Origin of the sequence: Lapillicoccus sp., assembly GCF_025353065.1 — a bacterium.
Lineage (GTDB): Bacteria > Actinomycetota > Actinomycetes > Actinomycetales > Dermatophilaceae > Lapillicoccus.
Genome location: NZ_JANXRJ010000032.1, coordinates 1 through 57671, shown reverse-complemented (window position 1 = coordinate 57671; position 57671 = coordinate 1). Strand labels below are relative to the sequence as shown.

General features: G+C 71.0%; 48 protein-coding genes and 1 pseudogene (1 of these 49 running past the window's edge). 20 read left to right on the top strand and 29 right to left on the bottom strand.

Translation table 11 applies throughout. The features are described from left to right. The 8 genes from Q0R63_RS02980 to Q0R63_RS02945 form a co-directional block, all read right to left on the bottom strand. Nucleotides 1-1018, bottom strand: partial view of a heavy metal translocating P-type ATPase gene (locus Q0R63_RS02980; RefSeq protein WP_295693756.1) — the 5' end (the start) only. 1340 nt of this gene lie to the left of the window's left edge; the window shows 1018 of its 2358 coding nt (coding positions 1-1018); it begins with the start codon at nt 1016-1018; its stop codon lies beyond the left edge, outside the window. Between the two features lie 119 nt (nt 1019-1137). Next, nucleotides 1138-2145, bottom strand: a complete 1008-nt coding sequence (locus Q0R63_RS02975; RefSeq protein ID WP_295693753.1) for a hypothetical protein — start codon at nt 2143-2145, stop codon at nt 1138-1140. A gap of 305 nt (nt 2146-2450) precedes the next feature. Beyond that, the gene (locus Q0R63_RS02970) at nt 2451-4256 is read right to left on the bottom strand and encodes an alpha/beta hydrolase (RefSeq protein ID WP_295693750.1); all 1806 of its coding nucleotides are present in this window, start codon (nt 4254-4256) and stop codon (nt 2451-2453) included. 20 nt (nt 4257-4276) lie between these two features. Next, entirely contained in the window at nt 4277-4459 is a 183-nt protein-coding gene (locus Q0R63_RS02965) for a hypothetical protein (protein WP_295693747.1), read from the bottom strand. 154 nt (nt 4460-4613) lie between these two features. Further along, entirely contained in the window at nt 4614-6884 is a 2271-nt protein-coding gene (locus tag Q0R63_RS02960) for an alpha-L-rhamnosidase (RefSeq protein WP_295693744.1), read from the bottom strand. 67 nt (nt 6885-6951) lie between these two features. Beyond that, nucleotides 6952-7779: a carbohydrate ABC transporter permease gene (locus Q0R63_RS02955; protein ID WP_295693742.1), complete on the bottom strand. Its 828-nt coding sequence runs from the start codon at nt 7777-7779 to the stop codon at nt 6952-6954. Further along, complete coding sequence (locus tag Q0R63_RS02950; RefSeq protein ID WP_295693772.1) at nt 7776-8600, bottom strand: sugar ABC transporter permease; 825 nt, start codon at nt 8598-8600, stop codon at nt 7776-7778. Before Q0R63_RS02950 ends, Q0R63_RS02955 begins: the two co-directional genes overlap by 4 nt. A 162-nt stretch (nt 8601-8762) precedes the next feature. Beyond that, nucleotides 8763-10091, bottom strand: a complete 1329-nt coding sequence (locus Q0R63_RS02945; RefSeq protein ID WP_295693739.1) for an extracellular solute-binding protein — start codon at nt 10089-10091, stop codon at nt 8763-8765. A gap of 292 nt (nt 10092-10383) precedes the next feature. Here Q0R63_RS02945 and rhaI point away from each other — a divergent pair, with 292 nt between their 5' ends. Genes rhaI through Q0R63_RS02930 form a run of 3 tightly spaced genes read left to right on the top strand, consistent with a single transcriptional unit; the run spans nt 10384 to nt 13924 of the window. Further along, on the top strand, nt 10384-11550 hold the full coding sequence (gene rhaI, locus Q0R63_RS02940) for an L-rhamnose isomerase (RefSeq protein ID WP_295693736.1): 1167 nt from the start codon (nt 10384-10386) through the stop codon (nt 11548-11550). A 43-nt stretch (nt 11551-11593) separates the two neighbouring features. Then, nucleotides 11594-12643, top strand: a complete 1050-nt coding sequence (locus tag Q0R63_RS02935; protein WP_366521072.1) for a LacI family DNA-binding transcriptional regulator — start codon at nt 11594-11596, stop codon at nt 12641-12643. Nucleotides 12644-12655: 12 nt separating this feature from the next. Continuing rightward, nucleotides 12656-13924 (top strand): alpha-hydroxy acid oxidase, encoded by a 1269-nt coding sequence (locus tag Q0R63_RS02930; protein ID WP_295693732.1) that lies wholly within the window; start codon nt 12656-12658, stop codon nt 13922-13924. A gap of 272 nt (nt 13925-14196) precedes the next feature. Here the strand turns inward: Q0R63_RS02930 and Q0R63_RS02925 are convergent, their stop codons facing one another. Genes Q0R63_RS02925 through Q0R63_RS02915 form a run of 3 tightly spaced genes read right to left on the bottom strand, consistent with a single transcriptional unit; the run spans nt 14197 to nt 17649 of the window. Further along, on the bottom strand, nt 14197-15042 hold the full coding sequence (locus Q0R63_RS02925) for an HAD family hydrolase (protein ID WP_295693730.1): 846 nt from the start codon (nt 15040-15042) through the stop codon (nt 14197-14199). Next, nucleotides 15039-16172: a cysteine protease StiP family protein gene (locus tag Q0R63_RS02920; RefSeq protein WP_295693728.1), complete on the bottom strand. Its 1134-nt coding sequence runs from the start codon at nt 16170-16172 to the stop codon at nt 15039-15041. Before Q0R63_RS02920 ends, Q0R63_RS02925 begins: the two co-directional genes overlap by 4 nt. A gap of 13 nt (nt 16173-16185) precedes the next feature. After that, nucleotides 16186-17649, bottom strand: coding sequence for a phosphoribosyltransferase family protein (locus Q0R63_RS02915; RefSeq protein WP_295693767.1), 1464 nt, complete (start codon nt 17647-17649; stop codon nt 16186-16188). Between the two features lie 196 nt (nt 17650-17845). On the opposite strand from Q0R63_RS02915, the gene Q0R63_RS02910 reads away from it, so the two are divergent. From Q0R63_RS02910 to Q0R63_RS02890, 5 genes are all read left to right on the top strand, one after another. Continuing rightward, nucleotides 17846-18889 carry an ATP-grasp domain-containing protein gene (locus Q0R63_RS02910; protein WP_295693725.1) on the top strand — a complete coding sequence of 348 codons (1044 nt, stop codon included), beginning with the start codon at nt 17846-17848 and terminating at the stop codon, nt 18887-18889. Nucleotides 18890-18983: 94 nt separating this feature from the next. Then, nucleotides 18984-20108: a toxic anion resistance protein gene (locus tag Q0R63_RS02905; protein ID WP_295693722.1), complete on the top strand. Its 1125-nt coding sequence runs from the start codon at nt 18984-18986 to the stop codon at nt 20106-20108. Continuing rightward, nucleotides 20108-20605 carry a hypothetical protein gene (locus Q0R63_RS02900; protein WP_295693719.1) on the top strand — a complete coding sequence of 166 codons (498 nt, stop codon included), beginning with the start codon at nt 20108-20110 and terminating at the stop codon, nt 20603-20605. Before Q0R63_RS02905 ends, Q0R63_RS02900 begins: the two co-directional genes overlap by 1 nt. Continuing rightward, nucleotides 20605-21168: a TerD family protein gene (locus tag Q0R63_RS02895; RefSeq protein WP_295693717.1), complete on the top strand. Its 564-nt coding sequence runs from the start codon at nt 20605-20607 to the stop codon at nt 21166-21168. The genes Q0R63_RS02900 and Q0R63_RS02895 overlap by 1 nt, the downstream gene beginning before the upstream one ends. Next, nucleotides 21165-22124 (top strand): hypothetical protein, encoded by a 960-nt coding sequence (locus Q0R63_RS02890; RefSeq protein ID WP_295693715.1) that lies wholly within the window; start codon nt 21165-21167, stop codon nt 22122-22124. Before Q0R63_RS02895 ends, Q0R63_RS02890 begins: the two co-directional genes overlap by 4 nt. Nucleotides 22125-22173: 49 nt before the next feature. On the opposite strand, the gene Q0R63_RS02885 is transcribed toward Q0R63_RS02890, so the two are convergent. The 8 genes from Q0R63_RS02885 to Q0R63_RS02850 all read right to left on the bottom strand — a co-directional run bounded on the left by Q0R63_RS02885 (nt 22174) and on the right by Q0R63_RS02850 (nt 32924). Beyond that, on the bottom strand, nt 22174-22749 hold the full coding sequence (locus Q0R63_RS02885) for a TerD family protein (protein WP_295693713.1): 576 nt from the start codon (nt 22747-22749) through the stop codon (nt 22174-22176). Nucleotides 22750-22844: 95 nt separating this feature from the next. Continuing rightward, nucleotides 22845-23555 carry a hypothetical protein gene (locus Q0R63_RS02880; protein ID WP_295693711.1) on the bottom strand — a complete coding sequence of 237 codons (711 nt, stop codon included), beginning with the start codon at nt 23553-23555 and terminating at the stop codon, nt 22845-22847. A 33-nt stretch (nt 23556-23588) separates the two neighbouring features. Continuing rightward, nucleotides 23589-24707 (bottom strand): DUF475 domain-containing protein, encoded by a 1119-nt coding sequence (locus tag Q0R63_RS02875; RefSeq protein WP_295693709.1) that lies wholly within the window; start codon nt 24705-24707, stop codon nt 23589-23591. Nucleotides 24708-24744: 37 nt separating this feature from the next. Next, nucleotides 24745-25320 (bottom strand): TerD family protein, encoded by a 576-nt coding sequence (locus Q0R63_RS02870; protein ID WP_295693706.1) that lies wholly within the window; start codon nt 25318-25320, stop codon nt 24745-24747. A gap of 244 nt (nt 25321-25564) precedes the next feature. Further along, a complete protein-coding gene (locus Q0R63_RS02865) occupies nt 25565-26818 on the bottom strand; it encodes an MFS transporter (protein WP_295693702.1) in 1254 nt (417 codons plus the stop codon). Nucleotides 26819-26838: 20 nt separating this feature from the next. Continuing rightward, a complete protein-coding gene (locus Q0R63_RS02860; RefSeq protein ID WP_295693698.1) occupies nt 26839-29886 on the bottom strand; it encodes a bifunctional [glutamine synthetase] adenylyltransferase/[glutamine synthetase]-adenylyl-L-tyrosine phosphorylase in 3048 nt (1015 codons plus the stop codon). Between the two features lies 1 nt (nt 29887). Continuing rightward, nucleotides 29888-31228, bottom strand: a complete 1341-nt coding sequence (locus tag Q0R63_RS02855) for a glutamine synthetase family protein (protein WP_295693695.1) — start codon at nt 31226-31228, stop codon at nt 29888-29890. Between the two features lie 145 nt (nt 31229-31373). Next, entirely contained in the window at nt 31374-32924 is a 1551-nt protein-coding gene (locus Q0R63_RS02850; RefSeq protein WP_295693692.1) for an NAD(P)/FAD-dependent oxidoreductase, read from the bottom strand. Between the two features lie 403 nt (nt 32925-33327). On the opposite strand from Q0R63_RS02850, the gene Q0R63_RS02845 reads away from it, so the two are divergent. After that, nucleotides 33328-36234, top strand: a complete 2907-nt coding sequence (locus Q0R63_RS02845; protein ID WP_295693689.1) for a M36 family metallopeptidase — start codon at nt 33328-33330, stop codon at nt 36232-36234. 98 nt (nt 36235-36332) lie between these two features. On the opposite strand, the gene Q0R63_RS02840 is transcribed toward Q0R63_RS02845, so the two are convergent. Beyond that, nucleotides 36333-37286, bottom strand: a complete 954-nt coding sequence (locus Q0R63_RS02840) for a peptidoglycan-binding domain-containing protein (protein ID WP_295693686.1) — start codon at nt 37284-37286, stop codon at nt 36333-36335. A 323-nt stretch (nt 37287-37609) separates the two neighbouring features. Here Q0R63_RS02840 and Q0R63_RS02835 point away from each other — a divergent pair, with 323 nt between their 5' ends. Together Q0R63_RS02835 and panB are read left to right on the top strand one after the other, a co-directional pair. Continuing rightward, on the top strand, nt 37610-39361 hold the full coding sequence (locus tag Q0R63_RS02835; protein ID WP_295693683.1) for an NAD+ synthase: 1752 nt from the start codon (nt 37610-37612) through the stop codon (nt 39359-39361). A 4-nt stretch (nt 39362-39365) separates the two neighbouring features. Continuing rightward, nucleotides 39366-40223, top strand: a complete 858-nt coding sequence (panB, locus tag Q0R63_RS02830) for a 3-methyl-2-oxobutanoate hydroxymethyltransferase (protein ID WP_295693681.1) — start codon at nt 39366-39368, stop codon at nt 40221-40223. 145 nt (nt 40224-40368) lie between these two features. On the opposite strand, the gene Q0R63_RS02825 is transcribed toward panB, so the two are convergent. The 5 genes from Q0R63_RS02825 to Q0R63_RS02805 form a co-directional block, all read right to left on the bottom strand. Further along, nucleotides 40369-41718, bottom strand: coding sequence for a dipeptidase (locus Q0R63_RS02825; RefSeq protein WP_295693679.1), 1350 nt, complete (start codon nt 41716-41718; stop codon nt 40369-40371). After that, nucleotides 41715-42437 (bottom strand): hypothetical protein, encoded by a 723-nt coding sequence (locus tag Q0R63_RS02820; protein WP_295693676.1) that lies wholly within the window; start codon nt 42435-42437, stop codon nt 41715-41717. The genes Q0R63_RS02825 and Q0R63_RS02820 overlap by 4 nt, the downstream gene beginning before the upstream one ends. Before the next feature lie 106 nt (nt 42438-42543). After that, entirely contained in the window at nt 42544-43752 is a 1209-nt protein-coding gene (locus Q0R63_RS02815) for an alpha/beta hydrolase-fold protein (RefSeq protein WP_295693673.1), read from the bottom strand. After that, the gene (locus Q0R63_RS02810) at nt 43749-44693 is read right to left on the bottom strand and encodes a hypothetical protein (protein WP_295693670.1); all 945 of its coding nucleotides are present in this window, start codon (nt 44691-44693) and stop codon (nt 43749-43751) included. The genes Q0R63_RS02815 and Q0R63_RS02810 overlap by 4 nt, the downstream gene beginning before the upstream one ends. Next, nucleotides 44690-45907, bottom strand: a complete 1218-nt coding sequence (locus Q0R63_RS02805; protein ID WP_295693668.1) for an ATP-grasp domain-containing protein — start codon at nt 45905-45907, stop codon at nt 44690-44692. Before Q0R63_RS02805 ends, Q0R63_RS02810 begins: the two co-directional genes overlap by 4 nt. Nucleotides 45908-46015: 108 nt before the next feature. Between Q0R63_RS02805 and Q0R63_RS02800 the strand changes: the two genes are divergently transcribed. Continuing rightward, complete coding sequence (locus Q0R63_RS02800; protein WP_295693665.1) at nt 46016-47527, top strand: hypothetical protein; 1512 nt, start codon at nt 46016-46018, stop codon at nt 47525-47527. A 59-nt stretch (nt 47528-47586) separates the two neighbouring features. On the opposite strand, the gene Q0R63_RS02795 is transcribed toward Q0R63_RS02800, so the two are convergent. Next, on the bottom strand, nt 47587-47805 hold the full coding sequence (locus tag Q0R63_RS02795) for a methionine aminopeptidase (RefSeq protein ID WP_295693661.1): 219 nt from the start codon (nt 47803-47805) through the stop codon (nt 47587-47589). Between the two features lie 83 nt (nt 47806-47888). Here Q0R63_RS02795 and map point away from each other — a divergent pair, with 83 nt between their 5' ends. Beyond that, nucleotides 47889-48752 carry a type I methionyl aminopeptidase gene (gene map, locus Q0R63_RS02790; protein ID WP_295693659.1) on the top strand — a complete coding sequence of 288 codons (864 nt, stop codon included), beginning with the start codon at nt 47889-47891 and terminating at the stop codon, nt 48750-48752. Nucleotides 48753-48833: 81 nt separating this feature from the next. After that, nucleotides 48834-49613, top strand: coding sequence for a polyphosphate--glucose phosphotransferase (gene ppgK / locus Q0R63_RS02785; protein WP_295693656.1), 780 nt, complete (start codon nt 48834-48836; stop codon nt 49611-49613). 38 nt (nt 49614-49651) lie between these two features. Here ppgK and Q0R63_RS02780 read toward each other — a convergent pair whose 3' ends face one another. After that, entirely contained in the window at nt 49652-50305 is a 654-nt protein-coding gene (locus tag Q0R63_RS02780; protein WP_295693653.1) for an MBL fold metallo-hydrolase, read from the bottom strand. 367 nt (nt 50306-50672) lie between these two features. On the opposite strand from Q0R63_RS02780, the gene Q0R63_RS02775 reads away from it, so the two are divergent. The 5 genes from Q0R63_RS02775 to Q0R63_RS02755 all read left to right on the top strand — a co-directional run bounded on the left by Q0R63_RS02775 (nt 50673) and on the right by Q0R63_RS02755 (nt 54458). Further along, nucleotides 50673-51680: a magnesium transporter CorA family protein gene (locus tag Q0R63_RS02775; RefSeq protein WP_295693650.1), complete on the top strand. Its 1008-nt coding sequence runs from the start codon at nt 50673-50675 to the stop codon at nt 51678-51680. Between the two features lie 42 nt (nt 51681-51722). After that, the gene (locus tag Q0R63_RS02770) at nt 51723-51860 is read left to right on the top strand and encodes a hypothetical protein (protein WP_295693648.1); all 138 of its coding nucleotides are present in this window, start codon (nt 51723-51725) and stop codon (nt 51858-51860) included. A 49-nt stretch (nt 51861-51909) separates the two neighbouring features. Further along, a complete protein-coding gene (locus Q0R63_RS02765) occupies nt 51910-53028 on the top strand; it encodes an alcohol dehydrogenase catalytic domain-containing protein (RefSeq protein WP_295693645.1) in 1119 nt (372 codons plus the stop codon). A gap of 186 nt (nt 53029-53214) precedes the next feature. Continuing rightward, nucleotides 53215-54213, top strand: a complete 999-nt coding sequence (locus Q0R63_RS02760) for a molybdopterin-dependent oxidoreductase (protein WP_295693643.1) — start codon at nt 53215-53217, stop codon at nt 54211-54213. Between the two features lie 47 nt (nt 54214-54260). Further along, nucleotides 54261-54458 carry a hypothetical protein gene (locus Q0R63_RS02755; protein WP_295693641.1) on the top strand — a complete coding sequence of 66 codons (198 nt, stop codon included), beginning with the start codon at nt 54261-54263 and terminating at the stop codon, nt 54456-54458. On the opposite strand, the gene Q0R63_RS02750 is transcribed toward Q0R63_RS02755, so the two are convergent. Further along, nucleotides 54439-55320: a TetR/AcrR family transcriptional regulator gene (locus tag Q0R63_RS02750; RefSeq protein ID WP_295693639.1), complete on the bottom strand. Its 882-nt coding sequence runs from the start codon at nt 55318-55320 to the stop codon at nt 54439-54441. The two genes, Q0R63_RS02755 and Q0R63_RS02750, sit on opposite strands and share 20 nt — an antisense overlap. 158 nt (nt 55321-55478) lie before the next feature. Here Q0R63_RS02750 and Q0R63_RS02745 point away from each other — a divergent pair, with 158 nt between their 5' ends. Then, nucleotides 55479-57410 carry an MFS transporter gene (locus Q0R63_RS02745; RefSeq protein ID WP_295693636.1) on the top strand — a complete coding sequence of 644 codons (1932 nt, stop codon included), beginning with the start codon at nt 55479-55481 and terminating at the stop codon, nt 57408-57410. A 63-nt stretch (nt 57411-57473) separates the two neighbouring features. Here the strand turns inward: Q0R63_RS02745 and Q0R63_RS02740 are convergent. Continuing rightward, nucleotides 57474-57671 (bottom strand): annotated as a pseudogene (locus Q0R63_RS02740) (dihydroorotate dehydrogenase-like protein); the annotation flags it as partial.

Here is a 57671-nt window from a genome sequence, read left to right as displayed (position 1 = left end):
CGGCGAGGTGGTCGCCAGCGGTGACGACGTCGGCCAACATCGGACGCCCCTGGGTCAGGGTCCCGGTCTTGTCGAAGAGCATCACGCGTCCACCGGCCAGGCGTTCGAGAGCGCCGCCGCCCTTGATCACGACGCCGATATGGGCGGCGCGGGAAAGACCGGACATGATCGCGATCGGCGCCGCCAGCAACAGCGGGCACGGCGTCGCGACGACGAGGACGGCGACCGCACGGACAGGGTCCCCGCTGAGCAGCCAGGACGCGCCCGCGAGGAGCAGCGTGAGCGGGACGAAGAGGACCGCGAACCGGTCAGCGGTACGCACGAACGGTGCCGAGGAGGCCTGGGCCTGCTGCACCAGTCGCACCACACCGGCATACGTGGACTCGGCGGCCGCCGCGGTCGCGACCAGCTCGAGAGGCGCACCCGCGTTGACCACGCCACTGCGGACGTCGTCGCCGGGCGACCGCTCGACCGGCAGCGCCTCCCCGGTGAGCGCCGACTCGTCCAGGGTGGCCGTGGACGACAGCCGCCCGTCCACCGGGACGATCTGCCCCGTACCGACGAGCAGTAGGTCACCGATGACGACCTCCTCCACCGTGACCTCGACGACCCCGCCCCCGACGAGCCGCCGGGCCGTGCGCGGGGCACGCTCGACCAGCAGGCTGAGCTCACGCCGCGCCCGGACGTCGGCCCGGGCCTCCAGGAACTGCCCGCTCGCCAGCATCACCGTGATCATGGCCCCGGCGAAAGGCTCGTTGACCGCCAGGGCTCCGGCCAGGGCGAGCACCGCGATGATGTCGACGCTCGGAGTGCGACGCCTGATCGCCCCGAGGGTCCAGAATATCGAGAACCCCAGGCCCAGTAAGGTCCCGGCGATCCACAGGACCCTCGCGGGCGTCGACGCCGACACCAGCCACGCCGCACCACCGGCGAGCAGGAGGGCGCCGGACGCGGCGAACAGCAGCGTGTGCTGATTCTCGACGATCCGGGTCACGGTGTTCGGACGTGTGGGGGGCACGACCTCATCGTCGGTCGACCCACCGCCTGGCGACAGGGACAAAGGGCCCGGCTCCTCAGGAGGAGAGCCTGCCCCGGCACCGAGCGACACCGACCGCTGGCACGGGCACGGGCCCCAGGTCACATCGCGGCGATGCGTCGCAGGTGACCCGCGAGGGCAGCGGCCCCGCCCTGCTGCTCGGCGTTCTGGGCCGGCACGTAGAGCTCGTAGCCGTCACGGTGGTCGCCGGCCGATGGCACCAGGAGGGTCCAGGCTGTCGTGATCCCCAGCCCCGGGGCGGCCTCCAGCGCGGCATACCACTGGTCGCGGGTGCCGTCCTCGGATCCCTCCTTGGACAGGCCGTCCTGGCGGTTGGTCGTCCAGTCGTACTCCCCCACCATGGCGACCTTGCCCGCCTGACCAGCGAGGTCGACGGCCTGGCGGACCGCGCCGATCGAGCGCGGGTAGCCATGCACGCCAACGATGTCCACGTCATCGCAGTCGAGCGACGCCTTGCACTGCGAGAGCCACAGACCCGCCGCGGGGTCGATGACGAGCACCGCGGGAGCGACGGACCTGACGACAGCCGCCATCTGCCGGGTCCAGTCCCGCGGGACGTCGTACATCTCGTTGCCGAGCTCGATCGCGAGGATCGTGGGGTCGTCGGCGTAGCGCAGACCGCTGATGCTGCTGCGGTGGCCGAGCCAGGCGACGAGGTGGTCGCGAAAGGCGTCACGGACGCGCTGGTCGCGGTAGAACGCGGAGCGGGCGGCGCGCTCGGACAGGGCGCGACCCAGCACCAGGCGCGCGAGCTCGACCCCCGAGCCGTGGTAGCTGTTCCACCGATCCGACATCACGGCGACCAGCCGCTGCCCGCGACGCCCCGCGCTGTCGACGACCCGGTCGAGGTGCGCCCAGACGTCGTCCCGGTAGACCCCCGGGCGGGGCATCAGCGTCGGCGTGCCGTTGCGTTCCGCATCACCGTAGGACGTCCCGAGGGTGTGCACCCGCACGACCGTGCTCCCGAGGTCCCGGGCGGCGGCGAAGAGGCTGTCGACCGTCGCCGAGGTCGGCAGCGTCGCGACCCCGCGGACCCGCGCGTTGTCGTTGAGCCCCAACCAGTAGGCGTTGACACCCGCGATCCTCACCGTGCGCCCGGCAGCCACCAGACGGGTGCCGTCGCGGACGACGCGGCGGGAGGGCCGCAGTCACCTCACCCGGCCGGTATGCCGCGTGAGCACCACGACCGATCGCAGCGGCTCCGAGGGCCGCACCGAGGACGCTACGGCGGGAGGGGGTGCTCACGGGGGTGAGGAGGAATGGCGCACGCGGGACAGCCACGACGGTGTGGGCTGCAGGGACGTGGTCACAGGCACATGCTCCCCCCACATCGCCCCGGCCGCATCTCGAGGGTTGCGCCACACGGGCATCGCCACACGGGCAAACAGCGCCCTCAGCCCGCGGTGCGGACCGTCGCTCGGTCGACCTGGACGAGACCGATGCCGTCGACGGTGAGCCCGGGCAGCCTGATGGCCCAGGCCTGTCCGTCGTCAGCACGCACGGTGACGGTCCCGCCGGTCGTGAGGTCGACCATCCCCGTGACGGTCGCGTCACCGACCCATCTGAGGTGCTCCAACCGCACCACGCGGCCACCGTCGCCGACCACAACCTGTCCACCGCGCAGGCCCGCGTCGGTGCGGCCGGCCACGACGGCATACCGGTATGCCGCGTCGAGCACGGCTCCCCACGCGACGCTCGCCGCCCGTCGGGCCGCCGCGCTCGGCGACCCGGCAGCCACCACACCGGGCGAGGCCTGTCCGAGCGTCGTGGGGAAGCCGGCCCGGAGTACCAGCGGCGCGACGGAGGCGAGGCAGCGCGGCCCCACGACCCGGTGCGACGCGATGAACGTCCGCACCGCCGCGGCCCCACAGGTCGTCTGGGCGTCCTCCAGGGCGACGAGGTGGGGATTGTTCGCCGCCTCGAGCACCGTTGCGGTGGAGCCGATCTGGCGGGCGACGTGCCGCGCGCCGAGGTCGGGCGTGAGCGAGTCGAACTCGCCGGTGAGGACGAGCACGGGCACGTGGCCGGGGTCGAGCGGAGCGCCCGCCCGCACCGGAGGGTCGAGGGCGCCGACCGGCGCCGGCCAGGTGAGGCACCCGGCATACGTCTCCGTGTAGTCGAGCATCGACGTCCACTCGGACGCGGTGAACGGGGCGAACCAGGACGGGTCGGCGCCGGCGACGGCCGACGCGAGCTGGGCCCGCCGGGTCGCAGTCGCCGCCCGCATGTCGAAGAGCTGGGGATAGTCGGTGCAGGCGACGGCGAGGTAGGCAGCGTCGGAGTAGGAGCGCGCCGGCCCGTCGTAGTCGCCGTAGTCGTAGCCGATGTCCTGCGCGTAGAGGCGCATCAGCGGCAGCGGGTCTCCCGCCAGCGCCGCGCGGACCGCGGGGTCGAGCTGCCGGTAGACCTCGGCGTCGTAGCCGGCGTCGTTGACCATGTTGACGAGGGCGCGCACGTCGACGGTGACCGGGCGACGGGTCCCGTCGGTGGCGGGCGCGAGACCGCTGACCGGGTGAGCGCGCAGCCGTTGCACGAGGCGGCCGATACGGTCCCAGCTCGTCCCCGAGGCAGGTGTCTGAACTGCCGCACAGGCCGCGGAGCGTTGGCACGCGAGGTCGAGCGCCCGGTGGGCAACGACGGCCGAGGTGCGGTACCACGGGTCCAGCCCGACGGTCTCGTAGGTCGAGTCGAGCGTCACCGTGCGCAGCAGCTCCGGGTGGCGGGACATGAACGACTGCGCGAAGTACGAGCCGTAGGAGTCGCCGTAGAGGTCGACGGGCTCGGTGCCGAGCCGCCGGACGACCGCGGCCGTGTCCTCGACCGTCGCGGCCGTCGTGAACAGCTGGGACCCGTGCTGCCAGGTGCCGTCGGACCGGCGCCACGTGTGGTCGAGCCGGTCACCGCAACGACCGGCCGCGGCGAGCAGGGCGGGGCGGGCGGCCGGCGGCGCGAGGTCCTGCAGCGGACGGCAGTCGATGACGGCGGAGCGGCCGGTGCCGCGCGCGTCGACGAGCAGGAGGTCGTGATCGTCCAACACCGGCCCGAGCATCGACACGAAGCCGGCAGCCGTCCCCGTGGCGGGGTAGCCCGGTCCCCCCTCCTGGGTCAGGACCGCGCCGACCGAGCGCCCCGTGGCGGGCAGCCACGCGAAGCCCACGCGGATCTCCGCCGAGCCGCGATCGCTCCGGTCGAGCGGCACGGCCAGCGAGCCGCACCACGTTAGCCGCCCGCACCGAGGTCGCACGGCTGGAGCAGCGCACCGCCCACTACCAGGTCGGCGGACGGATCGGCTGGCGGCAGAGCGCTGCTCGCCAACACCGCGGCCGGTGGCGGCGCCGCGAACGCGACCGGGGTCGTCCCGACGGCGGAGCAGATCAGAGCCGCGGCCACCACGGCTGCCACGGCGTCGGCCGTCCGTCGACGCGGTCGACGGGTCCGACGGGTTGGACGGGTTGGACGGGGCAGGCGCAGGTGGAGCACGGACGGAGGCTACTCCGAGCCGGGTCCGGCGGTGGCCCGGTTGGGCGTGGTCTCCCACCCGGCGGGCGCACCGCGGCTAGCCGACCGGAGCCGCCACCCGGCTCGCGGTCATCCGGTGCTGACCGCTGCCGACCGTCACGTCCTCGACACCGGGCAATCGGACGAGCGCCGTGGCCCCCTCGGGGATGCCGACATCGAGGGTCAGCTGCCCGTCGTCGTCGGTGCTCCACCGGGTCGTGATCGGCCCCTGGGGCGACTCGAGGGAGGCCGCGGCCCACGTCAGGCCTCCGCCGGGTAGCGGCGCGACCAGCACCTGCTCGTAGCCGGGCGTGAGCGGGGCGATGCCCCCGATGGTCCGGTGCATCCAGTCGGCGACGGCGCCGAGCGCGTAGTGGTTGAAGCTGGTCATCTCCCCCGGGTTGATCGAGCCGTCCGGGAGCATCGAGTCCCACCGTTCCCACACCGTCGTGGCGCCCATCGTCACGGGATAGAGCCACGACGGGCACTCCCGCTCGAGGAGCAGACGGTAGGCCTCGTCGAGGTGCCCGGTCGACGTCAGGGCCGCGGTCACGAACGGCGTCCCGGCGAACCCGGTGGAGACGCGGAAGCCGTTTCCCCGCACCAGCTCCGCGAGGCGGTTGCCCGCCACCACGACCTGGTCCGCACTGAGCAGATCGAACTCGATGGTCAGGGAGTAGACGGTGGCGCAGTCGCTCGTCACGCGGCCGCCATCGACGTAGTGCTCCTGGAAGGCGTCCCGGACCCGGTCGGCCACGGTGCCGAAGGAGGCCGCGTCCTCCGTGTTGCCGAGGAGGTCCGCCGTCGCGACGACCCGCCGCAACGTCCGGTAGTAGCAGGCCGTGGCCATGACCCCCGGGTCGGCGAGAGCGTCGAATGCCGAGTCCGGGGGCGCCTGGGGGTCGAGCCAGTCACCGAACTGGAAGCCGGTGTCCCACAACCCTGTCGGGGACAAGAGCCCCTCGACCCGTCGGGCGTGGGCAGTCATCGCCGGATAGTGCCGCTCGAGGGCGACCCGGTCCCCATAGGCCTCCCACAGGGCCCATGGCACCCACGCCGCCGCGTCGCTCCAGAGCGCAGTGCTGTCAGGGTCGGGGAAGTCCGGCGGGTTCTCCATGTACTTGAGGACGTCGGGGACCACGAACGGCACCAACCCGTCGGCCGCTCGTTGCTCGAGGTCGAGGTCGACGAGCCAGTCGGACAGGAAGCCCGAGACGTCATACAGGTATGCCGCGGTCGGGGCGAACGCCGCGATGTCGCCCGTCCACCCGAGCCGCTCGTCGCGCTGGGGACAGTCGGTCGGGACGTCGACGAAGTTGCCGCGCAAGCCCCACACGATGTTGCGATGCAGCTGGTTGAGCATGTCGTCGGAGCACTCGAAGGTGCCCGTGCGACGCAGGTCGGAGTGGACGACCACGGCCTCGAGCGAGGAGGTGCTGAGCTCGCCCGGCCACCCGGAGACCTCGGCATACCGGAAGCCGTGGAAGGTCTTGGTGGGCTCGAAGACGTCGACGCCACCGCTGAGCACGAAATGGTCGGTCGCCTTCGCCGTCCGCAGCGGCCGCGTCCCCAGCTCCTCGTGCTCGAGGACCTCGGCGTGCCGCATCGTGATGACGGTCCCGGCCTCACCCTGGAGCGTGAAGCGCAGCCAGCCGACGAGGTTCTGGCCGAAGTCGACGAGGGTCGCGCCGGAGGGCGAGGTCCAGATCTTCACCGGGCGGACGACCTGCTGGCGCGTGACCGGTGGCCCGATGTAGGGCTCCAGCCGGGAGGGGTCGTGCTCGACGACGTGGACCCCGGTCCAACCCTCGAGGCTCGCGCCGGGCAGGGTCCAGTCCGCCGACTCCAGCCGGGCGTCGATCGTCTGGCCGTCGTAGAGATCGTTGTCCAGGGTGGAGGACGGCCCGGCCCGCCACGAGGTGTCCGTGGGCACCAGCTGCCGGTGACCGTCCTCGAAGTCGACCTCCAGCTCAGCCAGGGCGGCGAGCTCTGTGCCGTAGAAGCCGTTCAGCCCGGACCAGCCCAGCCGCCCGCGGAACCACCCGTTGCCGAGGGCCAGGCCGATGACCGAGGTCGGCTCGAGCAGGTCGGCGACGTCGTAGGACCGGTAGCGCAGCCGCCACTCGTAGCTGCTCCACCCCGGGGTCAGGACCTCGTCGGAAGCCGGGTTGCCGTTGACGGTGGGTTCGACGATGCCGTGGGCGGTCACGTGCAGCATGGCGCGCACGACACGGCCGTGGCCGGTGTCGAGGCTGACCTCCTTGCGCAGCAGAGGTGCGGGGAGCTCCTCGTCGGAGGCGATGAGATCGGCGGACCAGACGTGCGTCATGTGGGCAGTTCCTAACGGGGCGTGGGGGTGGTCGAGGAGGGTGAGCCGGAACAGCCGGGGAGGGGCGTCAGCCCTTGATCGCGCCGGACGTCTGCCCGGCGACGATCTGCCGGTTGAAGAACAGGAACATCAGCAGCGGCGGGATGGTGATCAGCAGGATGTCGGTGAAGAGCAGGTTGTACTGGCTGGTGAACTGGCTGCTGAAGTTGAAGAGGGTCAGCTGCACGGTGGCGTTCTCGTCACCGGGCAGGAAGTAGAGCGGGTTGGCGAAGTCGTTGAAGACGGCCACCGACTGGACCACGACGACGGTGACGATCACCGAGCGGAGGACGGGGAAGATCACCTGGAAGAACATCCTGATCGGGCCGGCGCCGTCGAGGGCGGCTGCCTCGTCGAGCTCGCGCGGGATCGTGGCGATGAAGGCCTTGAAGAGGAGCACCGTGAAGGAGATGCCGAAGGCGACCTCGATGAGGATCAGGCCGGTCATGGTGCGGAACAGCCCGATCTTCTGCAGGGCCCAGATGGTCGGCACCACGGCGGGCGGCACGATCAGGCCGGCCAGGACGAGGAAGTCCGCGATCCGCGTCCAGCGCCCCGGACGGCGCTGGAGGACGAAGGCCACCATCGCACCGAGGATGACGAGGATCGCGACGCTGCAGACCGTCAACGTCGTGCTGTTGACGAAGGCGATGACCAGCTGGTAGTCGCGGGCCTGGACGACCTGGACCAGGTTGTCCCACAACACGATCCGGGTCGGCCAGCTGAACTGCAGGAGGTTCGCCTCGTTGCGGTCCTTCATCGCCGTCACGAGGACGAAGAGGAAGGGCACGACGAAGATGACGAAGGAGACCACGATCGAGACCGATCCGAGCAGGACTCCCTTGGGCCGGATCACTGCTCCACCTCCTTGCGGTTGAGGAGGTAGAACAGCGGCAGGATGATCGCCGTCACGAGGACGAAGAGGATGACGTTGCCTGCCGTCGACAGCCCGTAGAAGCCGGCCTGGTACTGCTTGTAGATCACGGAGGCGATGACGTCGGAGGTGAATCCCGGACCGCCGTGGGTCATGGCCCAGATGAGGTCGAAGGACCGCAGTCCCCCGATGAGCGAGAGGATCACGACCGTGACCGTCGCGGGCCGGGCCAGCGGGAGGACGACGTGCCGGAACACGGCCATCCGACCTGCCCCGTCGACCTTTGCCGCCTCGAGGTACTCGTGGGGGATGGAGACGATCCCGGCGATGTAGATCACCGTGGCGAGACCGACCCCCTTCCAGACGTCGACGAAGGCGACGGAGAGCAGGGCCAACGAGGGGTCGGTGAGCCAGCCTGGCCCCTGGATGCCGACGAGGGCGAGGGTCTTGTTGATCAGCCCCTGGTCGGGGTTCATCAGCACCGTGAAGGTGAGGCCGACGCCGATGGTGCTGACCAGGACGGGAAAGAACACGACCGAGCGCAGCAGACCACGACCGATGATCTGCGAGGTGAGCAGCATTCCCAACGCCATGCCGAGGACGACCTTGAGCCCCGAGGTGACGACCGCGTAGATGAGGGTGTTGGTCAGGCCGCCGATCAGGCCGGGCTCCCGGAAGAACTGGATGTAGTTGTCCAGGCCGATGAACTGCTGGTCGAACAGCGACCACCGCGTCAGGCTGTAGTAGAAGGACGCGAACGTCGGGACGAGGAACAGGACCGTGTAGATGACCGCCGCGGGTATGAGGAACCAGAGGGGGTAGGGGTTGCGGCGACGCGCCGCCCTGGGCGCGGTCGTGGGTCTGACGAGCGGGGGGGGGTTCTTACCGTGGTAGCCATCGTGCACCTCCGGACAGGGGCACCGGCCCCACCGCGAGGCGGGGAGACCGGTGCCCGGTGTGTTGGTCTACCAGCCCGCGAGACCTAGCTGCTGGGCCTGCTTCTTGACGTCCTCGTCGTAGCGCGCCGCCCCGGCCGCGGCGGAGGTGATGCCGGATCCGACCTCGACCGTGATCTGCTCCAGCGACGGGCCCTTGACGGGTGAGAGGAACTCGAGGGCCGGGCTCGTGCCGTCCTTCTTGTCGAAGTACGACACCGTGTCCTTGACCACCTGGGGGACATCGGTCGGCAGCGTGCAGCCCTTCACGGCATATGGGCCGGTGGGGGTGACCCCGGTGGTCTGGGAGGTGCAGCCGGCCGGGCTCGCGAGGAACGCGACGAACTTCTTCGCCGCGTCGAGCTTGGCCCCCGTGGTCGTCTTCGGGATGTAGACCCCGTTGGGCGCCCACACCGTCAGCCCGTTGGTGGCCGCGTCGTCACCGGGGATGGGGAAGACGCCGATGCTCTGTTTGGTGGCCGCATCGGTGTCGTAGAGCCCCTGGACGACGGCGGTCAGCATCGGGTACTGGGCACCGGTGCCGTCGCCGAGCAGCTTGAGGCCGTCGTTGAGCTTCGCCGAGGCGAAGTTCTTGTTGAGGTAGCCGGCCTTGAAGACCTGCTCCAGCCGCTGGAACCCTTCGAGGGCAGCCGGGTTGGTGGCGTACTTGATCTTGTTGGCCGTATATTCGGTCGCGAAGCTCGGCTCGGCCGCCGCCACGTTGTGGAAGTCGCCGAGCACGAAGAGCTGAGAGGTCCACGTGTCACCGTAGGTCTGGATCACCAGGGTGATCCCTGCCGCCTTGATCTTCGCGTTGTTGGCCATGAACTCGGCCCAGGTCGTGGGCACCTTCAGCCCGAGCGTGGCGTAGACCTTCGTGTTGTAGAGCATCGCCCCGGCGAAGAACGAACCGATCGGCGCGCCGTAGACCGCGTCACCCGAGGTGACGGTGGTCTTGAAGTTGGCGTCGAGATTGTTCGCCCACGGCTGGTCGGAGAGGGGCACGAGGTTCGTCTCGGGCTTGAGCGCCTGGAACAACGAGCCGGAGTTGTAGAGGAACATGTCGCTCATGTCGCCGGTGGACAGGCGCGTCTTGATGAGGTTGTCGCCGTCCGTCCCACCCGGTCGGGTGTCGACCTTGACGGTGATCCCCGGGTTCGCCGCCATGAAGTCCTTGGTGACCTGGTTGGCCAGCTTGACGGTGGCGTCCCCGTTGTCGACGAGGTAGGTCAGGCTGACGGCGCCGGCCGTGCTGCCACCACCGGCGTCCGCGCGCAGGCTGCCGGCGCTGCAGGCGGTGAGAGCGAGGGTGCCGGCGGTGACGGCCAACGCCCTGCTCCGCGAGAAATTGACGGTCATGCCTAACCTCCACGTTGAGGGAACAGCCACCCGGGCGACTGTCGTCGAACTGGGCTTACATTGAATCGCTTCAATGTGGGGAGGGTAGCCGGGGCCCGAGGGTGACGTCAAGCACATGGCCCCAGCCAGTCGTCACTACTCAGTTGGCACCAATCCGTATGCGCAGCGCACCCCCTCGGCGCGTGCACTTGACGACGATGGGCCGACCCACTTAACTGAGGACTCGTTCTGGAAGGTTTCATTTTCATCTCGATTTCTGATCCCGCACCTCCACCTCGACCCCAGGATCGTCATGGCCAACTTCAGTGACATCGTCGTCCAGCTCGAGCAGCAGGCCATCGAGCTGCCCTCCTGGGCGTTCGGCAACTCCGGCACGCGGTTCAAGGTCTTCTCGACCCCGGGCACCCCCCGCACGGTGGAGGAGAAGATCGCGGATGCCGCCACGGTCCACGAGCTGACCGGCCTGGCACCCTCGGTCGCGATCCACATCCCGTGGGACCAGGTCGAGGACTTCCACAAGCTGGGGTTGTATGCCGCCGACCACGGTGTGCGCCTGGGCACGGTCAACTCCAACACCTTCCAGGACGACGACTACAAGTTCGGCAGCCTCACCCACGTCGAGGAGAGGGTCCGCGCCAAGGCGATCGCCCATATGCACGAGTGCATCGACATCATGGACGCCATCGGTTCACGCGACCTCAAGATCTGGCTCCCGGACGGCACGAACTACCCGGGCCAGGGCGACCTGCGTGATCGGCAGGACCGCTTGGCCGACTCGCTGGCGCAGGTCTACGCCCGGATCGGCGAGCACCAGCGCCTGGTGCTCGAGTACAAGTTCTTCGAGCCCGCCTTCTACGCCACCGACGTCCCCGACTGGGGCACGTCCTATGCCCACTGCGTCGCGCTGGGCGACCGGGCCGTCGTCTGTCTCGACACGGGCCACCACGCCCCAGGCACCAACATCGAGTTCATCGTGGCGCAGTTGCTGCGCCTCGGGAAGCTCGGCTCGTTCGACTTCAACTCCCGGTTCTACGCCGACGACGACCTCATCGTCGGCGCGGCAGACCCGTTCCAGCTGTTCCGGATCCTCTACGAGGTCATCCGCGGCGGTGGATACGGCACGGACAGCGAGGTCGCCTTCATGCTCGACCAGTGCCACAACGTCGAGGACAAGATCCCCGGCCAGATCCGCTCGGTGCTGAACGTCCAGGAGATGACCGCCCGGGCGCTCCTCGTCGACCGCGACGCCCTGCGCGAGGCCGAGCGCGCCGGCGACGTGCTGGGTGGCAACGGCATCCTGATGGACGCCTTCTACACCGACGTCCGGGCCGACCTCGCCGACTGGCGCGTCAGCCGGGGCCTGCCGGCCGAGCCGATGCGGGAGTATGCCGCCAGCGGCTATCAGGAGCAGATCGTCGCCGAGCGCACCGGCGGGGTGCAGGCCGGCTGGGGGGCCTGACCCGACCCTCCCCGGCGATCGAGTCACGAGTACCGTTGCGGCAGTGAGAGGAACGGCGATGGTGAAGGTCAGCATCAAGGACGTGGCGGGCCGCGCCAGTGTGTCGGTCGGGACCGTCTCCAACGTCCTCAACCGACCGGAGACGGTCCGGCCCACGACCCGGGCCCGGGTGCAGGCCGCCATCGACGAGCTCCGTTTCGTGCCCAACGCCTCGGCCCGCCAGCTCGCGGCGGGGCGCAGCCGCACCATCGCCTACCTCGTGCTCGACGCCACCAACCCCTTCTTCACGGACGTCGCCCGGGGCATGGAGGACGTGGCGAAGGGCGAGCGGCTCTCCCTGTTCATCTGCAACAGCGACCAGGACGCCGAGCGTGAGGACCAGTACCTCGAGCAGCTCACCGAGCTGCGGGTGCGTGGCGTGCTGATCACGGCGATCGACTACACCAACCCCCGGCTGACCCAGCTGCGGGAGCAGGGCGTGCCCGTCGTGCTCGTCGATCGCGCACCCGACGGCCTGGACGACTGGTGCACCGTGGGCGTCAACGACGTCGCGGGCGGCGAGCTGGCGGTCAACCACCTCCTGGACGGCGGGCACCGACGGCTGGCCTTCGTGGGAGGTCCGATGGACATCCTCCAGGTGGGCGACCGGCATACCGGCGCCGTCAAGGCCGTGGACGCTGCGGGCCTGGCCGGGCCGTCGCTGACCACGATCTCCACGGCCGCGCTGACCATCGCCGACGGCCGGAGCGCCGGCGAACGACTCCTCGGTCTTCCCCGCCGAGCCCGCCCCACAGCGGTGTTCTGCGCGAACGACCTCCTCGCCATCGGTCTGCTGCAGCACCTCACCCAGCTCGGGGTGCGGGTCCCCCACGACGTCGCGATCGTCGGCTACGACGACATCGAGTATGCCGCCGCGGCCGCCGTCCCCCTGACGTCCGTCGCCCAGCCGAGGTTCCTGCTGGGTCGGACGGCGGCCGAGCTGCTCACGGACGAGGCCGACCACCCCACCACGCACCGGCATCAGCACGTGACCTTCCCACCGGAGCTCGTGGCCCGCGCCTCCACCGCCGTATCCCCACCGACGACCCCGTAAAGGCCCCACTCCATGGTGACCCGTCAGCTGCCCCGCGCCCGCGACCTCCGCCCCCTGCTGCAGTTCAAGAAACCGATCCTCGACCCGACCGAGCGACGGCTGGCCACGGCGTTGACGATCGAGGACCTGCGCGTGATCGCCCGACGTCGCACCCCGCGGGCGGCGTTCGACTACACCGAGGGCGCGGCGGAGCAGGAGATCTCGTTGGCGCGAGCGCGACAGGCGTTCCAGGACATCGAGTTCCACCCCGCGATCCTGCGCGACGTCTCCCGCGTGGGCACCGGGTGGGAGGTCCTCGGGCAGCGGGTCGCGCTCCCCTTCGGCATCGCTCCCACCGGGTTCACCCGGATGATGCAGACCGAGGGCGAGTCGGCCGGCGCGGCCGCCGCCGCGGCGGCCGGCATCCCCTTCTGCCTGTCCACGATGGGCACGACGTCCATCGAGGCCGTCCGGGCCGCCGCCGGACCGGCGGGACGCACGTGGTTCCAGCTCTACATGTGGAAGGAACGCGAACGCTCGATGGCCCTGGTCGACCGGGCGGCCGCCGCGGGCTACGACACGCTGCTCGTCACCGTCGACGTCCCCGTAGCGGGAGCACGCCTGCGAGACAGGCGAAACGGCTTCACCATCCCCCCGCAGCTGACGGCGCGGACCGTCCTCGACGCCATCCCGCGACCCGCCTGGTGGGTCAACTTCCTCACCACCGAGCCGCTGACCTTCGCGTCCCTCTCGTCGTCGTCGGGGACCGTGGCGGAGCTGATCGACACGATGTTCGACCCGACCGTCACCTACGAGGACCTCGGCTGGATCCGGGACCAGTGGCCGGGCAAGCTCGTGGTCAAGGGAGTCCAGTCCGTCGACGACGCGTGCCGGCTGGCCCGTGCCGGGGTCGACGCGATCGTGCTGTCCAACCACGGCGGACGGCAGCTGGACCGCGCACCCGTCCCCTTCCACCTGCTGCCGCAGGTCGTGGCCGAGGTCGGCTCCGACCTCGAGGTGCACCTGGACACCGGCATCATGTCCGGCGCCGACATCGTCGCGGCCGTCGCCCTCGGAGCCCGCTTCACCCTGATCGGCCGCGCCTACCTCTACGGCCTGATGGCCGGTGGCCGGCGCGGCGTCGACCGGACGATCGAGATCCTGCGCACCGACATCGAGCGCACCATGCGCCTCCTCGGCGTGTGCTCCCTCGAGGAGCTGCGACCCGCCCACGTCACCCAGCTCCAGCGCCTCGGCCCCATCGCTCGCAGCACCACCCCAGACCCCCACGTGTTGCGGTGACGCCGCGAATGAGGGGGGTGGATCGTCCGTTTCGCCGGGATCTCACCGCAACACGTGAAGGGGGGTGGGGGCGACTGGTCCAGTCGTATGCCGTGGGATCGGCTTAGCGGTCTGGCCACGCCGCTGCCTGGGGTCGAGGGAGGGGGCCGGCAGCAGGTCGACCCCGATCCGGGAGAGACCTCCCATGAGCGCGACATCCGATCCGGGTCGCCTTCGACCCGTGGGAGATCGTCGCGGGTGCCCAGAAGCGCTGTGCCACAGCGCATCCGTCGTCAGACCTGTGCCGGCGCCAGACGCTCCATCATCCAGGCGGCGATCTCCTCACCCGCCAGGACCCCGGCGTGCCGGGTCACCTGGGCCCGGGGCGCCGACCAGCCCACCTCGATGAGCTCACCGTGACGCGGCACGATCGCGGCGTCGGCCGTCTCCAGCAGGGCCGCGTCCAGGAGCGAGTCGCCGGCGGCAGACGTCGTCGTCGCCCCCAGCCGCGCGACCACCTCAGCGGCGGCGTGCGCCTTGTCCAGTCCAGCCGGGGTGAGGTAGACCTTGCGCCCCTGGAGGGACACCTCCCAACCACGTTCTCGCGCCACGCCGGTGACCTCATCGATCCAGCCGGCCGGGACCCGGGACCGCTTCACCACGACATAGCAGAACAGGTCGGCTGCCTGCCGGACCTTGTCCACGAAGGGGTCCTCACCCCTCGGCGTGCAGAGACCCGCGAGCTGCTCAAGGATCTCGGGCAGCGGCGCCGAGGTCGTGGCCAACGCATCGACCACGGCCCGGGACCAGTCGGCGTCCTCGACACCGTCCGCGAGGAGGCGGCCGCCGTTCGCGCAGATCGCGTAGGCCGGCGGCGGACCTGGCAGGTGGATGCGGCGATACTGCTCGACGGTGCGAGTGGTCGCCGGGACGAGTCGTCGGCTCCTCGCCAACGTGGCCAGGGCCGCCGCCGCCGTCTCGGTGACGAAGGACAGCGGCCGACCGTCGTGCACCTCGATGCAGAGCAGGCGGGGTGCACTCTCGTCCGCTCCCTCGAGCAGCAGCGCCGACGGAGAGTAGACGAGGGTGCGGTCGAGGTCACTGAAGACGATGGCCCCGGTGGTGGTGTGCCGGCTCAACGACGCGCCGACCCGTTGCTCGACTGTGGCGCGATCAGGCCGATGCAGCTGAAGCCGAGGTCCTCGACCTCGACGACCTCGACCCCCCGCTGCCTCGCGAGCAGGACGACGTGGGCGAGCTCGGGCAACGCGTCCGGGCGGACGAGGACCTTCCACGGGACGCGACGCAGGAGTACCCGCGTCGTCTCCCCGACACCGGGCTTGACGAGGTTGAGGTCCTCGATGCCGTACTCGGCTCCGAGCTGCTCGACGACCGACCACCCGCTCCACGTCGGGGTCCGGTCCGATGCGTGGTGGGCTGCCAGCCCGGTCCGCACACGATCGAGCACCGCCGGGAAGCGCGCCACCACCGCATCGATGAAGCGGCGCGACTCGTCGGAGTCGGCCAGCTCCGCGTAGAACTTCGCGCCGTGGAAGTCGCCGGGTCCGATGAGCGTGTCGTTGAGGACGGTCCGCGAGACCAGTCCCGAGACGGTGGAGTTCAGGCAGGCCGACGGGACGAGGAAGTCGTCCCGCGTGCCGAAGTGCCGGACGCAGTGTCCGGGGTCGGCAAGGACCGCCAGCTCAGGCGAGAACTGGCTCCCCAGAACGGTGTTGGTCTTCGCGATCGAGTCCGAGAGCTCTCGGGTGATCGCCCCCTTGCCCGTCCAGCCGTCGACGAACACGACGGTCGCCGAATCGTAGCGGTCGGCGAGGTAGGACAGTGCGACCCGGTCGATCCCGCGCCCACGCACGATCGAGAGGGAGTAGTGCGGCAGGGTGACGCCCGCGGCATACCGGGCCCAGTGCTGCATGAGGATCCCGACGGGAGTGCCTGCCCGCGCCAGCGAGGCGAGCACCGGCGCCGGACCTCGCGTGGCCAGGACGAGCTCGGTCACGAGGCCGACGGCGTGGGCGACGCGGTCGGCGGAGCGAAGCAGGGCGTCGGCGAAGAGGGTGCGGTAGTCGTCGCTCGGCTGGTACTCGATCGGCAACGACTCGGCGTAGTGGGATCGCCCCGACTGGATCGCCGCCTCCCGCTCCCCGGTGGGCGCCTCCAGCGCGACCGCGGACAGGTCGGTCAGGAGCCAGGTCACCTCGTCGCGGGCGTAGGAACCGAACTGCGGCCCCGTCAGACCCTGAGCGCTCACGGGGCCGCGACGCTCACGGGGCCGCGACGAGGAACGGACGGCAGGCCGGCACGACGACGAGGACCACCTGTCGGGCCGCCCCCGACAGGACGTCCAGCAGCCCTCCCGGCGCGTGCAGCTCGGGGCGGTCGCCGACCGAGTCGACGACGAGCACGACGGTGTCGAACGCCGCGGCCGGGTCGGTGGGAGGAGCGGTCACGTTGTAGGCATACCGGGTCCCCGGCCCGTCGAGCGGGTCGTCGTGAGAGGGGAACTCGAGCCGGGTCCGGATCGCGTAGGTCACCTCGTCGACGGGCAGCGTCGGCGAGCGGGTGGTGGTGGAGAAGGTCACCCGGGCGCTGTCACCGAGGTGTCGGCCCAGCGCCTGGGCCAGCCGCAGCGGGGCATACATGAGCTCCTCGAAACCGAGCACGTGCACCCGGAGGTCACGGGCGCAGGGCAGCGCCAACGACGCGGCGACGGCCTCGACGGCGACCTCGAGACCGGCGCGGTCGGCGGGAGTGAACCCGTGACGCCCCCCCTCCCGGAGACCGACCGGCCACGCGTCCTCGAGGTGCACCACCCGAGGAGGCTCGGTCGCGGGTTCCTCCGGCGCAGCTCCGACACGGTCGGCAACCGCCGGTCCTGATGCCGTCGCGACGATGTCCACCAGCTGCAGGGCCCGGGTGAGGAACTCGTCCGGCAGGTCGATCTCCCCCGCGGCGAGGGAGACGACGTCGAGGCGGACGCCCAGCCGCTCGGCGAAGCGCGCCATCCGCTCGCCGTCGGAGCCGGAGCGCAGGTCCACCAGCGCAGCGATGACGTAGTGCGTCCGCGGGGTGTCGACGTGCAGCGCCGCGAGCGTGTTGAGGACGGTCGTGCCGGTCGAGAGCTCGTCGTCGACGAGGACGAGCGGGCCTGTCCCGGCGAACATCTCGCGATCCTCGGGCAGGAGCAGGTGGCTGGTCGCGTGGCTGTGCTCCTCCTCGAAGACGCACAGGGGGTCGAGGTCGGCCACCCGTCGGCGGGTCGAGTGCAGGTAGTCGACCTCGAGCGAGTCGGCCACGGCCTGTCCGACGGCGGTTGCCGTCTCGGCATATCCGAGCACGACGGTGCCGGGTGGGAGGTGTCGGCCGGCAGCTGCCGTCGCGTCGCGGCGCGCGTCGACGTGCGCGACCAGCGCGCGGGCCGCCCCCTGCTGTCCCGCGAGCGCCCTTGTCACGAGGCCTCCCCCGGTCAGGTCGTAGGGCCGCGGTATGCCGTGGAGCACCGCGGCCACGAGCACCCCCAGCAGCCGTCCGGACCCGTAGACGAGGTCGGGGTCGGCGGGCACGTGCTTGCCGAGGACGGTCGACACCAGCAGGTGCGCCCGACGGGGGTTGCGCCGCAGCGCCAGTCCCACCAGGGCGTCGAGGTCCACCCCGATCGGGGTGTCGAGCGTCCGCAGGGACACCGTCAGGGCGTCCGCGACCCACCGGCCGCTCCACGTCACCGCCATCGTCAAGGTGCCGTGCCTTCCGGTCGTGGTCCGCCCGGATCGGCCGTCCTGCGCCCACGCTAGAGGATGCGGACCGGCGAGCGCAGAGGATGCCGGTGACGATGGGGATAACCTCGCCCCACCAATGCCCCACAGTCCCCAGCAGTCCCCATAGTCTCCGGCAGCAGTCCCACGACCGAACGGCAGAACGACGCCCGTGCTCCGCATCTGGTTCAACCGGACGTACTCGACGACCATGCACACCATCGCGCTCCTGCGCTCGAACCCCGACGGCTCGCCGGTCCACGTCCTCGGGACGCACTCCGATCCCGACTCCCCCGTCCTCACCGCCTGCGACGTGACGGAGCCCGAGCCCGAGGACGACGTCCTGGGTGACGACTACGTCGCATGGGCCCTGGACGTCTGCCGGCGGCATACGGTCGAGGTGTTCGTGCCCCGTCTCCACCTCGACGTCGTCGCCGCCGCTCGCGAGCGCTTCACCGCGGCCGGGGTGGCCCTGGTCGCCGGGCCCGCAGCAGCAGCGCGGTTCCTCGAGGACAAGGCCGCCACCTACGAGGACGCGGTGTCGGCCGGGCTGGCCGTCCCACCGTGGCGCGTCGTCCGTTCCGGGGCCGAGCTCCTGTCGGCGCACGCCGAGCTGTCCCGCTTCGGGACCGTCTGCCTGAAGCCGGTCACGGGGGTCGGGGGCGCGGGGTTCCGGGTCCTCACGACCGAGCCCCTCGCGCTGGAGGAGGTCCTCACCTTCCCCTCCGACGTGGCCCGCGTCGGCGAGGTGGCCGCCAGCCTGGACGGCTACGCGGCCTCGGGGCAGGAGGTGCCACCGTTGATGCTCATGCCCTTCCTGCCCGGGCCAGAGGTGTCCGTCGACTGCCTGGGCGACGAGGACGGGACCCTGCTCGCGGCCGTCCCCCGCACGAAGGTCTCGCGTCGACGCCTCCTCGTCGACGACCCCGGCGCCGTCGACGTCGCACGGACGATCGTCGCGCGACACCGGCTGTCGTCGTTGTCCAACACCCAGGTCCGCTACTGGCAACATCCGGATCTCGACGACGCACCACGTCCCTACCTGCTCGAGACCAACGCCCGCATCTCCGGCGGACTGCACCAGACCGCCCTGGCGGGAGTCAACCTCCCCTGGGCCGCTGTCCAGCTCGCCCTGGGGCGCCCCGTCGTGCTCCCCGAACCGGTGCTCGGCGTCGCCTTCACCACCGTCTCCACACCGGTCCGGCTCGCCCGGTAATGTCGACACCGACTGGCACCCCCGTCCCTGACGTCGTGGGCTGCCCTGCGGATGCCGGTCGGCCGAACACCCACGCGGAAGGAGGGCTCGCTGCATGTCTGATGTCCCGACGGCCGCCCGCAATCTCACCCTCACCCCGCCGGCCGCCGTGGAGGTCGTCACCGATGAGCAGGCTCTCGGCGCCGTCGATCTCACCCCCGACGCCCGCCAACGACTTCGTGACCGGGCGGCGACCTTCGTCGCCGAGCTGATGTCGCTGGAGGCTCGGTCGCCGGCGTTCGCGCACAAGGTCGCCTCCCTGACGTCGATGGGCGAGCAGGACGTGCGGGCCGCGGCCGCGCAGTCGAGCCGGGTCATCATCCGCCCGGCGACGGGCACCGCAGGAGCAGGGAGCGACGCCCAGACGAGGGTGGCGACGACGCTCGCGCGGCTCCGCGAGATCGTCCGGCACCTCGAGCCCTCGCGAGCCCAAATGTCCGGGGTGCGGAAGGTGCTGGCGCGGTTCGCCGGCTCGGGCTCGGACGCCATGGGCGACTACTTCGGCCGCTACCGGTCGTCCCAGGCGGAGCTCAACACGGTCATCACCGCGCTGGCCGCCGGGCAGGACGACCTGCGCCGCGACAACGCCGCCATCGACGCCGAGAAGGCCACGATGTGGGCGACCCTGACCCGGCTCTCGGAGTATCACGAGCTGGCCTCGGCCCTCGACGACCGCCTCGCCGCGGCGGTGGTCGCCCTCGAGGGGGCGGGGCGGGTCGAGGACGCCACCACCGTGCGTGCCGAGGCCGTGACCGCGCTGCGGCAACGACGTCAGGACCTCCTCACCCAGCAGGCCGTCACCCTGCACGGCTTCCTGGCCCTCGACCTCGTCCGACGCACCAACCTCGACCTGATCCGGGGCGTGGACCGGGCCCAGCGCACGACGATCGTCGCCCTCCGCACGGCCATGAGCGTCAGCCGTGCCCTGCGTCAGCAGGACCTGGTCCTGGAGCAGATCGTCGGTCTGGACGCCGCGGCGACCGCCTTCGTGCAGTCGACCGCCGGGTCGGCTGCCGACGTCGCCACCCTTCAGCAGGCGTTCGACGACGTGTTCACCAGCATCGACGACCTGGCCTCCTTCCAGGACGGGGCGCGGGCCGCCCTGGAGAGCACCCGCGGCGCGCTGGAGGGTCATTCGCCGAAGGTTCCGCCGGCGACCGGGAACGGCAGGGTCGGATGATGGCCTGGTTCCGCAGAGCCGTCCCGGACCGCAGCGACCGCTCCCGGCCGGCCCCCACCGGCGCACCGGGCGGCGACACCCCGCCGGCGCTGCATACCTCCCTCTCCGATGTCGTGGCTGTCATCAACGCCCGGGCCGGGCACCTGCCGGTCGAGGCCGTCGTGCGGTCCCGACGACTCACCGACACCCTCGGCGAGATCGTCGACACCTCCACCGTGCGACCCCTGGACGTGTATGCCGTCATCGCCGTGCGGAGCACCCTCGACGACTACCTGCCCACCACCCTCCAGTCATATCTAGCGGTGGACCCCGAACGCCGCGAGGTCCGCAGCGGCTCCGGGCTCAGCCCCACCGACTCGCTGCTCCAGCAGATCGACATCCTCCAGACATCAGCGTCCGCAACGCTGCTGGCGGCTCGGGAGCAGGACGCCAATGCGCTGATGACCCAGGGAAGCTTCCTGGAGACCAAGTTCTCGCGATCCGACCTGGACCTGTGATGGCGGCCCCCCTGAAGCGCGGTGCCAACGTCGCCCTGACCCGCGAGATCCCCAGCCTGACCGGGGTCGTGGTCGGGGTGCTGCTCAGCTCTGCCGAGCGAGTGCTCACCGACAACCTCGTCGTGGCCACGATCCTCTGCGATGCGCACAGCCGTGCGCTGTCGGACGAGCACTTCGTGTTCTTCAACCAGCTGAGCCCTCCGGACCTGTCCGTGACCCGGCTCCACACCGCCGTCGGGCACGACACGGAGCAGATCGAGGTCGACCTCGCCCTGGTGCCACCGGAGGTGGTGCGCGTCGTCGTCGTCGCCTACGTCAACGAGGGCGTCGTCGCCCACCGGTCGCTGGGGCAGCTGCGTGAGGCCAGCATCCGGGTCCTCGACCTGCGGGGCAACGCCGAGCTGGTCCGCTCGGAGAACCTCGCCCCGGGGCTGTCGACCGAGACCGGTCTCGTCCTCGGCGAGCTCTACCGCCACGAGGGCGGCTGGAAGTTCAAGGTCATCGGGCAGGGGTATGCCGGTGGCCTCCGCGCGATGGCCACGGACTTCGGCCTGTCGCTGTGATCCACCACGACCCGGCGACGGCCCCGGCGCGGACGGACCTGCCGTGGCTGCGGCATCGGACCCTCCGGGCTGCGCCGGCCGCCCCCACCGCCCCCACCGCCCCCACTGCCCCCACTGCCCCCACTGCCCCTGCGGTCGTCACACCACCCGATCCCCTGGCTCCCCCGGCGGGCTCCTCGCTCGACCTGTCCGCGCCGCCGACACCGGCGGCGAGCACCTCGCTCGACCTGGGCGCTCCGGCGGCCCCACCAGCGGGCTCCTCCCTCGACCTGCCCACCATCTCGGCCGGCTCGTCCCTCGACCTCCCGCCGCTGCCGGCGGCGGGGCGTCCGGCAGCGGCGTCAGCACCTGCCCCCGGGGAAGCGACCCTCGTCAACCGACCACCGGTGCTGCGGGTGGTGAGCGGGACGACGAGCCTGCTGACCGGGCCGTCGCCGACGGTCACCCTCACCCGGGTCCAGTCCGGCGTGGGCGCCCTGAGCGTGCAGGCCGCCTGCGCCGACACCGTGGGCGACGTCCGCATCGGCTGCGCCTACGAGCTGCGCGACGGCACGACCTCCCTCGTCCAGAGGGCCGGCAGTCTCCCCACCGCTCCTCACACCGGTGGTCGTCCCGTCATCCGGGCCGGCAGGGAGCGCTTCGAGACGCTCACCGTGGACCTGGTCCAGGTGCGCGAGCTGCGACGGATGGCGGTCTACCTCTACTCCGAGAGCCACGAGCCGCTGACGTGGGGCGGGACAGCGACGATCGAGACCTTCGGCCGCTCACGCATCCAGATCCCCCTCGACCGACCGAGGTCGCGCGGGGTGCTCGTCGCGCTCACGGTCTACAACGTGGCGGGGGAGCTCGTCCTGCGCAACGAGAACCTCCTCGTGCCCGGGTCCATCCGGGCGGCCGCCCTCGCCTTCGGCTACGACCGGATCACCTGGGTCGACGACAACACGCCATTGACCTGAGTCGTCCCCCTCTCGATCGCCCGGGTGACGACACGCATATGCGGTCGGGTCAGAGGAGCGGGGCGATCACCGGCAGGAGGTCCACGAAGGTGCGGCCCGTCGCGGCGGCGCCGATCGCGGTCATCGCCCAGCCCGCGCCGTCCCGGGTGACCTTGGCCATCACCTGCGCGTTGTGCGTGCCCGAACCGGTCAGCTCGTAGCGCGCGCTCTCGGTCTCGGTGGACTCGTCGATGATCCGGCAGAACGCGTTCTCGATCTGCGAGAAGTCCTGCCCGGTGAAGGAGTTGACCGTGAAGACGAGCGACTGCACCTGCGGGGGGACCCGGGAGAGATCGACCCTGATCGACTCGTCGTCACCGTCCCCGGCACCCGTGCGGTTGTCGCCGGTGTGGAGCACCGACCCGTCCTTGCTCTGCAGCTGCTGGAACCAGACCTGGTCGACGAGCTTGCCGCCGCCGTCGAAGAGGAGGCAGGAGGCGTCGAGGTCGATCGACTGGGACCGCGAGCCGAAGAACCCCTTCTTCTTCATGGCGTCCCAACCGAGACCCATCCGGACCTGCGTGAGCCCCTGTCCGCTCGACTTGACCAGCGAGACCCGCTCGCCCTTGCTCATGTTCACGCTCATCGTGATCTCCTTAGCTCAGCTCGGTCTTGCGGCACACCACGGAACGACCCGATGCGCTGCGGTATGCCGCGCTGCGCCGGCCCAGCCCCTCGAGGCTACTTGTGTCCGGCCTTCCACCTCATCCCCCAGCCGAAGGCCTGGTCGAGGGCGGAGTGGCCGGGGAAGAACTGCACCTCCCGGTTGACCAGCAGCTCTCCTCCGCGGTTCTCGAGCACCGCGATGGCGCACATACCCGCGCCGGCCTTCGACTCGTCGAGGCGGACCTCGATCGTCGCGCCCTGCGCCGGGACGAGGGTCACCACCGCGTCCGCAGCGGCCCAGTTCGGCACACCCTCGTAGATGAAGGCGAAGACGAGGATCCGCTTGATCCGCGCCAGCTGACCGAGGTCGACGAAGAGGTTCTCCCCCGCGCTGTTGGTGCCGGACCGGTCATCGCCGTCCAACCAGACGACGGGCGGTCCGGGCTCCCGGTTCTGGAACGAGCCGCCGACCGCCTGGACGGCACCCTTCGACCCGTCCGCGAGCTCGTAGAGGCACCCGAGATCGAGGTCGATGGCGCGGGCCCCTGCGGCGGAGAGCCGCTTGAGGAAGCCACCCCCGGCCGCCGGTTGCTGTCGGGCGTTCCAGTTGAGGTTGACGCGCAACCGGCCGGCCGACTGTCCGCGCTTGGTCAGCGAGACGGTGGGCGCGGACTTGGTCAGGCTGACCGGAGCAGCCGGAGCCGGAGCAGCAGGAGCAGCAGCCGGAGCCGCGACCGGCGCTGCCGGAGCCGCAGGAGCCGAAGGCCTCGTGTAGTCGATGGGCATGATGGCCTTCCTCGTAGGTGGAGTTGCCGCAGGTCAGCCGGAGGCGTGGACGGCCTTGGCGTGGTCCGGCTGACCCGGCTGGTTGGCGTCCGGACCTCGACGGTTGCGCGCCAGGGAGGACAGGAAGGCAGCGCCGATGAAGCCGACCCCGATCAGCCCGGTGACGACCTCCGGGATCTCGGTCTTGATGCTGATGAAGAGGATCACGGCGAGCGCACCGATCGCCCAGTGCGCACCGTGCTCGAGGTAGACGTAGTCGTAGAGCGTGCCCTTGCGGATGAGGTAGACGGTGAGCGAGCGGATGTACATGGCGCCCACCCCGAGCCCGACGGCGATGATGAAGATGTCCTGGGTGATCGCGAACGCGCCGATGACGCCGTCGAAGGAGAACGACGCGTCGAGCACCTCGAGATAGAGGAAGAGGAAGAAGGCGGCCCGCCCGGACACCTTGGCCAACCTCGTCGGCCCGCCGCTGCCTTCGGTGCCCCCCTCAGCCGTGTCCTCCTCCTGCTCACCCACGCCCTCGAAGAACGATCCGAGGCCGTTGACGAGCAGGTAGGTGACGGCTCCCAGGGTGCCCGCGATCATCACGGCTCCGGGGTCCTTGGCCAGGAACTGAGCCGTGATGACGAGCACCGCGAGGCCCACGACGACGGAGAGCTGGTCGAGCTTGCCGAGCCGGGCCAACGGCCGCTCCAGCCAGGTCAGCCAGGTGATCTCGCGGTCCTCGAAGATGTAGTCGAGGAAGAGCATGAACAGGAACATCCCGCCGAACGCCGCGATCGACGGGTGCGCCGCCTGCAGCAGGTTGGCGTAGGTGCCCGGCTGGCTCACGGCGCCGCCGTCGAGGGCGAGCCTGACCGCTTCGACGGGGTTGAGGGAGGCCGTGACCCCGACGATGAGCAGCGGGAAGAGCAGCCGCATCCCGAAGACGGCGATGAGGATGCCGACGGTGAGGAAAATCCGCTGCCAGAACGGGTTCATCCGCTCGAGGATGGTGGCGTTGACCACCGCGTTGTCGAAGCTGAGGGAGATCTCCAGCACCGACAGGATCGCGACGAGCGCCAGCGCGGTGGGCCCACCGAGGATGAAGGCGCCGGCGAAGGCGACGACGGTGACCCCGAAGGACCACCCGAAGATCCTGAGGATCACCTGCGGCTGCTTGTCGAACGGGGTGGGGTCGGTGCCATCAGACGTTGATGCCGTAGTCCCTCGCGATGCCGGCGAGGCCGGCGGCGTAGCCCTGGCCGACCGCACGGAACTTCCATTCCCCGCTGTTCCGGTAGAGCTCGCCGAACACCATCGCCGTCTCGGTCGACGCGTCCTCGCTGAGGTCGTAGCGGGCCATCTCGGTCCCGTTGCTCTGGTCGACGACCCGGATGAACGCGTTCATCACCTGTCCGAAGGACTGCCCACGGGCCTGCCCCTCGTAGATGGACACAGGGAAGACGATCTTCTCGATCGTCGCCGGGACCTGCGCGATGTGGACCTTGATCACCTCGTCGTCGCCCTCGCCCTCACCGGTGAGGTTGTCACCCATGTGCTCGACCGAACCGTCAGGGGACTTCAGGTTGTTGAAGAAGACGAAGTGGGCGTCGTCGACCGCCTTGCCACTGGCGTCGCAGAGCAGCGCACTGGCGTCGAGGTCGAAGTCCGTCCCCGTCGTGGTCCGCGTGTCCCAGCCGAGCCCCACGGATACCGCGGTCATGCTTGGAGCGATCTTGGTGAGACTGACGTTCCCACCCTTGGTCAGACTGACCGACATCGATGTCTCCTCCTGCGTAGAGCTGTGGGAGCCGCTGTTGCGACCACCCGGTCATGCACCCGCTCCCGACCCGGGAAGGGATCTGGATCGTATCGGACGGCCCGGTCCGGACCGCCTGGACGAACCGTTCGCTATCAGGGTTCTCCCCGGAACATCACCGGACCGTCCCAGGAAAGGGCCACCATCCGAGGAACGGGCGGGGCTGCGCGGCAGTTCCCGACGGGGGACGAACGCGACCCGAGACTCAGGACTCGTATGCCGTCCTGACGGCGTCGTCGAGCTCGTCGCGCGGCCACGTCGCACGCAACAGGATGACGGCGCCGAGGCAGACGACGGCGCAGATGGCCACCGCGGCATACGCGGTGGTCTGCTCGGTGAGCCACCCGGCGAGGAGGTAGGCGACGCCGTCGGACCCGACCGACACCGCTGCCGCGAGCCCGAGCATGGTGCCGCGCCGCGCGCGGGGGGTGAGGAGCGTGAAGGTCGACTGGAGCAGCAGCATGAAGGACTGGAGGAGGCCACTGGTGAACCACAGCGCCCACGTCACCGGCAGCGACGGCTGGAAAGCGCACAGCAGCAACGGGATAGGCATCAGGAGCGCCATCGTGATGATGCGGGCGTTACCGACGTCGGGCGCCCACCGCCCGACGATGACCACGCCCACCGCCGCCCCGGCGATCGGGGCAGCCATGAGGAACCCCCCGAGGCGACCGTCACCGGCATACGGGATCGCGACGGCCTCCGGGACGGCGATGGCGAGTGCCGCGACCGAGCTGAGGGTGAGCAGCCGCAGGAGCACGCGGTCCGCCCTGATGAGCCGGCCGCCGACGCGGAGGTCGTGGAAGATCCCGGAGACCGTCCCCTCGGTGCGCTCGCGACCGACCGGCCGCTCCCGGACGACCAGCGCGACGGCGACGGCGGACGCGAGGAAGGTCACCGCATCGATCAGCAGCCCCAGGCGGGCCCCCACGAGGCCGAGCAGAAGGCCACCCACGGCGAGCCCGGCGGCCTGGTTGACCTGCTCGCTGAGCGACCCGAGCCCCATCGCCTTGAGGTAGAGCCGACGGTCGGGGATGAGGTCGAGCCACATCACCTGCGCGGCCGCTCCGTGCGGACCGCCGAGCAGCTCGAGGAGGAAGAGGATCGCGAGCAGCAGGAGGATCGGGCTGTCGGCCTGGACCCCCCACAGCAGGCCGAGGACGCAGAGGGACCGGGCGACGAGGGCCGCGATGAGCACGGTGCGGTAGGGCAGGACGTCGATGAGCGGGCCGAGGAGGCTGCGCCCGATGATGGTCGGGATGAAGCTGACGGCCAGCGTGACAGCGGTCGCGAGCGCGGAGTCCGTGCGGGTGAAGACCACCGCGGCGATGGCGAGTCGGGCGATGTAGTCGCCCCAGACCGACAGGGCGCCGACGACGTAGAGGGGCGTGAAGCCCTCCACCCGGAAGACCTCACCGAACGACGGCATCACCCTGGGGGAGGTCACCTCGTCCGTCATCCGTGAAATGTAGCGAAGGGTCAGGCGCCGTAGAAGTGGAGATCCGTCGCGGCTCGGCTGCGCCGGCTGACCCGGAGGTAGTCCTCCTCGAGAGCCGGGCCGTCGCCGGGTGCGCGACCGATGATCCGGCCCACGCCGTCGGCGTCGCGCAGGTCGCTCGGGACGCAGTCGACCGGGCGGCCGCGCCAGAGGACCGAGGCATTGCGCAGGGAGATCGCCAGCTGCCAGGCGGCCCGGAGGTCGTGCGCCGAGGGACCGTCGATGAGGCCCGTGTCCTGGGCCACCCGCAGCGCCGCCATCGTGCTCGTGACCCGGAGTCCCGGCACGTCGTGGGCATGGCAGAGCTGGACGAGCTGCACGGTCCACTCGACGTCGGTGATGCCCCCGAGCCCGAGCTTGAGGTGGCTACGACGGTCGGCGCCCCGCGGCAGCCGCTCGGACTCGACCCGTGCCTTCATCAGCCGGATGTCGCGCACCTGCGTGGAGCTCAGTCCCCCCGGGGGCCAGCGCAGCGGGGCGATGAGCGCGACGAAGTCGGCGCCGAGTCCGGGGTCGCCGGCCACGGGTCGGGCCCGCAGCAGGGCCTGGAACTCCCAGGTCAGCGCCCACCGCTCGTAGTAGGCGGCGTAGGAGACGAGACTGCGGACGAGCGGCCCGCCCTTGCCCTCGGGCCGCAGGTCGGCGTCGATCCCGAGCTGGGGATCGGGCCCGGAGGCACCGAGCAGGCGACGCAGCTCCTGGACGACGAGCAGCGCGCGGCGCTGGGCGACCTCGTCGGTCGTGCCCGTCGCGCCCTTCCGTGGCCGGTGGACGAAGAGGACGTCGGCGTCGGAGGCGTAACCCATCTCCTGCCCCCCGAGGCTGCCCATCCCGATCACGGCCAGGTCGGTGCCGAGGGCGCCCGCCGCGACCTCTTCCAGCTCCTCGACCCGCCGGACCGCCACCTCGAGGGCGGCGTGCAGGACGGCGCCGGCGAGGTCGGCCAGCGCCCTGCCGACCCCGGCGAGGGGGAGCTGGCCCGTCAGGTCGGCGAAGGAGATCCGCAGCAGCTCGTGGCGGCGGATCGACCGGATGGCGGTCACCGCGGCGGCCGGCTCGCTCTTGCGGCCGGCGGCGCTCCGCATGATCACCGCCAGCTGCTCCTGGGTGCGCGGGACCAGCCCGCGGTCGTCCCCGAGGATCGAGACCGACTCGGGCGAGCGGACCAGGAGGTCCGCGGCATACCGGCTGCGGCCGAGCACCCGGGCGAGCCGTTCGGCCGCCGAGCCCTCGTCGCGGAGCATCTTGAGGTACCAGTGGATCGTGCCGAGCTCCTCGCTGACCCGGCGGAAGGCCAGCAGGCCGGCGTCCGGATCGGCTTCGTCGGCGAACCACCCGAGCATGACCGGGAGCAGGGTGCGCTGGATGGCGGCTCGCCGGGACACTCCCGTGGTGAGTGACTGAAGGTGCCTCATCGCACCGGCCGCATCGCGAAAACCCAACGCCTGCAGGCGTGCTCGCGCCTGCTCGGCACTCAGCGAGGTGTCGGCGGAGGTGAGGCGCGCCGCAGCGTTGAGCAGCGGGCGGTAGAAGAGCCGCTCGTGGATGCGGCGCACCTCGCGAGCCCGCGACTGCCACAGCTCGACGACCGCGTTGGCCGGCGCGGTCCGCAGACCGATGGACCGCCCGAGCCGGCGCAGATCCGGCTCGCTCGTCGGCATCAGGTGGGTGCGGCGCAACCGGTGGAGCTGGATGCGGTGCTCGAGGGTGCGCAGCAGGCGGTACGCCTCGTCGAGGGTGGCGGCGTCGTCGCGCCCGACGTAGCCGCCCTTGGCCAGCGCCGCCAGGGCCTCGAGGGTGGTGGCCGAGCGCAGGGAGGGATCGGCGCGGCCGTGGACGAGCTGGAGCAGCTGGATGGCGAACTCGACGTCCCGCAGGCCGCCCGGCCCGAGCTTGAGCTGACGCTTCGCCTCCGCGGCCGGCACGTGCTGCTCGACGCGGCGGCGCATCGCCTGGACGTCCTCGACGAAGTGGTCGCGTCCGGCGGCATCCCACACGAAGGGGCTGATGGCGTCCTTGTAGGCCCGCCCCAGGTCGAAGTCGCCGGCCGAGACCCAGGCCTTGAGGAGCGCCTGGAACTCCCACGTCTTCGCCCAGCGCTCGTAGTAGGCACGGTGGCTCGCGATCGTGCGCACGAGCGGACCGTTCTTCCCCTCCGGCCGCAGGTTGGCGTCGACCGGCCACAGGCAGCCCTCGGCGGTCGAGGTCGAGCAGGCCTTCATCAGGCCCACCGCGAGGGCCGACCCGACGTGCAGCGCGCGCTCCTCGCTCACTCCCTCGGCCGGTTCGGCCACGAAGATGACGTCGACGTCGGAGACGTAGTTGAGCTCTCCCCCACCGGTCTTGCCCATGCCGATGACGGCGAGGCGGCAGTCCTCGTGACCGGAACCGAACTCCTCGCGAGCGATCGCCAGACCGGCCTCGAGGGCGGCCTCCGCGAGCCAGGCGAGCTGCTCGGCAGCGACGGGGAGGTAGGCGACCGGGTCGGGCGAGGTGAGGTCGAGCGCGGTCACCGACAGCAGCTCGCGGCGGTAGGCGATCCGCAGGGCGTCGTATGCCGAGTGCTCCCCGCGCGCTCCTCGCCGCACCGCGGCGACGAGCTCGGCGCGCAGGCCCTCGGCGGTGGGCGCGGTGGCCTCGGCGACACATCGCCAGTGCTCGGGGTGACAGGCGAGGTGGTCGACGAGGGCCGTGGATCCGCCGAGGACCGCGACGAGCCGGTCGCGCGCCGGCCCGCGCCGGCTCAGGCTGGCCACCAGGTCTCGCTCCTCGACGTCCGGCGCGCCGGGGTGGCCGGGCGTCGAGGGCCTGCGCGCCTTCAGCGTCTCGAGCACCCGGACGAGCCCGAGGAGCGCGAGGTCCGGGTCGGCCGCACGACTCAACGCCTCGGGCAGGCCGTCGTGGAAGGTGCCCTCGAGCGGGTCGACGAGCCCGACGAGGGCCGGGTCACCCAGCAGCCGGCTCGCCCGGTCGGGATCCGCGAACCCCAGTCGGGCGAACTGACCCGAGACGGTGCCGGCGCGCGACAAGTCAGAGCCGCGGAAGGTAGCGGTCGAGCTCGAACTGCGTCACCTGACGCCGGTAGTCCTCCCACTCGTCGCGCTTGTTGCGCAGGAAGAAGTCGAAGACGTGCTCCCCCAGCGTCTCGGCCACGAGGTCGCTCTTCTCCATCATCTCCAGCGCCCGACCGAGGGAGCTCGGCAGCGGCTGGATGCCCATGGCCCGCCGCTCGGAGTCGGTCAGCCCCCACGCGTCGTCCTCGGTCTCGAGCGGCAGCTCGTACTCCCCCTCGATCCCCTTGAGGCCGGCGGTCAGCAGGACCGCGAAGGTGAGGTAGGGGTTGCAGGCTGCGTCGATCGAGCGGACCTCGATCCGGCTCGACTGGCCCTTGGTGGGCTTGTACATCGGGACGCGCACGAGCGCGCTCCGGTTGTTGTGGCCCCAGGTGAGGTGGGCCGGCGCCTCTCCCCCGCCCCACAGCCGCTTGTAGGAGTTGACCCACTGGTTGGTCACTGCCGCGGTCTCGGCGCCGTGCCGCAGCAGCCCGGCGATGAACTGCCGGCCGACGGTGCTCAGCTGGTAGGGCGCACCGGCCTCGTGGAAGGCGTTGGTGTCGCCCTCGAAGAGGCTGAGGTGGGTGTGCATGCCCGACCCGGGATACTGGCTGAAGGGCTTCGGCATGAAGGTCGCGTAGATCCCCTGCTCGAGCGCGACCTCCTTGATGACCGTGCGGAAGGTCATGATGTTGTCGGCCATCGACAGGGCATCGGCGTAGCGCAGGTCGATCTCGTTCTGGCCCGGCGCGCCCACGTGGTGGCTGAACTCCACCGAGATGCCCATGCTCTCGAGCATCGTGATCGCCGCGCGCCGGAAGTCGTGCCCCGTGCCGTGGGGGACGTGGTCGAAGTAGCCCGCCTCGTCGACCGGCACCGGCGCACGGCCGCCCGGGCTGTAGGGCTCCTTGAGGAGGAAGAACTCGATCTCGGGGTGGGTGTAGAAGGTGAATCCGAGCTCGGCGGCCTTGGTCAGCGCCCGCTGCAGGACGTGCCGCGGGTCGGCGACGCTCGGGGACCCGTCAGGCATGAGCAGGTCGCAGAACATCCGCGCGGTGCCGGGGTTCTCGCCCCGCCACGGAAGGATCTGGAAGGTCGCCGGGTCGGGCCGCAGGAGCATGTCGGCCTCGTAGACCCGGGACAGGCCCTCGATCGAGGAGCCGTCGAAGCCGATGCCCTCGGCGAAGGCGCCCTCGAGCTCGGCGGGCGCGACGGCCACGGACTTGAGGGTCCCGAGCACGTCGGTGAACCACAACCTGACGAACCGGATGTCCCGCTCCTCGATGGTGCGCAGGACGAACTCTTGCTGACGATCCATGCCACGATCTTGCCGTATGCCGCGGCCATCGGTGCGCGCGACGCAACGACGACCGTTGGTCACTGCGGCGCGGGATCCCCCGCACACCCGGACGACGCCGTCCGACCAAGGGTCGTCGCTGCGCGCCGGTGGGCCCGTGCCTCCGTCAGCCGAGGACGGCGCGCGCCGCGTTGTGACCCGGTATGCCGGAGACGCCGCCGCCGCGTCGGGCGCCGGCCGCGGCGATCAGGACGGCGGGGTGGGGCGTCTCCACCCCCCACGTGCCGACCTCCGACGGGGTCTCGGCCCACGGCCACTGCAGGCCCCGGTGGAAGATGTTGCCGCCGGGCAGCCCGAGGTCGGCCTCGAGGTCGAGGGGCGTCCGGGCCTCGATGCAGGGTCGACCGGACGCATCCCGGAGGAGCAGCGGCCCGAGCGGCTCGCCGAGGACGGAGTCGAGGGCCGACATCGCGACGCGCAAGGCCTCCTCGCGGCGGGCGTCGTTGTCGGCGCTGAACAGCCGGGCCGGGACGTGGAGGCCGAACAGGGTCAGCGTCTGCGCGTCGCCGGCCGCGAGGTCGGGGCCGAGGATCGAGCGGTCGGAGAGGGTGTGGCAGTAGATCTCGCAGGGGGCGGGATCGACGACTCGCCCGGCGGCTGCGGCGGCATACCCGGCCTGGAGCGCGGCATACCCCTCGTGGACGTGGAAGGTGCCCGAGAAGGCGGCGACGGGGTCGACGTCGGGATCGGCGAGCCGGGGCAACCGGCGCAGGAGCATGTTGACCTTGAGCTGTGAGCCTTCGGGCGCGGGCCCGGCGGTGAGCGGCTCAGCTCCGCCGGCCACCAGCAACCGCTCGAGCACGGCCGGAGCGACGGCGGCGAGCACCGTTGCCCGAGAGTGGTGCTCGCGGCCGTCGACCTCCCACACGACCTCTCCGTCGGCCGTGACGGCGCGCACCGAGGCCCCCGTGACGATGGTCGCGCCGGCTTGGGTGGCCGCCCGCGCGAGGGCCCCCGACACCGCGCCCATCCCCCCGACGGGCACGTCCCAGTCACCGGTGCCGCCGCCGATGAGGTGGTAGAGGAAGCAGACGTTGGCGGCGAGTGTCGGGTCGTCGAGGTCGGCGAAGGTGCCGATCAACCCGTCGGTCGCGACCACGCCGCGCACCAGGTCGTCGTCGAAGGTCTCCCGCAGCAGCGCCCCGAGGGGGCGCGTCGTCACGGCGTCCCAGAGGTCGTCGTCCCCGGCCAGCTCGCGCATCGCCTCGGCCGCGCGCAGCGGCTCGAGCAGCGTCGGCCACACCCGATCGGCGATGGCCGCGATCCGGGAGTAGAACCGCTGCCACGCGTCGAAGTCGTGGTCGCTCCCGGTCACTGCGCGGAAGGATGCGCGGGTGGCCGCGGCGTCGCCCGTGTCGACGAGCAGCCCCCGGGACGGGTCGGACGGGAGCGGCGTGTAGGAGGAGTAGCGCCGGCGCACGAGGCGGACGTCGAGATCGAGGTCCTCGATGATCTGCCGGGGGAGGAGCGAGACGAGGTAGGAGTAGCGCGACAGCCGCGCGTCGATGCCGTCGAAGGCCTGCGCCGAGACGGCCGCGCCACCCACGTGGCCCTGCCGTTCGAGGACGAGCACCCGGCGTCCGGCCCGCGCGAGGTAGGCCGCGGCCGTGAGGCCGTTGTGCCCCGCACCGACGACGATGTGGTCGTAGCTCGTCACGTCGGGGACCCTATCCCGGCGTTCTGACGGGACCCCCGGGGCCGTCTGTCACCGACCTCTCGAGCAGCCGGGACCGGGCCTTCCCTACAGACTTTACCCAGTCTTTACCTTCCCCAACGCTCAGGTTGCTGACCGATCGAAAGGGGAGGAAACACCTTTCCGGCTCGTATTCGGGCAGTTTTTCGGCTGTGAAGACCCCGAGAACAGCGGCCTCCGGACATCTGTCGGCCGACCCACGGAATTTGTCGATCCTGCCCGGTGGCGAGGGTCCCGCCCCCGGCTTACCCTCCCATGGGGCGGCAGTCGTCCAGCCGCCGGAACCAGGACCGCACCACCTCCCGGACGACCCTCGAACGGCACCTTCACCCCGAAGACCTCGACAGCACAGAGAAGGGCTACCTGTATGTCTGCACAACCCTCGCGATCCGCTCGGAGGATCGCCGCGACCGCCGCCGGTGCGGTCGCCGTCCTTGGACTCACGTCCCTCCCAGGGGTCGCGGCCACCGCTCCCGGACATGGCGACCTGTCGACCTCGCCGGCCGTCGCCGCTGCGAGAGGTGACGCCAAGGGCTCCTACGACGCGCGCGCAACGACCGTCGCGGGACAGGCGTTCGGGCAGGCCGCCGCCGTAGCCGCCAAGACCGGCGTCCTCGGTTCCGGCGCCTCCGTCGACCTCGACGCGTTGACGCTCACCCCGCGCAACCTCTCCGCGCTCGACGGCTACCTCACCGCCGCGAGCACCGCAGCGCCGCAGCAGGTCGTCACGGACTACCTCGCCGCCCACCTGGCGGCAGTCGGTCTCACCCGCGCCGACCTGTCGACGTTCACCCTTCGCACGAGCTACCAGGACGTCGCCGGCATCCACCACCTCTCGTGGTCCCAGTCGGTGGCCGGCACGCCGGTCTTCGGCAACGGACTGAAGGCCAACCTCACCAAGGACGGCCGGATCATCTCGATCCAGGGGTCCCCCGTCTCCGGACTGGCCGCCCTCGCGGCCAGGGCGCCCGGCGGGAGCCTCGACGCGGCCCGGGCCCGGTCCGGGGCGGCCTCCGACGTCCAGGGCACGGCCGATGCCGCGGCCACCGTGGCCGGCAAGTCCGGCGCCGACACGGTGTGGTCGAACAACGACTTCGCCCGGCAGGTCTGGTTCCTCACCCCGGCAGGACTTCGCAAGGGCTGGTCCACCTACGTCCAGACCGGCAAGGGCGCGGCATACCAGCACGTGGTCGATGCCGCCACCGGCCGCGTGCTCTATCGCCACTCGACCGTCGCCAACGACAACGGCGACGCCTACGTCTACGACAACTACCCGGGTGCCCCCAAGGGCGGCCAGCCGAAGGTCGTCAACTTCGTTAGGAAGGGCTGGCTGAACAAGGGTGCGACGTGGCTCAACGGCGCCAACGTCGTGGCGTGGACCGACGTCAACGACGACAACGCGGTGAGCCCCGGCGAGAAGACCGCGGTGCCGGGCGACGCCGCCGGAGCGACCTTCCCGCTGGTCCACTTCAACGGTGCCCTCGCCGGGTGCTCATCGGCCTACGTCTGCACGTGGAACCCGGCCATCAAGAACTCGTGGCAGAAGAACCGCGACGCCGACGCCGCCAACGCGTTCTACCTCGCCAACACCTACCACGACTACCTCACGGCCGCGCCGTTCGGCTTCACCGCCCAGGCCGGCAACTTCGAGAAGGGCGGCGGCGACCCGGTGCTCCTGCAGGCCCTCGACGGCGCCGACACCGCCGGCGGCCTGCCCGACGCCAACCACATCGACAACGCCAACATGAGCACCCCTCCGGACGGCACCCCGCCGACGATGCAGATGTACCTCTGGCACCAGCCCGGCACCACCCCCGCGCAGGACCCGTTCATCCCGATGAGCGGCGGCTTCGACGCCAGCATCCTGCTGCACGAGTACACGCACGGCCTCTCCAACCGGCTCGTCGTCGACGCGGCCGGCAACTCGACGCTCAGCAGCATCCAGGCCGGCTCGATGGGCGAGGCGTGGAGCGACTACTACGCCATGGACTACCTCGTCACCAAGGGGTTCGTCAGCGACACGGCCACCGCCGGTGAGGTGCTCGAAGGGGCCTACACCCTCGCGGGCGGGCTGTTCCGCACCGAGGCGATCGACTGCCCCGTGACGGCGACGGCCGCCAACTGCACGGGGATCGACGGCGTCAAGGGTGGCTACACCTACGGCGACTTCCCCACGATCGGTGGTTCACCGGAGGTGCACTCCTCCGGTGAGGTGTGGGCGCAGACGCTCTGGGACCTGAGGACGGCGCTCGGTCACGACGTCGCCGACGCAGTCATCACCCGGGCCATGACGCTCTCCCCTGCCGACCCGTCGATGCTCGACATGCGCAACGCGATCCTCAAGGCCGACGAGGTCGTCTACGGCAACGCGCACACCGCCACGATCTGGAAGATCTTCGCCGCGCGTGGCATGGGCTGGTTCGCCGGCGCCATCGACGCCGGTGACAGCTACCCGGCCGAGGACTTCCACGTCCGCCCCGCAGCCCAGACGCCGCGCACCTCGATCAGCGGCACGGTGACCGACCCCACCGACGGCAACAAGCCGCTCGCGGGTGTCGTCGTCCACGTCACCGGGCACGACTCGGGGTACTCCAGCGACTACACGGCCGTGACCAACGGCGCCGGCCGCTACACCATCGGCAACGTCTTCCCCGGCACCTACGCCAAGGTTGTCGCCACGGCGCCCGGCTACGAACCCGTCGCCAAGCCGATCAACACCCGGAAGCCGACCCAGGGCGACTTCGTCCTTCGTCGTGACTGGTCGGCCGCGAGCGGGGGCGCCGACATCACGGACTTCAACGGCCCCGACTACTCGTCCTTTAACTGCGGTCCGCTGGGCGCGATCGACCTGAGCCACGGCACCGGCTGGGGCAGCACGACGGGCGATGACGCGGCCACGCCGACCAACGTCTTCGTGCCCAAGTTCATCGTCGTCGACCTCAAGAAGGCGATCGACGTCGAGAGCTTCGGCGTCGACCCGTCCGCCACCTGCGGTGACCCGGGCAGCTCCTCGACCGGCGCGTTCAAGATCGAGCTCTCGACCGACGGCACGACGTGGACGCCCGCTGCCAGTGGCACGTTCGACGCCACCAACCGCGGCATCTACAACCCGGTCCCCGCGACGGGCAGCACCACCGGGACGCGCTACGTGAAGTTCACCATCCTGGGCAACCAGGTGCCGGACTTCGCCACCAGCTGCCCGACCGGCGGGTACGGCGGCTGCACCTACACCGACCTGACCGAGCTCCAGGTCTTCGGCAAGGCCACTGCCTGACGCACCACCGCCAGACCAGCCCGACCGAGCAGAGGCCGTCCGGACATCCGTCCGGGCGGCCTCTGCCGGCTCCGCCGACGGGGGTCAGCAGTCGGGGGTCAGCAGTCGGGGATCACGGTGCCGTTGTTGTCCTTGGCCTCGTCGTTGCCCCACCGGCTCAGGTAGTAGGCCGAGACGTACTGACGGGCCGGGCCCACGTCGGGGTCGGTCAGGAGCCAGTAGTGGTTGTAGGAGCTGCCGCTGCCCACCTGACGTCCCCACGCCTTGCAGTAGACGTAGCTCGTCCCCTGGTTGAGCGTCCCGGTCACGGCCGTGCTCGTCGGGCTGGCGTAGACCGACGCGTTGGCGTAGGTGTCCACGTCGTAGGTCCCCGACCCCCCGGGCCCCGGGCCACCGCTGCCGGTGTCACCGGTGATCGGGGCGACGCTGCCGGCCTGCTGGTCGTAGAAGGCGATGGCCCAGTCCTGCCACTGGGCGTAGGCGTCGGGGTAGGCCGAACCCTGAACGGCCTGGGCGACCTGTCCCCGGTCGAGGTTCTGCCAGTCGGGGATCTGGAGCAGGCCGGCGTTGGACCCGAACGCCGCAACACCGTAGAACGACTGGCTCGAGAGCACGACGTTGGTGATCTGGTCCGGCGTTCCCCATCCGGTGCTCGGCCGCTGCTGCAAGATCCCGAGGGAGTCGTGGTCGACGGGGGTCGTGTAGTTGACGAACTTCGACTCCTGAGCCGCGGTCATGAGCGCGATCTCGATGCCGCGTCGTGGGATGCCGTGCCCGAAGCCGACGCCGATGACGGTGCGGGCGTTGATCAGCTCCTGCCCGGTGAGGTTGAGCGACGAGGAGTAGATCGCTCGGACCTCCGCCGGCGACGCGGTCCGGAGCGCCTGGTTGGTGGCGGGGTCGTTCGTCCCCGTGGGCGTCAGGCCGTGCTTCGCCTGGAACGAGGCAAGGGCCTTGGCGGTCGTCCCAGCGCTGCCGTCCAGGGTGGCGACCCGACCAACGGGGTGGTCGGACAGCATCGAGGCGGCCGACGCGGCGGGCGGGGCGGCCATCGCCAGGGCAACGGCGCCGGCGGTCGCGGCTCCGATCAGGCCGCAGCGGACGCTCGGTCCGGCGGGGACGCGACGGGGGTGGAGGTGCCTGTACGGGTGATCATCGAAGGTTCAGCCCCTTGGTGTCGAGAGTGGTGGTGCGACCGGTGCTCCGCCTGACGGCTGCAGGACGACGCCGGTCGCCGGGGTGACCACGCGGTCGGACCCCGTCCCCAAGGTCTACCTCGGGACGTGTGATCCAGCAACTGGAAGGCACCAGCGTGCGGAACTTTTTCACATCCGGTGGTCGTCGCGTCGCGCCACTCCCCGACTACGCTCGGGGGATGGCACAGCTGCGACTCGCGATGGCTCAGGTCAACCCCACGGTCGGAGACCTCGAAGGCAATGCGCGGATCATCCGCGACCAGGTCGCGGCCGCGGCGGCTGCGGGAGCACATCTGGTGGCCTTCCCCGAGATGGTCCTCACGGCATACCCCGTCGAGGACCTCGCCCTGCGGGCGTCCTTCGTCGCCGCATCGCGGGCAGCCCTGTCCCGCTTGGCGACCGACCTCGCGGCAGACGGTCTGGGTGATCTCCCGGTCGTCGTGGGCTACCTCGACGAGGCCCCGGGGACGACCGACGACGGCGATCCCGCTCGGGAGCTCCCCCAGAACTGCGCCGCCATCCTCCACGGCGGAGCAGTGGTCGGACGCTACGCCAAGCACCACCTGCCCAACTACGGCGTGTTCGACGAGTACCGCATCTTCGCCCCCGGAGACTCCCTCACCGTCGTACGCGTCCGAGGGGTGGATGTCGCCATCGCCATCTGCGAGGACCTCTGGCAGGAGGGCGGTCCGGTCGCCCAGACCCGGGAGGCCGGTGCCGAGCTGCTGCTGGTCATCAACGGATCCCCTTACGAGCGGGAGAAGAACGACACCCGGCTCGAGCTCGTGCGGCGCCGTGCGACGGAGGCCGGGTGCGCCCTCGCCTACCTCAACCTCGTCGGTGGTCAGGACGAGCTCGTCTTCGACGGCGACTCCATGGTCGTCGGCCGCGACGGGACCGTGCTGGCCCGCGGGCCGCAGTTCGTCGAGAACCTCGTCGTCGTCGACCTCGACCTCGACGCGTCCACCGTCGACTCGTCCGAGCTGCCCCCGGACGTCGTCCACGTCATCGTGTCCGAGGAGCCGGTGGAGCCGTATGCCGCGCTCGCGCCGCCGATGTTCCCCCGCCTCGACCCGGTCGAGGAGGTCTGGCGCGCAGTGGGTCTGGGGCTTCGGGACTACGTGCGCAAGAACGGTTTCCGGAAGGTGCTCCTCGGCGTCTCGGGGGGCATCGACTCGACCGTCGTCGCGGCCATCGCGGCTGACGTCCTCGGTGGAGAGAACGTCATCGGCATCAGCAACCCGAGCGTCTACTCGTCGCAGGGCAGCAAGGACGACGCGGCCGAGCTCGCCGCCAACCTCGGAGCCGACTACCGCGTCATCCCGATCGAGTCGATGGTCGCGCCGTTCCTCGACGCGCTGCACCTCACGGGGATCGCCGAGGAGAACCTCCAGGCCCGGGTGCGGGGTGTCATCTGGATGGGGCTGTCCAACCAGGAGGGCGCGCTCGTCCTGACCAACAGCAACAAGTCCGAGGTCTCCGTAGGCTATTCAACGATCTACGGCGACAGCGTCGGCGGTTTCGCGCCGATCAAGGACGTCCCCAAGACGCTCGTGTGGGAGCTTGCGAAGTGGCGCAACCGGGACGCGGCCGCGCGGGGCGAGAAGCCCCCGATCCCCGAGGCCAGCATCACCAAGCCGCCGTCCGCAGAGCTGCGCCCGGGTCAGACCGACCAGGACTCGCTGCCCGACTACGACGTGCTCGACGCCATCCTCGCCGGCTACGTCGGCGTCGCGCACGGTCGTGAGCGGCTCATCGCCGACGGCTTCGAGCCGGCGGTCGTCGACAAGGTGATCCAGCTCGTCGACCGGGCGGAGTGGAAGCGGCGACAGTCGGCCCCGGGACCGAAGATCTCTCCGCTGGCCTTCGGCAAGGACCGGCGCCTGCCGATCACCAGCCGGTGGCGCGAGCGCGACGACGAGCAGGCCTGACGTCATGACCGAGACCGCGAAGCCTTACGGGTCAACCGTTTCGGACGGTGCCACCCCGCCCGTCCGACGGGTGCGCATCCCGCACCTGCACCGGATGAAGCGGGACGGACAGCGCTGGGCGATGCTCACGGCATACGACCGGTATGCCGCCGAGATCTTCGACGGGGCGGGCATCCCCGTGCTGCTCGTGGGCGACTCCGCGGCCAACACCGTCCTCGGTTACGACAGCACCGTGCCGGTGACGGTCGACGAGCTCCTGCCCCTCGTCCGGGCGGTGGCCCGGGCCGCAAAGCGAGCCCTCGTCGTGGCCGACCTCCCCTTCGGGTCCTACGGCGCGACCCCCGAGCAGGGTGCGGCCACGGCCGTCCGGTTCATGAAGGAGGGCCTGGCCCACGCCGTCAAGCTCGAGGGCGGTCGAGACATGGCGCCGACGGTCGAGACGTTGGTACGGATGGGGATTCCCGTCATGGCGCACCTCGGCTTCACCCCCCAGAGCGAGCACACGCTCGGTGGCTACCGGGTCCAGGGTCGTGGCGACGGTGCAGCGCTGCTGCTCGAGGACGCGCACGCGCTCGAGCGGGCCGGCGCCTTCGCCGTCGTCCTCGAGATGGTGCCGGGGCCGGTGGCCCGCGAGGTCACAGCCGCCCTCACCATCCCGACCATCGGCATCGGGGCCGGACGCGACTGCGACGCCCAGGTGCTCGTCTGGCAGGACATGGCCGGGCTGACCGGGCCGGGTGGCCCGAGGTTCGTCAAGCGCTACGCCGACCTGCGCGGCGAGCTCACCCGCGCCGCCACGGAGTATGCCGCCGAGGTCGCCTCGGGTGCCTTCCCCGGCGACGAGCACACCTTCACCACGTAGAGCGACCAGCCGAACCCTCCCGACCCAGCAACCCCCTCCCCACGTGTTGCGGTTGGATCCGGACAAGTCAGGCGTGGGGTCCCGATGTGTCAGGATCCAAACGCAACAAGTCGGGGGTCGGGGTCGGTCGGGGTCGGCGGGTCGGTCAGGCGAGGGTCCGCAGGAAGATCGCCTCGGCGAGGGCGGCACGCTCCAGCTCGCCGGGATGGACGCTCTCGCCCGGGGAGTGGATCCGGCAGCCGGGCTCCTCCACCCCGAGGACGAGGATCTCGGCGTCCGGAAGCACCTCGGCCAGGGCGGTGCAGAGCGGGATCGCGCCGCCCTGGCCGGTGGTGACCATCGGACGGCCGTAGGCGGACTCCATGGCCGCAGCCATCGCGGCATACGCCGGTCCGTCGGTCCGGGCGGCGAAGGGCTGCCCGAGGGTCCTGGGCTCCACCGTGATCCGGGCGCCCCAGGGCGTGGCCGCCTCGAGGTGACGGACGAGCAGCTGCTGGGCCACCGCCGCATCCGTGCCGGGCGGCACCCGGAGGTTGACCACCGCCCGCGCCACGGGCTGGATCGCCGCGGTGACCCCGGCGACCGACGGGGCGTCGACGGCCAGCACCGTCGCGACCGGCCGCGCCCACAGCAGGTCGCCCACCGTGCCCTGACCGAGCAGCCCGACCCCGTCGAGCACCCCTGCGTCCGAGCGGAACCGGTCGGGCGGGTATGCCGCGCCCTCCCAGGTCCCGAGGGCGTCGAGCCCGTCGATGGTCGTCTCCCCGTCGGCGTCGCGCAGGGTCGCGAGGACGTGGACGAGGGCCGCGAGGGCGTCGGGAGCGGGCCCTCCGAATGCGCCCGAGTGGGCCTGCGTCTCCAACGTGCGGATGGTGACCAGGACGCTCCCCGTACCGCGCAGGCTCGTCGTCATGGTCGGGGTTCCCAGCTCGACGTTGCCGGAGTCCGCCACCACGACGACGTCGGCGGCGAACAGCTCAGGGTCGCTGCGGACCAGCGCCTCGAGGCCGCCACTCGACATCTCCTCGGACCCCTCGCAGACGATGCGGACACCGACCGGCCACGTCCCGTCGACCTGCAACAGGGCCCGGAGGGCCGTGAGGTGCATCACGAGGTTGCCCTTGCAGTCCGCGGCTCCCCTTGCGTACCAGCGTCCCTCGCGCTCGGTGAGGGTCCACGGGTCATCGGCCCAGTCGGCGGGGTCACCGGGGGGTTGGACGTCGTAGTGGGAGTAGAGCAGCACCGTCGGCGAGCCCGCCGGACCAGGGCTGTGCCCGAGGACCGCGAGGCTCCCGTCGGCCGTGCGGACCGACCGGACCCCGGCGACTCCCACACCGGCGAAGAGGGCGACCACGGCGTCAGCAGCCCGCACGCACTCGGCCGGATGGTCGCCGACCCCGTCCGCGACCGATCGGATCGCCACCAGTCCGGCGAGGTCGTCGCGGGCCGCGGCCATCAGGCCCGCAACCGCCGTGGCCAGGGCCGCTCCGGTCACCGGGTCAGCTCAGCGAGATACCCGGGGAGCATGCGGCACCACGTCGGCCAGTCGTGGTCGAAGGTCGGGCCCCAGTCGTCGACCCGGTTGGGAATACCCCTGCTTCCCAACACATCTGCCATCCGCCAGGACTCGTCGATGTCTTCCCAGCGGCCGGTGCCCGCCGCGAGGACGACGAAGCGCTGCCGCAGCAGGTCGAGCTGCGGACCCTCGAGCGAGGGCAGGAAGCTCAGCGGCGAGGAGAAGTAGAGGTCGTCGTTGAGGTCACCGAGGAAGGCCTCGAGGTCGAAGGAGCCGCTCAAGCACACCGCCGCCCGGAAGAGGTGCGGAAACCGGCACAGGCAGGCCAGGGCGTTGAAGGCGCCGATCGACGCCCCGGCGGTGATGATCGGGACAAGACCGCCCGAGTCGGCGTGGATGGCGGGCACGACCTCGGCCTCGATGGCCTGGTGGAACTGGTTGAACAGCCACATCCGGTGCTCGGTCGAGCCGTCACGGGTCGCGAGCGCCCGCCCGGCGATGCTGTCGACGGAGTAGACCTTGATCGTGCCTGCCTCCACCGACGGCCAGATCGAACCGAGCAGGCCCTGCCGCTCGATCTCCTCGGCGTCGCCTCCGGCCGTCGGGAAGAGCAGCAGCGGTGTGCCGTAGTGGCCCCACCGCGACACGGTCAGCTCCTGGAACAGCCGCGGTGACCACCAGCGCTCGACGACCTTCATGTCCCTCGTCCTCCACGGTCTCGTCATGCGACTCATCCAGCGTCTTGTCAGGGGTCCGGCACGCCCTCGTCGCCAGACCTGGACCTGGGGGTTGGTCGGGGCCAGCCTATTCGTAGATGAACTTCTGCTCCCCGGGGAAGATCCAGGTCAACGCGTCGCGCAGCCGGTCGCGCCAGTTTTCCCAGTTGTGCCCGTCCCGCGCCTCGACGTAGCGGACGTCCATCCCCGTGTCGCGGAAGGTCGAGACCAGCGACCGGTTGGGGGTGATGAGCGGCTCGTAGACGCCGCACGTCTGATAGATCCGGTTGGCCACCCGACGGGGGCGCGCACGATAGGCGTTGACGAACCGCACCACCGGGTCGAAGACCGGCCCTCCCCCGTGGTCGTCGCCGATGTCGGTGAAGACGAACGACCCCGACTCCAGCAGCAGCGAGCCGAAGACCTCGGGGTAGCGGACAGCGGTGGAGAGCGAGGCCACGCCGCCGAAGCTCGAGCCCATGACGCACCGGCCGTCGGGCTGGTCGACCAGCGGCAGCCGCTCGGTGAGGAACGGCACGAGCTCGCGGGCGACGAACCGCGCGTGCGGGGCATGGTTGGCGTACTCCACGAGCCGGTTGCCGGGGGGCACGAAGGCGGCCACCAGCGGGGCGACCTCCCCGCGGTGGATGAGGTTGTCGAGCACGGTCGCCATCGATGCGTAGTCGAGGTAGTCGTAGCCGTCGTGGACGACGAGCAGGGGATATCTGACAAGCTCCCGGAAGCGGGCAGGCGTATAGACCGAGAACTGCTGCTCCCGGCGAAGAGCCTTGCTGCGCAACGACATCGGGGTGAAGGTGCCGGTGCGGGCCTCCGGGTCGGGCTGGGTCCAGTCCGGCACGGCATACCCCGTCGCGGCACACACCGAGGTGGCCCCGAAGGGTCCCTGGGCGAGCCGGGGGTTGAGCGGGTCGTTGAGGTACTCCTCCCGATGACCGTCACGCACGATGTCGAAGTGGTACTCGACGCGCGACCCCTCGGGGAGCTCGATCGTGGCGGACCAGAGGTCGGTCGCCCCGAGCGGCCGCAGCACCAGCGGGTCGGGGAGCCCCACGACCCGGTGGCGCACCATCACCTCGTCGGCCGACCCTCGCCAGACGAAGGTCGCGTGCCGTCCCTCGACGAGGGGCACGGGATGACGGGCGAGGAACCGGTCGATCACCCCGGGGTCCGAGGTCGGCAGCCGCTCCTTGAGGCGGTTGATCGCGAGCCTGCGGCGCTGCTCGCCGCCTGACCTGCCGGTCGCGGCCGAGGCCGAGGCCGGAGCCGCCGAGCTCACGGCTTCGCCCCCGGCTGCGTGGGGACACCCAGGGCCGTGACCGTCCCGTCCGTCGCGAGCACCCTGGTGCCCGCCGGGAGAGCGCCGTCCGCGCCCAGCGCGACCCGGGTCCCGTCGTCGAGCAGTACGCAGGTGGCGTCGCCGAAGCGGCCCGCGAGGACGCTCATCCGCACCCGGTCGTCCAGTCGCAGCCGGCGTCGGGCGTGCGGCAGCGCGATGATGCCCGTGGCCCGCCCCAGCCCGCGGTCCCAGATCCCGGCGTCGCTGAACCCGGTCGGTGTGTGGTCGTGGAAGAGCACCACCCGCGCCGTCACCGCCATCGCGCCGCCCGACCACGCGACGACCGGCAGCTCCGGCGGTGGCGCGACCTCGAAGAGCCGCAGGACCCGGCCCAGCACGCCGACGTGCCCACCAGCTATCGCGAGCACGCTCGCGGCAGAGAGGGTCTCGGCGACCTCGCCGCGATGCTGCTGCAAGGCGCCGCTGTCGTCCAGCGCCCCCGTGGCCGCCAGCTCGTCATGGAGCTGGTCGACGGCCCGGAGATACCACCGGTCGACCTCCTGCACCAGGCGGACCGCCTCGGCCAGGGCTGAGGCGACGATGTCGGCCCGGGCGGTGCTGCGGTGGACGGCATACACGCCCTCGAGTCCGTGGTGCAGCCGGATGGAGTAGACGCCGGCCAGGTCGTCCATGGCGTCACGGAGGGTGATCGCGGCGGTGGCGAACGGAGCGTCCTGAGCGAGCAGGGACATCATCCGTTCGTGGAGTCGCAGGTTGACGACGCGCCCGTCCATGACCTCCTGGAGCTCGGTGTCGTCGCCTTCACGCTCCTCCCAGCCGGCCGTCACGGCGGCCACGGGCCCCTCGCTCCCGAGACCGCGGACCACGCTGCCGGCCGTGGTGAGGAACCGCTGCGGACCCAACAGGGTCGTCGAGCTCATCCCGCGTGCACGTGGACGGTGCGGACCACGTCGTCGAGCAGGTCGCGCAAAGTGTCGTAGTCGGGGTGGCGCATCCGCACCCAGGCGTTGGCCATGTAGCCGGCCTCGACGGCTTGGGTCGCGGTCCCCGGATCGGGGAAGCAGGTGTCGATGACCCACTCGCCGCTGCGCGACCAGAGGTCGTCGATGCCGCTGTAGCCGCGGACGGAGCCGTCGGCGTCCGGGCGCAGCGCGACGATGCCAGCGGACCACTGTCGCGACAGTGGCCGGTCGGGGTGACCGTGGACGATCGTGTGCGCCCACTCGCGGTAGACGTCGACGTCGTTGGCGGCGGAGTAGAGGTCCCAGGCGCCGACCCCCGGTGGCCGGGTCCCGATCTCGGAGAACCGCAGACCCTTCGGGCCCATGAACCACTCCATGTGGGTCGCCGAGGTCTCGATACCGAGTCCCGCGATGACCCGGGCCCCGAGCTCACGGACCTCGGCGTAGAAGGGGGCCTGGTCGATCCGGTTGGTCGTGACGAACTGCGGCGAGATCCAGCGGTGCCGCATCGCCTCGAGGACGTTGGGGTAGTAGTGCGTGGCCCAGTCGTGGACGACGTGGCCGCCCACGGTGATGGTGTCGTAGAAGCCCTCGTGGCCCTCGACGAACTCCTCGACGGCGATCGAGTCCTCGCCCTCGAAGGACGTCATCGCCGCCTCGAGCCCGGTGTCGTCGTCGACCCGGACCGTCCCCTGGGCGCCGGCTCCGGCCCGCGGCTTGAGGATGAGCGGGTAGCCCTCCTGCCGGGCGAACGCACGCACCTCGTCCGCGGTGTCGGCCGCGGTCGAGGCCGCGGTCGCCACCCCTGCCTCGCGCAGGACCTGCTTCATCGTGGGCTTGTCCCGACACAGCCACGTCGTGCGCACCGACGTGCCCGGTATGCCGCGGGCCTCCCGCACCCGGGCCGCGGCCAGCTGGTGCGACTCGATCGTCGACTCGAGCCGGTCGACCCAGACCCGGTCCTGCGCCCACGCGACCGCGGCGTCGAGTTGGCCGACGTCGGTCACGTCGGAGACACGGTAGTAGCCGACCATCCACGAGCGGAGCTCCTCGTCGAGCTGCTCCTCGGGGGTCTCGCCCACCCCGACGACGCTCGCCCCGACGGCGGCCAGTGCGGCGACGAAGCGGCGTTGGTTGCGGGGGAACGCCGGCTCGACGAAGACGATGTTCACGCGGGCGACTCTAGTGCGGAGCGGCGGAGGGTTTCGGCTTGTCCCCTGTTCAGCCATTTTTATCCACATATATCCCTTTCGGGCGAAAATTGACCTAGTCTCCCTCGCGTGCCCTACGGCACCTTTCACCTCGACCAGCAGGGGCACACCATCGTGGGAATCAGAAGGACCATCGTCGTCGGAGCAGCCGTCCTGGCCATCGTCACGGGCGCCGTCAGCGCCTCCGGCCCGGCGCTCGGCGCCGTCACCGGCACGACCGCGACCCTGGACGTGACCGGGGCCTACTACAAGCTGGCGCCGCAGCGCGTCCTCGACACCCGCTCCGGCCAGGGGGTCCCCAAGGGCCAGCTCGGCGCGGGTCGGACGCTGAGCCTCAAGGTCACGGGCACGGCCGGCATCCCTGCCACCGGCGTCTCGGCCGTCGTGCTCAACCTCACCGTGACGAACGCGTCGGCCGCCAGCTACCTCGTGGCCTATCCGCACGACTCCGGGCGCCCGAACGCCTCGGCCCTCAACTTCCCCCGCGGTTTCACCGGCGCCAACCTCGTCACCCTCCCGATCGGTGCGTCCGGCGCCGTCGACGTCTACAACGCCGCCGGCGGCGTCGACGTGATCGCCGACGTCCTGGGGTTCTATGCGGGTGACGACTCCCCGTCGGCCACCCTCGGCCAGAGCGGCGGCTACCGCGACGTGGTCCCGGCGCGCCTCTACGACTCCCGGAACGACGCCGACGCGAACGGCAACATCTACCCCTTCACCTCCGGCGACTCGGTGAACCTGTCGGTCAACTTCAACGGGGGCGGTGCCGACGTCAACCAGCACGTGAAGGCGCTCGTCGTCAACGTCACGACGGTGAACCAGACCTCGTCCGGGTTCGTCCGCACCTGGGACGGCGGGACCGAACCGCCGACGTCCACGGTCAACTTCGCTACGTCCAAGACCGTCGCGAACGCAGCCATCGTGCCGACCCAGCCCTGCTCCTCGCACTGCGACGTCATCGGCTCACCCTCGATGGAGGTCAAGGCCTACACCGGAGGCGGGACGACCAACGTCATCATCGACGTCGTCGGGGTCATGCTGGACGGCACGACCGTCGACTCGTCCGGCTACAGCATGGACTACCGCTTCAAGCCGTTGACGAGCCCCACGCGGATCGTCGACACCCGCGTCAACCTCGGAGCCGGCCGGCTCGGTACCAACTCCGACGCGATCGTCACCACCCCGTCGTCGGTGGCGGGTCCGATGACCTACGCCATCGTCGGCAACCTGACCGCGGTCCAGCCCACGTCCTCGACCTTCTTCGTCGCCTGGCCGAACCTCCCCGACATGCAGGGAGCCGGACAGCTGGGAGCGCGTCCCGGCATCAGCAACATCAACGTCACCGCCGGTGAGATCGTCGCCAACGCCGCCTTCATCTCGGTGGGCTACGCGAACGACTTCCACCTCGCCAACGCCGCCGGCTCCGCGGACGCCCTGGTGGACGTCGCGGGAACGTTCGAGCTGCACCAGCCCACCGCGGCAGCGGCCGCCGCACTGGGGTCGGCGCCCGCTCGGACCGTCGCGCCCGTCGCGCCCGCAGCACCGCTCGGCACCACCGGGGCGAAGGCCGCCCGCCGCTGACCGACCGGCGCTGACGAAGCTGACCGGCCGGCGCGTCTCACGGGGCGACGCCGGCCAGGTCAGTCCTCGCGGTCCTGGTCGTGCCCGTCAGCCCGGCTCGAGCCCTTCGCGCCCCACTCCCGGTCCTCGTCGTCCCACTTCGCGGTGCGCTCCCGGGCGGTGTAGAGGGCCTTGGCCGCCTCGGCCCGGGTCTCGTAGGGACCCATGACCTGGGCGCCCTGGCTGCGGCTGGCGTCGTCCTCGACCTGCCCGCTCGTGACGTTGTACCAGTAGCTCATCCCGGACTCCCTCTGTCGGCTGCCCGATGTCGGTCAGACACCGGTCGAGGCACCTCACGTCCGGTGCTCCTAGACTCCACCGTATGCCGGTCACGTCCGCCACCGTCACCCCGCACGAGGTCGCCCCCCGTCGTCATGTGCCTGCCTCCATCGCCCGCCCGGAGTACGTCGACCGGCCGGCTCCCCGGCCCGACGCGCGGCCCGAGGTCAAGGACGCCGAGACGATCGCGAAGATGCGGGTGGCCGGCCGGATCGCGGCCCAGGCCATGGCTGCAGCCGCCGCCGCGATCGCGCCGGGCGTGACCACCGACGAGATCGACGCCGTCGGCCACGCCTTCCTCATGGACCATGGTGCCTACCCCTCGACCCTGGGCTACAAGGGCTTCCCCAAGTCCCTCTGCACCTCGGTCAACGAGGTCGTCTGCCACGGCATCCCCGACGCGCGGCGACTCGAGGACGGCGACATCGTCAACATCGACATCACCGCCTTCGTCGACGGCGTCCACGGGGACACCGACGCGACCTACCTCTGCGGGGACGTCGACGAGGAGTCGCGGCTGCTCGTCGAGCGCACCAGGGAGGCGATGATGCGCGGCATCAGGGCCGCCGTGCCCGGCCGGCAGATCAACGTCATCGGCCGTGTCATCGAGTCCTACGCCCGTCGCTTCGGCTACGGCGTCGTGCGCGAGTTCACGGGGCACGGCATCGGCACCGCGTTCCACAGCGGGCTGATCGTGCCCCACTACGACGCGGCACCGGCATACGACACCCTGATCGAGCCGGGCATGACGTTCACGGTCGAGCCGATGCTCAACCTCGGCAGCGCCGGCTGGGAGATGTGGGACGACGGCTGGACCGTCGTGACGGCCGACCGGCGACGGTCGGCCCAGTTCGAGCACACCCTCCTCGTGACCGAGGACGGACCCGAGATCCTGACCCTGCCCTGAGCCGCACCATGCCCTGCGCGGCCCCCCGCGCGGCATCAGTCACCACCCGGCAACACCCCACGACGCGAAGGCGGACGGCACATGGCCAAGAACGGACACAACGGATTTGCCCTCGGCATCGACATCGGCGGCAGCGGGATCAAGGGCGCGCCCGTGGACCTCGAGAAGGGGACCTTCGTGGGCAAGCGGATGCGGGTCGACACCCCGCAGCCATCGACCCCCGAGGCGGTGATCGACATCGTCGCCCAGGTGGTCGAGCACTTCAAGGACGAGGTGGGCGACGCACCGATCGGCGTCACGGTCCCGGCCGTGGTCACCCACGGCACGGTGCGGTCGGCGGCCAACATCGACCACGCATGGATCGACTTCGACGGCGCGAAGGCGATGGCCAAGCGGCTCGGCCGCGGCGTCACGCTCGTCAACGACGCCGACGCGGCCGGCTACGGCGAGCTGCACTACGGCGCGGCCAAGAAGGAGGACGGGCTCGTCATCCTCACGACCCTCGGCACCGGCATCGGCAGCGCGATCCTCTACCGGCGCCTGCTCGTCCCCAACAGCGAGCTGGGGCACCTCGAGATCGACGGGAAGGACGCCGAGAGCGAGGCGGCCTCGTCGGTGAAGGACACCCTCGGGCTCTCCTACGAGGACTACGCCACGCGGCTGCAGCGCTACTACGAGGTCGTCGAGGCGCTCTTCTCCCCTGACCTCTTCATCGTCGGAGGCGGGATCTCCAAGGACGCCAAGCAGTTCCTCCCGCTGCTGAAGCTGCGCTCCCCCATCATCCCGGCGGTGCTGCAGAACAAGGCCGGCATCATCGGCGCCGCCCGGCTCGCCGCAGAGGCGGCCGACTTCGAGTTCTGAGCGCCGTCCCGTGCTGATGGGTTCGGTATGCCGCCGGGTCAGGTGATCACGGTCGGCCGACCGTGCGCGAGGTCGTGCAGCGTGAGGTCGGCGCCGCCGTAGGTCACGATGTGGTTGACGTACATCGCTCGCCCGGGGACGGACAGCAGGGCGTCGTGGATCGGGATGATGCCGACGGGAGCGATGCGGGCGACGAAGGCGATCGACTCGCTGACCTTGGCCCACGGCGCGTTCACGGGGACCGCGAGCAGGTCCACCGGACCGGGCTCGCCGTCGTAGGCGTCGCCGGGATGGAAGAGCGTCGGCTCGCCCTCCGCTCTCAGCGTGACGCCGACGTTGGCGCACCGGGGAACGCCGGCGTGGTTGATCGCGTGCAGGGCTCCCACCGGGGTGAGGACGGTCCCACCGACGGCGACCCGCTGGCCGGCGACCGTCGTCACCACGTCGGCGCCGGCCCCCGCGATGAGCCCGGCGCTCTGGGGGTCGGCGTAGACGGCAGCCTGCCGATTGGCCTTGATCAGGGCCGGGAGCCGGTCCTGATCGAGGTGGTCGGCGTGCTGGTGGGTGACGACGATCGCGTCGAGGTCCCGGACCTCTTCGAAGCCGGTCGAGAACGAGCCGGGGTCGATCAGGATGCGGGTGTCGGCGATCTCGACGAGGAGGCAGGCGTGGCCGAGGTGGGTAACGCGCATGCGGCCAACCTACGCCCGGCCGCGGACCTCAGCGGCGATCGCTCAGCGCGCAGGGGACGACCCAGGGGACGACTCAGTGGAGGTGGAACAGCTCTTCGCGACGGGCGGCCCGGACGCGGATCTCGGCGGCCGTCGGCGGCACGGGCTGACGCCGGGTGAAGAGAGCAGGGAAGAACGAGTGCAGGTAGTGCATGACGTGTCGATTCTGAGGTGGTGGTGTACGGGTGGACCGTGCACTTCACTTGTGCACACCTTGTTCAACGACTTCGAGGAGAAAATGTTCCATATCGAAGAAGTGATCCCTGTCACGCATGCTTGACACAGGGGGGTCGATGCATATTCATCCCGAGCAGGCACACTCGTCCCCATGATCGGTGACGCAGCGGTACGCAGTCGGGTGTGGCGCGCTGGTGCCCTGCAGGCGGAGGACTTTCCCTTCGAGAAGATCTCGGACTACCTCGACGAGGAGGACTGCCTGGTCTGGGTCGACATCTGCGACCCGGACTCGCACCTCCTGACCGAGCTGGCGTCGGAGCTGGCGCTCGACCCGCTGGCGGTGGAGGACGCCATCTCGCACGGGGAGCGGGCCAAGGCCACGCGCTACTCCACGCACACGTTCCTCACGGCATACGCCGCCCACATCCGCCCGGACGACGACACCCCGGCGCACCGGTCGGAGCTCACGCTCTCGCGCGTGTCGGCGTTCGTCCTCACCCGCGGCATCGTCACCGTCCGCCGCAACGACGACTTCGACATGGAGGTGGTGTCGCAGCGGTGGGAGGACAACGCCGATCTGCTGAAGTACGGCGTCGGCGCCCTGGTCCACGGTCTGCTGGACGTCATCGTCGACAGCCACTTCGAGGCGGTGCAGGCCCTCGACGAGAAGATGGAGATGTTGGAGGACGGCCTCTTCGACGAAGAGGCCCGCACCACTGCGGTCCAGCGACAGACCTACAGCATCCGCAAGGACCTCGTGGCGTTGCGGCGGGTCGTCCTGCCCATGCGCGAGGTCGTCAACTCCCTGCTGCGGCACCGCAAGGACATGGGTGCCCATACCGAGCTCGACTCGTGGTACGACGACCTCTACGACCACGTCCTGCGGGCCACGGAGTGGACCGAGTCGCTGCGCGACATGGTCACCACCATCTTCGAGACCAACCTCTCGCTCCAGGACGCCCGCCTCAACACCGTCATGAAGAAGCTGACCGGCTGGGCCGCGATCATCGCCATCCCCACGGCGATCACCGGCTACTTCGGCCAGAACGTGCCCTACCCCGGCTTCCAGCAGCCGTGGGGATGGGTGCTGAGCAGCGGGCTCATCGTCGGCATCGCCGGGCTGCTGTACCTGACCTTCAAACGCCGCGAGTGGCTCTAGGGTCGCGGCCCGGCCCGGAGTCGAGTGGCGGCAAGGAGAGCGGTGGCCGGGACCGGTCTCAGGGCTGCAGGTCCGTCGCCGTGCGCCCTCGACGACCTCCACGTCGTCGTCGCCCGCACCCGGAGCCTGCCGGAGCAGCGCTACCTCCTCGTACGAGCGGGCGGCCGGTCCGTAGAGTGATCGTCGCCCGAGCCGCAGCCGGCCGGGTCGAGCCAGCCGGGAGGCACTGATGAAGATCCGTGGGGCGGTCCTCGAGGAGATCGGTCGAGCCCGGCCGTATGCCGCGTCGCGGCCCATCACCGTGGGTGACCTCGAGCTCGAGGAGCCAGGCGCAGGAGAGCTGCTCGTCCGGATCGAGGCCGCGGGCCTGTGCCACTCCGACCTGTCCGTCGTCGACGGCAACCGGGTCCGACCCGTGCCGATGCTGCTCGGTCACGAGGCGGCGGGGATCGTGGAGCAGGTCGGGCCGGGAGGGTCCGACCTCGGTATCGGCGAGCGGGTGGTGATGACCTTCCTCCCGCGCTGCGGCGAGTGCGCGGCGTGCGCGACCGACGGGCTGACCCCCTGCACCGCCGGCAGCGCGACCAACAACGCGGGCACCCTGCTCGGCGGCACGTCGCGGCTGACGCGGTCGCGCGGTGGGGAGACCGAGTCGGTCAAGCACCACCTCGGTGTCTCCGGTTTCGCCTCGTATGCCGTGGTCAACCGACGCTCGGTCGTCCCGGTCCCCCTCGACGTGCCACCCGATGTCGCCGCCGTCCTCGGCTGCGCCGTCCTCACGGGTGGTGGCGCGGTGCTCAACGCCGGCCGACCGGTCGCGGGCGACCGGGTCGTCGTCGTCGGCCTCGGCGGCGTCGGGATGGCCGCCATCATCACCGCCCTGGCCCTGGACGACGTCGAGGTCGTCGCCGTCGACGCGGTCCCCGACAAGCTCGCGCGGGCGCGTGACCTCGGAGCCCATCGCGTGCTGACCCCTGAGGAGGCGGGCGCATCGGGACTCACCGCCCCCGTCGTCATCGAGGCCGCGGGGGCGGTCCGCGCCTTCGAGCTCGCCGTCGCGCTCACGGGACCGGGTGGTCGCACCGTGACCGTCGGGCTGCCCGCTCCCACCGCGCTGGCATCCGTCTCTCCGCTCGCCCTCGTCGCCGGCGGCCGGTCGATCATCGGCAGCTACCTCGGGTCGGCCGTCCCCGCCCGGGACATCCCGATCTTCGTCGACCTGTGGCGGGCCGGGCGGCTCCCCGTCGAGGCACTGGTCACCGAGACGATCACGCTCGAGGACATCAACGCGGGGATGGACCGGCTGGCGGACGGCCTGGCGATCCGGCAGGTCATCCTCTTCGACTGACGCGACCCGTCCGGCGCCGGGCGCGGGACGGTCAACCGGCACGAGCCCGTTCTGTCCCCCCGACCGGGCCGCATACCGGGCACCCGCCGGTCTGCAGTCCCCTGCCCCGTATGCCGCGGCCGCAGCCGTGAGCGCGCGGTAACCCGGGTCCACCCCGGTCGCGGGGAACCCGGCATACGGTGGGACGTGCCCACGCGCTGGACCAACCTCGCCCTGCTGTGGATCGTGCCGCTGGCGGCGCTGTCCGGCTTCGCGATGTTCCTCGTCGGCAGCGGACCGGTGCTCCTCGTCGCCCTCGTGCACGGGGTCATCGCGTTGCTGGTCGTCGTCCTCACACCGTGGAAGTCGATGATCGTGCGCCGCACGATGCGACGGGCACCGCGACCCGGCCGGACGGTGGCGGTGGCGCTCGGCGTGGTCGTCGTCCTCGCCCTGGTCACCGGCGTCCTCCACGTGCTCGGGATCCTCGCCGACCGCCTGCCCCTCACGGTCCTGCAGGTCCACGTCGGCGCGGGGATCGTCGCGGCGATCCTCACCCTCGCGCACGCCCGCGACCGCCGGATCCGGGCCCGGCGCGGCGACCTCTCCCGCAGGGCCCTGCTCCGTGCCGGACTGCTGACCTCCGCGGCCGGGGTCCTCGAGATCGGCGTGGTGGGAGCCGGGGCGCTGGCCAACCCCCCGGGCACCCGGCGGGACACCGGGTCGCACCGGCTCGCATCGGACTCGGTCGACGCCATCCCGGCCACGTCGTGGCTGTTCGACTCCGTGCCGACCGTCGACGCGACGGCCTGGCGGGTGACCGTGGCCGCCGACGGGACGAGTCGCGCGTGGGGCCTCGCCGACCTCGCGGCATACGGCGACGAGGTCACCACCGTGCTCGACTGCACCGGAGGGTGGTGGACGCGGAAGACCTGGCGCGGGGTGCGGGTGTCCCGACTGCTCCCGGCCGGCGCGACGGGAAGCATCCTCGTGACCAGCGTGACCGGATACCGACGACGGCTGCCCCTGTCCGACGACCTGCTCCTCGCGACGTCCCTCGCGGGCGAGCCGCTGCGCGTCGGGCACGGAGCCCCGGCCCGGCTCGTCGTCCCGGGGCGGCGCGGCTACCACTGGGTGAAGTGGGTCGAGCGGATCGAGCTGAGCGACCTGCCGTGGTGGGCCCAGCTGCCGTTCTCACCCCGCTAGGACTCCCGGCTTCGGCCCGTCGACGGGCTGTGGTCTACGGTCGGCGCATGACCAACGACGACCTGAGCGCCCTGGCCGACGCCACCGAGCAGCTCACCGACCTCGTCGCCCGACTGGACGCGCACCACGACGGCACGGCGCCGCTGACCGACGACGAGGCCCAGGACCTGCTGCGCCGCAGCGGCGACGCGACCAAGGCGTGGACCGAGGCCTTCCGGCAGAGCGTCACCCTCGCCCGCGGCTGAGGCGGGCGGGGACCGGATCGGGCGAGGACAGGCGAGAAATGACCGCGAGGGTCGTCCCCGCCGCCGTCCCCGCCGCGGGCTCCGGGGCCGGGACGTCATCGGCACCGAGCAGCCGGAGCGCCGCCGTGACGTAGAGGTCGGCGAGCAGGCTCGCGTCCGGACCCCGGCTGGGGTCGTACCAGTCCGAGATCGCCAGACACAGGTCGAGCACCATCACGGCCACCGGGGTGGGGTCGGCCTCGTCGTCGGGTCGCGGTCCTGCGGAGCTGGTGTCCGGTCGGTGGCCAGGAAGTCGGAACGAGCCGTCCTCGGCGCCGTCACGCACGATCGCGACCAGCCGGTCGCGGACCGCCCGCCGCTGCGCCACGACCTGGGCGAGGCGATCGCCCGTGAGGTGGATGTACTCCCGACGCACCAGCTGGGCGAGCGACTGGTGGCCGAGGTGGCCGGTCACCCACGTGGTGACGAAGGCCGCGAGCCGCACCCGCGGCATACCGGCGTCGGGGATCGCGGTGTCGAGGCTGCGGACGAGGCGGTCGTTACCGAAGCGCACCAGGTGGTAGAGGACGTCCTCCTTGGACTCGAAGTGGTTGTAGAGCGCGCCGGGCGAGACCCCCGCGGCGCGCGCCACGTCACGCACGGACGTCGCGACGGCGCCCCGGCGCAGGAACAGTGCTGCCGCCACGGCGAGCATGCGTCGGGCAGCCGGGGTGAGCTCCGCGAGGTCGTCGGTCTCGAGGAAGACCCACCAGAACCACGCGGCGTCGGAACGGACGTCGGGGCTGACCTGCGCCAGCTCGGCCGGCACGGCCACCACCGCGGTCGCCGGACGCAGGGAGGTGGCGAGCGACCCGGTCTGCATCTGAGCGCGCCCCTCTGAAGGAAGGACCGACGCCACGCCGGTCCGGGGTCTTGACTTTAGGGGATGGCGACGCCTATAAACAGTCGTTCACTGTGAACACTCGTTCATATCAGTGAGGGCGGCGGCCCTCTCCAGACTGACCGGCAACGGAGCCACCCATGACGTCTGTAGCAACCCACCCCACGCCGTCGTTCACCTCCCGGCTGTGGAACCGGGAGCTCACCAGCTACCCCTCGACCCCCGCGCGATACACCTCGCTGGCGATCGTCGTCCTCACCACCGTGGTCCTCTACTACCAGCTCTATCTGGCGGGCGCGATCGCGACGCAGATCCTGCGCGACCTCGACATGTCGTTCGTCTACTACGTCAACATCAGCGTCGTGGGCTATGTGCTCGGGGCCGCGGCGTCGGTCATCGCCGGCATCGCCGACCGCTACGGCCGGGCCAACATCGTCACCGTCGGCCTGCTGCTCACCGGTCTGCTCTGCCTGTTCGGGATCCCCAACGTGCACAGCAAGCTCGCCTTCGGGGTCGTCTTCGTCGCCATCGGGTTCGTCGAGGGGATCATCCTCGTCGCGACCCCCGCCCTCGTCCGGGACTTCAGCCCGCAGCTGGGTCGCGCCTCGGCGATGGGCTTCTGGACGCTCGGCCCCGTCGTCGGCAGCCTCGTCGTCAGCGTCGTCACGAGCACGACCCTCGACCACCTCCCGCGGTGGCAGACGCAGTACGTCATCTGCGGGGTCGTCGGCCTCGTGGTGTTCCTCATCGCCCTCGTCGGCCTGCGCGAGCTCGCGCCGTCGCTGCGCGACCAGCTCATGGTGAGCAGCCGCGATCGCGTCCTCATCGAGGCACGGGCCAAGGGCGTCGACATCGCCGCGGCCCTGAAGCACCCGTTCAAGCAGATGTGGCGGCTCGACATCATCGGCTCGGCGTTCGCGATCAGCGTCTTCCTGATCATCTACTACGTCGCCGTGGGCTTCTTCCCCATCTACTTCCAGACCATCTTCGGCTACACCCCCTCGCAGGCCAACGCGCTCGGCAACTGGGTCTGGGCGTTCGACGCCGGAGCCCTCATCCTCACCGGCGTCCTCAGCGACCGACTGCGCGTGCGCAAGCCGTTCATGGTCGTCGGCGCGCTCGGCGCCATCGTCATGACGGTGATCTTCGCCCTGAGCGCGACCCGGCCGGGCACCAGCTACAACACCTTCGTCGTCATCCTCGTCCTGCTGGCCGCCTTCCTCGGCGTCGCCTACGCCCCCTGGATGGCGAGCTTCACCGAGACCGTCGAGCGGCACAACCCCGCCCTCACCGCGACCGGCCTCGCCGTCTGGGGTCTGGTCATCCGACTCGTCATCGCCGTGTCGGTCTTCATCGTCCCGCTCGTCGTCACCACCGTCACCACCCTGGTCGAGAAGGGCCCGACGGCGCAGGCGCTCGCGGTCAAGTACCAGACCCAGCTGGCCACAGCGAGCAAGGTCGCCCCGGCGACGCTCGCGGCACTGTCGGCGAACCCGCAGGACCTGACTGCCCAAGTCACCGCCCTGTCCCAGATCTCGGGCAAGTCGGCCGCCGACGTCACCAAGGTCGTCACGCTCAGCACGCAGTATGCCGACCAGCTCAAGACCGCGGCCGCGGTCGACCCCGCGACCCTCGCCACGCTGGCGACGAACCCCACCGACGCCACCGCCGGTGCCAGCGCGGTCGGGCAGATCGTGACCAAGCTCGGGGTGACCCCGGGCGAGGCGGTGACCAAGCTCCAGGCCCTGGCGACGGTGCCGGTCGCCGACCTCCTCTTCCTGCAGGGCAACGGCGCCGCGGTGCAGGCGGCGGCGGCGCAGCTGACCGCCCTGGCTGCCGTCCCCCCCGCGGACACCGCTCTGCTGCAAGAGGTCCAGAAGGCTGCGGCCGACTCTCCCGGGCAGTGGCAGAACTACTACTGGATCGCCGTCGGCGGTGAGACCGTCTTCCTGCCGCTCATCTTCGTGATGGCCGGCTACTGGAGCCCGCGCAAGGCCCGCGAGGAGGCCGAGCGGCACCAGACCTACCTCGACGCCGAGCTGGCCAAGTTGTCCGAGACGCAGCCCGTCTGACCTCTGAGTGAGCTGCCGGTGCGGTGGTCTGCGGTGCCTCGGCACCGTGGACCACCGCACTCGCTATGGCGCGACCACGTCGGCGTACTTCGCGCGCCCGTGCTCCAGGGCCACCACGTAGCCCGCCCGTTCGTATGCCGTCCTGTCGACCTCGAGGGGCACCGCCAACACCCCTCGGGCCTCGGCCACGCTGTGGTGGCCACCGGACTCGAGCCAGGTCCCGAGACCGTCGAGGTGGACGCCGACGTGGTCGGCGCCGTG

Coding starts and splice junctions, on each gene's coding strand:
- map (WP_295693659.1), top strand. CDS start 47,889: ATGCCGGTCACGTCCGCCACCGTCACCCCGCACGAGGTCGCCCCCCGT.
- Q0R63_RS02745 (WP_295693636.1), top strand. CDS start 55,479: ATGACGTCTGTAGCAACCCACCCCACGCCGTCGTTCACCTCCCGGCTG.
- Q0R63_RS02880 (WP_295693711.1), bottom strand. CDS start 23,555: ATGCCCATCGACTACACGAGGCCTTCGGCTCCTGCGGCTCCGGCAGCG.
- Q0R63_RS02845 (WP_295693689.1), top strand. CDS start 33,328: ATGTCTGCACAACCCTCGCGATCCGCTCGGAGGATCGCCGCGACCGCC.
- Q0R63_RS02895 (WP_295693717.1), top strand. CDS start 20,605: ATGGCGGCCCCCCTGAAGCGCGGTGCCAACGTCGCCCTGACCCGCGAG.
- Q0R63_RS02885 (WP_295693713.1), bottom strand. CDS start 22,749: ATGAGCGTGAACATGAGCAAGGGCGAGCGGGTCTCGCTGGTCAAGTCG.
- panB (WP_295693681.1), top strand. CDS start 39,366: ATGACCGAGACCGCGAAGCCTTACGGGTCAACCGTTTCGGACGGTGCC.
- Q0R63_RS02755 (WP_295693641.1), top strand. CDS start 54,261: ATGACCAACGACGACCTGAGCGCCCTGGCCGACGCCACCGAGCAGCTC.
- Q0R63_RS02840 (WP_295693686.1), bottom strand. CDS start 37,286: ATGGCCGCCCCGCCCGCCGCGTCGGCCGCCTCGATGCTGTCCGACCAC.
- Q0R63_RS02905 (WP_295693722.1), top strand. CDS start 18,984: ATGTCTGATGTCCCGACGGCCGCCCGCAATCTCACCCTCACCCCGCCG.
- Q0R63_RS02865 (WP_295693702.1), bottom strand. CDS start 26,818: ATGACGGACGAGGTGACCTCCCCCAGGGTGATGCCGTCGTTCGGTGAG.
- Q0R63_RS02835 (WP_295693683.1), top strand. CDS start 37,610: ATGGCACAGCTGCGACTCGCGATGGCTCAGGTCAACCCCACGGTCGGA.
- Q0R63_RS02960 (WP_295693744.1), bottom strand. CDS start 6,884: ATGACGCACGTCTGGTCCGCCGATCTCATCGCCTCCGACGAGGAGCTC.
- Q0R63_RS02820 (WP_295693676.1), bottom strand. CDS start 42,437: ATGAAGGTCGTCGAGCGCTGGTGGTCACCGCGGCTGTTCCAGGAGCTG.
- Q0R63_RS02945 (WP_295693739.1), bottom strand. CDS start 10,091: ATGACCGTCAATTTCTCGCGGAGCAGGGCGTTGGCCGTCACCGCCGGC.
- rhaI (WP_295693736.1), top strand. CDS start 10,384: ATGGCCAACTTCAGTGACATCGTCGTCCAGCTCGAGCAGCAGGCCATC.
- Q0R63_RS02870 (WP_295693706.1), bottom strand. CDS start 25,320: ATGTCGGTCAGTCTGACCAAGGGTGGGAACGTCAGTCTCACCAAGATC.
- Q0R63_RS02765 (WP_295693645.1), top strand. CDS start 51,910: ATGAAGATCCGTGGGGCGGTCCTCGAGGAGATCGGTCGAGCCCGGCCG.
- Q0R63_RS02900 (WP_295693719.1), top strand. CDS start 20,108: ATGGCCTGGTTCCGCAGAGCCGTCCCGGACCGCAGCGACCGCTCCCGG.
- Q0R63_RS02775 (WP_295693650.1), top strand. CDS start 50,673: ATGATCGGTGACGCAGCGGTACGCAGTCGGGTGTGGCGCGCTGGTGCC.
- Q0R63_RS02915 (WP_295693767.1), bottom strand. CDS start 17,649: ATGGCGGTGACGTGGAGCGGCCGGTGGGTCGCGGACGCCCTGACGGTG.
- Q0R63_RS02795 (WP_295693661.1), bottom strand. CDS start 47,805: ATGAGCTACTGGTACAACGTCACGAGCGGGCAGGTCGAGGACGACGCC.
- Q0R63_RS02930 (WP_295693732.1), top strand. CDS start 12,656: ATGGTGACCCGTCAGCTGCCCCGCGCCCGCGACCTCCGCCCCCTGCTG.
- Q0R63_RS02750 (WP_295693639.1), bottom strand. CDS start 55,320: ATGCAGACCGGGTCGCTCGCCACCTCCCTGCGTCCGGCGACCGCGGTG.
- Q0R63_RS02780 (WP_295693653.1), bottom strand. CDS start 50,305: ATGCGCGTTACCCACCTCGGCCACGCCTGCCTCCTCGTCGAGATCGCC.
- Q0R63_RS02855 (WP_295693695.1), bottom strand. CDS start 31,228: ATGGATCGTCAGCAAGAGTTCGTCCTGCGCACCATCGAGGAGCGGGAC.
- Q0R63_RS02810 (WP_295693670.1), bottom strand. CDS start 44,693: ATGAGCTCGACGACCCTGTTGGGTCCGCAGCGGTTCCTCACCACGGCC.
- ppgK (WP_295693656.1), top strand. CDS start 48,834: ATGGCCAAGAACGGACACAACGGATTTGCCCTCGGCATCGACATCGGC.